Below are 48,005 nucleotides of genomic sequence, written 5' to 3' on the forward strand. Positions count from 1 at the left end.
TGCGGTCGCGAGGGTGTCCAGGTTGTTCGTCACACAACGATCTTGGACACCCTCGTTCACGTCTCTACGGGCACCCCTTGGAATCGATCATCTAGGCGCTACACAAGCCCCCACCCACCCGCAGCTGCGCCGCAGGCCTGCGGACGGATTACCCTGCGCTACATGACCCCGGCCGCAACCCCCGCCTACCGCCGCCTCAGCGTCGAAGAACGCCGCACCCAGCTCCTCGACGCCGCCCTCACCCTCTTCGCACACCGCGCCCCCGAAGACGTCTCCCTCGACGACGTGGCAGAAGCAGCCGGAGTCTCCCGCCCCCTCGTCTACCGCTACTTCCCCGGCGGCAAGCAACAGCTCTACGAAGCCGCCCTCCGCTCCGCCGCCGAAGAACTCCAGCACTGCTTCGACGAGCCCCGCGAGGGCCCCCTCCTCCCCCGCCTCGCCCGCGCCCTCGACCGCTACCTCGCCTTCGTCGACCAGCACGACGCCGGCTTCAGCGCCCTCCTCCAGGGCGGCAGCGTCGTCGAGACGTCCCGTACGACCGCCATCGTCGACGGCGTACGCCGAGCCGCCGCCGAACACATCCTCAGCCACCTCGAAGTGCCGGACCCGGGCCTACGCCTCCGCATGACCGTCCGGATGTGGATCACCGCAGTGGAAGCCGCGTCCCTCATCTGGCTCGACGAGGACAAGCAACCCCCCCTCGACGAACTCCGCGACTGGCTCGTCGACCAGTTCGCGGCCGTCCTCTCGGTCACCGCGACCCGCGACCCCCAGACCGCCGCACTGGTCCAGGCCCTCGCCGAGGATGTCTGACACTGGTCCCGTGAAGAGCGAAGACACCCCCTTCGAGGGAGGCCCCATGGACGGCCGCGTACTCCCCGTCCTCCTGGGCCCCACCGGCCACCCGCCCAAGATCTACCGTATCCCGGTCCCGGCCCCCTCCCCCGACGGCACCCCCACCGTCCTGATCTACCGTCGCACCCCCCGAGGCCACAGCAAACGCCTGGGCATCCCCCGGGGCTGGAAGTACGAGTACGACCCGACAGGCAAGGACACCGGCCGCCTCAAATGGCCCTGGTCCAAACCGGACGCCGCTCCGGACAACGCTCCGGACGCCACTCCAGACGCCACGCCGACCGGCAAGCCCGACGACCCCACCGAGTGAGCCGCTTACGCCGATCCGCGCACACCCGACGCGCGAAAACCCCGCGCCCCCCACAAGCTCACGGTGCGGAGCAGAGAGCCTGCCCGCACCGGAGGTGACGACATGTCAGGAAGGCTCCTGCGTCTGGTCTGCACGACAGCACTGGCAGCAGGCACAGCCCTCACCCCCCTCACAACCGCAACCGCGACTCCCTCCGCAACTCCAACCGCACCACCCCCTACCCCCACCGCCACCCTCACCCCCACCCCCACCCCCACCCCCACCCCCGGCAACCGCACCGTCCCCCAACTACTGACAGATCTCCAAACCCTCTACCGCCAAGCCGAACAAGCCACCGAGACCTACAACGCCACAGAGGAGAAGCTGAGGAGACAACAAGCCCGGACAGACCACCTGGACCAGGAACTCGCCCGCACCCGCCTCTCCCTCGACAACAGCCGAACCGAAGCCGGCCGCCTGGCCCGCCAGCAGTACCAGAACAGCACGGACATCTCCCCGTACGTCCGCCTCCTCCTGGCCAGAAACCCCCAACAGGCCCTGGACGAAACACACGTCATCGGCCAACTCGCCCAGGACCGCGCCGAAACGGTGGGCCGCCTCACCGGCACCGAGAAGAAGGCCGCCGACCTGGCCCGCGAGGCCCGCAAGGCGCTAGACGCCCAACTCACCCTCGCCGAACGCCAGAAGAAGAACCGCGACGACGTACAGCAACGCCTCGAGAACGTGGAGGCACTCCTGGCCTCCCTCACCCCCGACCAGATCTCCGCGCTGGCCGCGTTGGAGAACACCCAAACCGAAGAGGCACAACACCGGCTGACCACGTCCGGCGCGCTGGGCGACGACGCGCGCGAACCGTCCCGCGAGGGCGACCGAGCCGTACGGTACGCCGTGCAGCAGCTGGGGAAGCCGTACGAATGGGGCGCCGAGGGCCCGGCGTCGTACGACTGCTCGGGGCTGACGTCCCAGGCCTGGGGCCATGCCGGCACCCGGATCCCCCGCACCAGCCAGGAGCAGTGGGCGCAGCTCCCCAGGGTGTCCCTGAAGCAGCTGCGCCCCGGCGACCTGGTGGTCTACTTCCCCGAGGCCACGCACGTGGCGATGTACCTCGGGGACGGCAAGGTGATCCAGGCCCCGCGCACCGGCGAGACGGTCAAGGTCTCACCGATCGCGACGTACCCCATCCTGGGCGCCGTGCGACCGGACGGCGATCACGCGCCGGTGACCGACCCGAGGTAGGCCTCGGTCTTCTCGGGCTCGTAGAAGAAGTTCTCGAAGTCGGCCGGGTTGTCGAAGCCGTTGGCGAACCGGTCCGCCACCGGCGGGAGCTGGCCGGCCGCGCCGATCAGGTTGAGGATGTGCTCCGGCGGCGGGGACAGCATCGCGTTGGTCCACTTGGTGACGTGCTGGGCCGTCTCCCAGTACCGCTCGAACGTGGCCCGCATCCAGACCTCGTCGAACTCCTTCTCGCCGTTGTCGAGGATGGAGGCGAGGTACGAGGCGGCGCACTTGGACGCGGAGTTGGAGCCCTGCCCGGTGATCGGGTCGTTCGCGACCACGACGTCGGCGACGCCCAGCACCAGCCCCCCGCCGGGCAGCCGTCCGACCGGGTTGCGCACGGTCGGCGCGTAGCGCCCGGCCAACACCCCGCCCGCATCGGTCAGTTCGACCTTCGTGGCCCGCGCGTGCTCCCAGGGAGTGAACCTCTCCATGAGTTCCAGGGTCAGGGAGAGGTGCTCCGCCGGGTCCTTGACGCCGTTGAAGACGTCGAGCGGGCCGCCGGGTATGCCCTCCCAGAACAGGATGTCGGCGCGTCCGGAGGTGGTCAGCGTCGGCATGACGAACAGCTCGCCGACGCCGGGCACCAGATTGCACCGCACCGCCTCGAACTCCGGGTGCTCGGCACGCGGGCCGAGACCGTGGACGTACGAGACGGCCAGTGCCCGCTGCGGCTCGGCGTAGGGGGAACGCGACGCGTCCCGGCCGAACATGGACACCAGCTCGCCCTTGCCCGCCGAGACCAGGACGAGGTCGTACGTACGGGAGAAGTAGTCGAGGTCGGAGACCGCCGCGCCGTGGATGACCAGCTGGCCGCCGCGCTGGGCGAAGGTCTCCATCCAGCCGGCCATCTTCACCCGCTGGTCGACCGACTGCGCGTACCCGTCGAGCCTGCCCACCCAGTCGATGGCCCGGGCGGCCGGGCCCTCGCCCCAGGAGCCCGGGGCCGCGACCGAGACGCCGAGTCCTTCGATCTTCGGGGCCTGGGACTCCCAGAAGTTCAGCTGGAGATCGCGCTCGTGCTGCAGTGCGGTGTGGAACATGCACTGCGTCGACATGACCCGGCCGGAGCGGATCTCGTCCGCGGTCCGGTTGGACATCAGGGTGACCTCGTACCCGTGCGACTGGAGTCCGAGGGCGAGCTGGAGACCGGACTGGCCGGCTCCTACGACGAGTATCTTCCGCATACGGGTGGTGGCTCCTAAGTCGCGACTACTCGGGGGTTTCGTCCAGCGCGTGGGCGACCAGTGACAGCAGCGTCTCGATCACCGGGATCCTCCGCCGCGCATCCATGATCATTACAGGGATGTGCGCCGGGATCGTCAACGCCTCCCGCACGTCCTCCGGTTCGAACCGCTCGCTGCCGTCGAAGTGGTTGACCGCGACGACGTACGGCAGTCCGCAGCTCTCGAAGTAGTCGAGCGCGGGGAAGCAGTCCCTGAGGCGGCGGGTGTCGGCCAGGACGACGGCCCCGATCGCACCGCGTACCAGGTCGTCCCACATGAACCAGAACCGCTGCTGGCCCGGCGTGCCGAACAGGTAGAGCACCAGGTCGTCGTCGAGCGTGAGGCGGCCGAAGTCCATGGCCACGGTGGTGGTCAGCTTGCCGGGTGTGGCGGTGAGGTCGTCGGTGTCCTCGCTCGCCTCGGTCATCAGCGCCTCGGTCTGCAGGGGCGTGATCTCCGAGACGGCGGTGACGAGGGTCGTCTTGCCGACACCGAAGCCTCCCGCCACCACTATCTTCGTCGCGACTGGGGCGCGGGTGCGGTCCGTCTGCCAGGCCTTCAGGTCCGCTTCGGTGTCCTCGAAGGCGGTGTCCGCGAAAGCGGCGTCCGTGACGGTGTTTCTAAAGGCGACGGAGTCCACTCAGCACCCTTTCCAGCAGAGCGCGGTCGGGACGGCCCGTACCGTGACCGGTCCCGGTGCCGTACACACGGATCTTTCCCTGGTCCGCGAGGTCGCTGAGCAGGACCCGGACCACGCCGAGCGGCATCCTCAGCAGCGCGGCGATCTCGGCCACCGTGCGCATACGGCGGCAGAGTTCGACGATGGCCTGCATCTCGGGCATCACCCGGACGCTGAGGGAACTGTTCGTGAGTTCCCTGCGCTCCTCGGGGGCTTCCAGGGCGGCGACGAAGGTCTCCACCAGCAGGACATGGCCGAAGCGGGTACGGCCGCCGGTGAGCGAGTAGGGGCGGACGCGGGCGGGTTTGCGGTCCCCGCCGCGGACGGGAAGCTTCTTCGGCTTACTGCTCACTGGGCGCTCCCGGCGGACCGCTGCTCCAGGGACTGGCGTAGTTCGCTGCGCAGTTCGGGGGTCAGGACATGGCCGGCGCGGCCGACGAAGAGCGCCATGTGGTACGCCACCACGCTCATGTCGCAGTCCGCGGCACCGTGCACACCGAGCAGCGAGCCGTCGCTGATCGACATCACGAACAGGCTGCCCTCGTCCATCGCGACCATCGTGTGCTTCACCGGGCCGGAGTCCATCAGTCTCGCGGCGCCGATGGTCAGGCTGCCGATGCCGGAGACGATGGTGGCGAGGTCGGCGGAGGAGCCCCGGGGGCCCCTGGTGGTGCGGGACTGTGCCTGCCGGGCCTCGTCGTTTCGGCCCGGGTCGGAGGAGAGCAGCAGGAGGCCGTCGGATGAGACGACCGCCACTGATTGGATGCCCGGCACCTCCTCGACCAGGTTCGTCAGCAGCCAGTGCAGGTTACGGGCTTCACTGCTCAGTCCGAAGGTACTGGGCGCGGTCAACTGCTTGCCTCCTCGACTGTGCCCCCCGTGGCTTCTTCGGATGGAGATGATTCTGTGGCGGGTGCCTTGGTCTGGCCTGTCCGTTCGGCGATCTCCGCCTGTACGTCGCGGTAGCCGGCGACCGCGCCGCGGCGGAAGCCGCCGAGTCTGCGGCGGAGGGCTTCCGCGTCCACGGAGCCGGTCCGCCTGGGTTGGTCCGACGGGGGTGCGGTGATCCTGGGGGTGCGTTTGGGCAGGCCCTTCGCGGTGACGGGCTCCTCGTCGGGCACGCGGGTGTGTTCGGCCTCGGAGTGGCCCTCGGCCGCCTGCGGCTCGGGTTGGGGCTCCGGGTCGGGGCGGGTGTGGGACTCCGCCGGCTGGGGCGGGATGAGCAGTTCCATCGTCGTCTCGGCCGGCAGCGGCTCAGGTGCCTGCGACGGCTCCACGGCGGCCTCGACCGACCCGGTCTCCTCGGCCGCCGTCGGTTCCTCGTGCTCCGGCCTCACTCGTACGGCGTCACTCGCCCCTACGGCGCCGCCCTCCCCCGGGGCGTCGCTCCCCCGTACCGTCTCCCTCTCCTCCGGGGCCTCCCCGGGAACCCCGTCCTCGGTGTCCCTCCCCCGCACGGCCCGCTCCGCCAGCGCCACCAGTGGGTCGGGGGAGGACGGGCGGCCGGGCAGGGTGTTCGAGTTGGCCTCCGCGTCCGCTCCGGGGAGGGAGTAGGCGGGCGTGGCGCCCGGGAAGCGGGACGAGGAGGCGGAGGGGACCGCGGCGGACGGGGCGGGGGCCAGCAGGGGCTGGGGCAGGACCATCACCGCGGCCACCCCGCCCTGCTTCTGCTCGCGCAGCTGCACGCGGACGCCGTGCCGGTGGGCGAGGCGGGCGACGACGTAGAGGCCGAGGCCCAGGCCCTCCTCGCCCTCCTGGTCGTAGGGGGACTCGGGGTCGAAGTCGGTCAGGCGGGTGTTGAGGCGGACCATGCGGTCGGGTGCCATGCCGATGCCCTCGTCCTGGACGGAGAGCATGACCTCGCCGCTCTCCAGCAGCCAGCCGGAGACCTCGACCGGCATGTCGGGAGGGGAGAAGGAGGTCGCGTTCTCCATCAGCTCGGCCAGCAGGTGCGAGAGGTCGTCGGCCGCGAAACCCGCCACATGGGCGTGCGGGGGGAGGGCGGCGATACGGACGCGCTCGTAGCGTTCGATCTCGCTGACCGCCGCCCGGACCACGTCCACCAGCGGGACGGGGCCCGCGTGCTGCTGGACGTGCTCGGTGCCGGCGAGGACCAGGAGGTTCTCGCTGTGACGGCGCATGACCGTGGCGAAGTGGTCGAGCCTGAAGAGGGTGGCGAGCCGCTCCGGGTCGTGTTCGCGCTCCTCCAGCCCCTCGATGACCGTCAGTTGACGCTCGATCAGGCCGAGGGTGCGCAGGGACAGATTCACGAAGGTGCCGCCGATGCTGTCCCGCAGACGGCCCAACTGGGCGGCCGATTCGGCGAGTTCGGCGCGCAGCTCCTCACGGGCGTCGGCCATCTTCTGGCGCTGCCCGACCAGGTGCTTGCGGTCGGCCTCCAGGGTGGCGATGCGCTCGTGCAGGGCGGCGGCGTGCGCGTGCAGGGCGTTGACGGAGCGGACGGTCTGGGCGAACTCGTCGTTGCGGCCGGTGAAGGTGATGGGCTCCTCGGCGGCCGGGTCGGGGGCCTGGGCCAACCGGGCCGAGCCTCGGCGCAGCACGGACAGGGGCCGGGTCAGGGAGCGGGCCATCGCGGTCGAGATGCCGATCGCCACCAGCATCAGCGCGCCCAGCACCGCGATCCGGATCTCCAGCGCGGTGACGTCGTCGTCGCGGAGCTTCGCGAGGTCCTTGGTGCGGTGGTCGTAGAGGGCGGACTCGACACCGCGCATCATGTCGACACGGGCGGAGAGCGCGGCGTCGAGCTTGGTCGCGCCGGTGTCGAGTTCGGAGTCGCTCAGGGTCGGCTGGTCGGTGAGGGAGGCCAGGTACTTGTCGGCCTGGTTGACCTCGGGGCCGGTGACCGTGGAGTCGTACGACGTGTCGGCCGCGTCGGTCGCGCTCTCGCGGAAGTCGGCGAGGGCCGCGTCGGAGCGCAGCCTGGCCTGCTGGGCGGCGGCGGTCAGGGCGTCGCGGGTCCTGGTGTCGGCCGCCGAGGAGGTGGTGGTCGTGCTCGTCAGACCGGTGAGGGGGTTGGTGACGGTCTGGGTGGTGCGGGGCACCGCGAGGGCGGCGAGGAGCAGGCCGCGGGCGGCTGCCGACTGCTGTACGGCGGAGTCGAGTTCGGCGAGGGCGTGGGCACCGCCGCCGGCCCGGGCCGGCATCCGTTCGGCGAGTTGCTCGGCGAGCCGGTGCAGGCCGGTGATGGCGGTGGAGTAGGCGTCGTGTGCCTGCAACGCGCTGCTCTGGCCGGTGAGCGCGGAGCGGCGCAGGCTCTGGATGCCGTCGAGGTCGGCGCGCAGGGCGGCGGAGATGTCGGTGTCGGCGCGCAGGTCGTCGACCTGACGGTCGACGCGGGCGCTGTGCTGCTCGGAGGGGGCCTTGGACTTGGCGCGGCCGGCCGCGATGTACGCCGTGACGTCGTCCCGCTCGTCGGCGAGCGAGTGGGCGAGGGCCAGCGCGTCCTGGGTCTGCCCGGCGAGTGTCACGAGGTCCTGGGAGTCCTTGAGCCGGCCGGAGGCCGTGAGGACGGAGGGTGCTCCGGCGCCCGCGACGGCGGCGGCGACGACGGCCACGGCGACGATGAGCCGGTTGCGTACATGAGTGGGCCGGCCCTTGCCGGTGACGGGGCCGGGGGTCTGCTCCGAACCCCCTGCGGGGGCCGTCTGCTTGCCTGTACGACGAGGCCGCCTCTTCTGCACCGGTGCTCGCATTCCTGACTCGTGATACTCGTGGGCCCGGGTGACGCTCCGTCAACTTCCGTCGACCGTGCGCATAACACTCCGTACGGGTCCCGACCCTCCCAACTCCCTCGGGCGGTGGCCGTGCATCACCTGACCCGCCACCCGAAGGAGTGAACATCCAAGGAGAGCGGCCGGGCAAGTTCCTCCGGCCTTTGCGACGGCCTTGCCGGGCAGGCCGGTTGGACGTCTGCGCCGGGCGATGGGAGTATGTGCCGCCACGCCTTCCCGGAACATCGGATTCCACCCCAAACCAGGCGTCTGACCTGCGCGAGTACGCCAATTCGGCGACCGATGCCAGCCTTTGGTGAAGGCCGTGAAGACGTCGTGCAGACTGGCCGAATGCGTACGGAACTTGTTTCGGAGCCGGGCGATCCGTCCCGCCCCAACGAGGACTTCGCCGCCGTTGCCCTGCCCGCTTCGGGCCAGGGCGGCACGGTGGTGGTCCTGGACGGGGTGACTCCGCCGCGCGGCGAGACGGGCTGTCTGCATTCCGTCCCCTGGTACACGGCCCGCCTGGGCGGTGCGTTGACCGAACTGACCGTTTCCCTCCCGGATGTTCCGCCGGCTGAAGCGCTTTCCCGTGCCATCACGCGTACCGCTCAGGCACATACGCAAACCTGTGACCTTTCTCACCCACGCACCCCACAGGCCACAGTGGTCATGGCGCGCTGGAGCCAGGAGTCGGTCGACTACCTGGTCCTGTCCGACTCGGCCCTGCTGCTGGAGTCGCCGGACGGCGCGGTGACCGCCGTACTGGACGACCGGCTCTCCCGCCTCCCGCGTGCCTCCCTGGCCACGGACGCGATCGTCGACTCGACGGTCCGCAACAAGGAGGGCGGCTTCTTCACGGCGGCGGCGGATCCGGCGGTGGCGGCGCGCGCGGTGACGGGGACGGTGCCACGCGGCGAGGTGAGGGCGCTGCTGGCGCTCTCCGACGGGGCGGCACGCTGGGTGGAGAAGTTCCACGAGGGCGACTGGGCGGACTGTCTGCGCCTCGTCCGCGAGGAGGGCGCCGCGGCGCTGGTGCACAGGGTCCGCGCGCTGGAGCGCGCCGACGCCGGGACCCGCACCCATCTGCTCCGGAGCAAGACCCACGACGACGCGACGGCGGTGTACGCGGAGCTGCCCGCCACCCGCGGCTGACCCGGCCAGAAGGTCCCTATCGCTCCATCACACGGTTCAACTGCCCCAGCAGCCGGGCCAGTTCCGACACCTCTCGGCGGTCCCAGTGGGCCAGCTGGCTGACGTACCGCCCGCGGCGGGCCTCCCGGACCTTCGCGACGCGGTGGTGGCCCTCGGCCGTGAGGTGCACCAACCATGCCCGGCCGTCGGCGGGGTCGGGCTCGCGGGCGACGAGCCCGAGGTCCTCCAGGGCGCGGAGCTGCCGGGACATGGTGGCCTTGCCGACACCGATGTAGGCGGCCAGCTCCGTGGCCCGCTGACGGCCGCACTCGTCGAGCCGGACCAGCAGGCCGTACGCCGCCGACTCCAGGTCGGGGTGGACCTCGCGGGCCATCTCGCCCTGGCTGGCGCGGGCGCGCCGCAGCAGGACCGTGAGTTCGCGCTCCAGGGACAGATACTCCTGGTCGGCACCGCTCGGTGCCGTAGGTGAGGAGTGTCGTGCTTCGTCCCCGTTTCCGCCTTCGTGCACGTCAACCCCTGTCTCGGATCACCCGGTCCGGTTTCCCGGTGCTGAAAGTTTCCGCCCGACGCGGTCATCGCCGCAGCTCCACAAGTATTTCGCAGGGCTAGACCAACGGCAGCCTCCGCCCCCTCTTCACACCCCTTCTTCTACGTGCGTAGCTTCTTCATCGTCTCCCCCCACCGAGCATCACCGAGCCTTCGGAGGCACGTCATGCCCGTGCACAGACCGAACCCGCTCCGCCACCGGCGCCCCTTGCTCGCCGGACTCCTGCTCGCCGTCCTCTCCCTCTCCCTCACCCTCACCGCTCCGGCCGACGCGGCGACCGCGCCGGCCCGCGGCTCCGCCCACCTGGGCATGGGCGTCCTCGCCCACGACGGCCGGGACGGCACGCCCACCGTCGCCGCGGCCACCCAGACCGAGGGCGTGGACGTCTCGAGCCATCAGGGCAACGTCGCCTGGTCGACCCTGTGGAGCAGCGGGGTCAAGTGGGCCTACACCAAGGCGACCGAGGGGACGTACTACACCAACCCCTACTTCGCCCAGCAGTACAACGGCTCCTACGACGTCGGCATGATCCGCGGCGCATACCACTTCGCCACCCCCGACACCACCAGCGGCGCCACCCAGGCCGACTACTTCGTCGACAACGGCGGCGGCTGGTCCAGGGACGGCAGAACGCTCCCGGGCACCCTCGACATCGAGTGGAATCCCTACGGCGCCGAGTGCTACGGCAAGTCCCAGAGCGCGATGGTCGGTTGGATCGCCGACTTCCTCAGCAGGTACAAGGCGCGCACGGGCCGGGACGCGGTGATCTACACGGCGACGAGCTGGTGGAGCGACTGCACCGGGAACTACGGCGGTTTCGCGTCGGCCAACCCCCTGTGGATCGCCCGCTACGCCTCCGACGCGGGGACGCTGCCCGCCGGATGGTCGTACTACACGATGTGGCAGTACACCTCCTCCGGCACGACGGTCGGCGACCACGACAGGTTCAACGGCGCACTGGACCGCGTACAGGCACTGGCGAACGGCTGACGTGCGGCGAAGGCCCGGGCCTCCCTCACGGGACCCGGGCCTTCGCCTGTCCGGCCGCGTCCGTCACGCCGCGACCGGAACCTCCGGCCTCGCGTCGTCGGTGGCGGGCGCGAGGGCCAGTTCGAGGACCTGGCGGACGTCGGTCACGGCGTGGACGTCGAGCTTGTCCAGGACCTCCGCGGGGACGTCGTCCAGGTCGGGTTCATTGCGCTTGGGGATGATGACGGTCGTCACCCCTGCGCGATGCGCGGCGAGGAGCTTCTGCTTCACGCCGCCGATGGGCAGGACGCGGCCGGTCAGGGAGACCTCGCCCGTCATCGCCACGTCCGTGCGGACCAGCCGTCCGGACAGCAGCGACGCCAGGGCCGTCGTCATCGTGACGCCGGCGCTCGGACCGTCCTTGGGCACCGCGCCCGCCGGGAAGTGGATGTGCACACCGCGGTCCTTCAGGTCCGCGACCGGCAGTTCCAGTTCCGCGCCGTGCGAGCGCAGGAAGGACAGCGCGATCTGCGCCGACTCCTTCATCACGTCGCCCAGCTGGCCGGTGAGGGTCAGACCCGCCGCGCCCGTCTCCGGGTCGGCCAGCGACGCCTCGACGAACAGCACGTCGCCGCCCGCGCCGGTCACCGCGAGACCCGTCGCCACACCCGGGACCGCCGTACGGCGCTCGGCCGGGTCCTGTGCCGACTCCGGCACATGGTGCGGACGGCCGATCAGGGCACGCAGATCCTCGTCCGTGATGGTGAACGGCAGCTCCCGGTCGCCCAGTTCGTGCTGTGCCGCCACCTTGCGCAGCAGCCTGGCGATCGAGCGCTCCAGGGTACGTACGCCCGCCTCGCGTGTGTACTCGCCGGCGAGCTTGCGCAGGGCGCTCTCGGCCAGGGTCACCTCGTCCTTGTCCAGGCCCGCCCGCTCCAGCTGGCGCGGAAGCAGGTGGTCACGGGCGATGACGACCTTCTCGTCCTCCGTGTAGCCGTCCAGCCGGACCAGCTCCATACGGTCGAGCAGGGCCTCCGGGATGGCTTCGAGCACGTTGGCCGTCGCCAGGAACACCACGTCGCTCAGGTCGAGTTCGACCTCCAGGTAGTGGTCCCGGAAGGTGTGGTTCTGCGCCGGGTCGAGGACTTCGAGGAGCGCCGCGGCCGGGTCGCCGCGGTAGTCGGAGCCCACCTTGTCGATCTCGTCGAGCAGGACGACCGGGTTCATGGAACCGGCCTCCTTGATGGCCCGCACGATACGGCCGGGCAGCGCGCCCACGTACGTACGGCGGTGGCCACGGATCTCCGCCTCGTCGCGGACGCCACCGAGGGCGACGCGGACGAACTTGCGGCCCATCGCGTGCGCGACGGACTCACCCAGCGAGGTCTTGCCGACGCCGGGCGGACCGACGAGGGCCAGTACGGCACCGCCGCGCCGGCCGCCGATGACGCCCAGGCCACGGTCCGTACGGCGCTTGCGCACCGCCAGGTACTCGGTGATCCGCTCCTTCACGTCCTCCAGGCCCGCGTGCTCGGCGTCCAGGATCGCCTTGGCGCCCTGGATGTCGTACACGTCCTCGGTCCGGTCGCTCCAGGGGAGCTCCAGGACGGTGTCCAGCCACGTCCGGATCCAAGAGCCCTCGGGCGACTGCTCGGAGGACCGCTCCAGCTTGTCGACCTCCTTCAGCGCCGCTTCCCGCACCTTCTCCGGCAGGTCGGCGGCCTCCACACGGGCGCGGTAGTCGTCGGACTCCTCGGCCGCGTCCTTGGAGTCGCCGTTCAGCTCGCGCAGTTCCTTGCGGACGGCCTCCAGCTGGCGGCGGAGCAGGAACTCGCGCTGCTGCTTGTCGACGCCCTCCTGGACGTCCTTCGCGATGGTCTCGGCGACGTCCTGCTCGGCGAGGTGGTCGCGCAGGTGCTGGGTGGCGAGCTTGAGCCGGGCCACCGGGTCGGCGGTCTCCAGCAGTTCGATCTTCTGCTCGGTGGTCAGGAACGGCGAGTAGCCGGAGTTGTCGGCCAGTTGGGACACGTCGTCGATGGCCTGAACGCGGTCCACGACCTGCCAGGCGCCGCGCTTGCGCAGCCAGGCGGTGGCAAGTGCCTTGTATTCCTTGACGAGTTCGGCGACCTGGCCGGGCAGCGGCTCGGGCACCGTCTCGTCGATCCTCGTCCCCTCGACCCACAGTGCCGCGCCCGGTCCTGTGGTGCCGGCGCCGATCTTCACACGGCCGCGACCGCGGATGAGGGCGCCCGGGTCACCGTCGGCCAGCCGGCCGACCTGCTCGACGGTGCCGAGCACGCCGGTGCTCGGGTAGGTGCCGTCGATGCGCGGAACCAGCAGGACCTTCGGCTTTCCCGGTTCGGACCGGGCGGCGGCCTGGGCGGCCTCCACGGCGGCACGCACATCGGTGTCGTTCAGGTCCAGCGGAACGACCATTCCGGGCAGCACGACCTCGTCGTCGAGCGGCAGCACAGGCAGAGTGAGCGGTGTGGACGTCGAAGCCATGATCTCCCCTTCGGCATTCAAGTTGAGCTATGCCGACTCAATGCGTGGCGCTCCGCTGATGTTCCCGGGATGGCGTTCGCTGTGAGCGATCGCCCACTGAACTGCACATTCACGGCTCCCGCCGCCCCCCAACCCGACTGTCCCCCTGAATCCCCCAACCCCTCACCCTTCACCTTTCATCCTCAAACACCGGACGGGCTGAAGGGACGCGGCTTGTTCAGGGGGAGCGAGAACGACAGCCCGGAGCGGAGGCTCAGCATCCATCCCGGAGGCGGCAAGGGAGTTGGGCGGCGCCGGGCCGGGCGGGACGGAAGGGGCGGGCGGAGCGGCATGACTCGGAGGGGGGTGGGGCGCAGAAGACCAGGCGGCCGTGGCTCGGATGGCGTGGCCGCGCGCAAGGTTGGCGGCACGGGCCCGCAAGGGCTGAGCGCAGAAGCCCCAAATGGCCACGGCGCGGAAAGCGCGGGCGCGGCTTGGCCGAGCGGCGCAGAAGCGTGGGACGGCTAGGGGGTCTGGGGGTGGGGGTGGTGCTGGGTGGGTTGCTTGGTGTGGGCTTGGTGCCAGTGGCGGACCGTCGGCCAGCAGGACACGCCTATCGCCAGCGAGATCAGGTGGCCCCAGTTGGTCATGGGGTCGGTGAAGGCGATCAGGTCCTCGACCAGCATGCCGCCGAACAGAAGGAGCATGGGCCGGCGCAGCCACGGGGTGAGCAGTCCGGCCAGGGCGCCCACGCTGGAGGCGACGCCGAAGCTGATGCCGTAGTCGAGGCGGTGCAGGGAGGTGTGGGGCAGGTCGCCGAAGAGGACGCCGAGGCCCACCGCCCCCTCGGTCACGAGGGTGGCGAGGACATGGCCGAGGAGGAAGACCACGGCCGTCCGGGCGCCGCCTATACGTCGTTCCAGGGCGGTCAGGACGAGCAGGAAGCAGAGGACGTACGGCGACGCCAGGCCGCCCGCGACCCACAGGGCGCTGGCGAGCAGGACCAGCACGGGGGTGCGGATCAGATGGGCCACGTCCGTGCTGGAGCCCTGATGGAGGGCGTAGACGAGGGAGGGCGAGGCGTAGGTGGTGATCAGCGAGGTGACGACGAGGACGGCGGCGAATCCGAAGGTGAAGGGTGTGCCGGTGGGGGTGGGGAGGATGCGCCACGGGCGGAGCCGGAGGCCGGCGAGGCGCCCCACGGACTGTGCCGGTGCGGCCGACGAGGGTGCCGGCGCCGTTCTGACGCGCTGGCGGGGCAGGCCGTCCAGCAGTCCGGAGACCTCGGGAAGGGGCCCCGCCAAGGGCTTGGCGTCGGCCGTCGCGGCGTGTTCCACAGTGGGGGGCTCCTTCCGTTCGCAACCCCACCTTTCGGGGCCACACGGGCCACTGTCTATGACCGACGCCACGCATCGGGCGATTCTCAGCAACCTCTAAGCGAAGACTCAGGACCCGCCGGTTCATTCCCAGGAGGGCAAGGGAATTCAAAGGAAACGGGGGCGGTTCGGGCACCGAAGCGGAGGTCGCCGACGGTCACTCACGGTCTCTGCCGGTCGCTCACGGCCTCAAGAGGGTCACCTCCCTGGCGTGTGCCGCCTGCGTCGCCGGGTCCCAGTCGCCCGTGCAGTAGACGGACGCCTCGCTGATCGCGCCGTCCCTGATCTCGGCGCGCATCAACTCCCGGCAGTACCAGGTGCCTTGCTCGTCCTCCCAGCTCTCCTCGAACTCCAGCACAAGGCCGGTCGCGGTGGCGTCGACCCGATGGCGCGGAACGGTGCCGAGGAAGGGATGGCTGCGGCGGCGTGCGGCGACGACCTCCTCCCGGCCCTGCGCCTGGAGGCGCCACTGGGGGACGGTGAAGTCGAGGAACACATCGTCCGTGAACAGCCCGTCAGGGGCGGTGTTGGTCTCCAGGAACCGTACGAAGAGGTCGGCCAGTTCCCGGACTCGGGTGTCGGTGGTGTGCGCGAGAGTGGTCATGACGAGGCTCCCGCGAGGTTGTGGCCGATGACCTCCATCGTGCGGTTCAGTTCCGCCGTGGGGCTGAACTCGACGATCTCGGTGCCGGCGAAGACGAGCGGGAGGTGACCGGGTGCGCCGTAGTAGGCGTCACCGGCGTGGAAGACCTCGTCGTGGTCGGCGTAGCGGAGGACGAGCTTGCCGGCGAGGACCTGGCCCCAGTGCGGGCACTGGCACCGGTCGTCGGGCAGGCCCCGGAACAGCGGCGCCGGGTCCATGTCCTCCTTCACGGTCTCGTAGCCGACGGTGTACGGACCGACCTGCGCGTAACGGCCCTCGATGACCGGCTCGTCCACCTGGAGCTCGGCCTCGGCCTTGGATGTGCGGGGCATGGTGTCCTGCCTCTCTCCGTGGTTCGTTCGTCATGGAGAAGGCGTGAGATCGGGCGGCACGGTGTGAGACGGCCCCTCACAGGCGCCAGGGAGGCGGCCGCTCCGGCTGGTAGACACAGAGGGTGCCGGTCCGCACGGCGGTCCCCAGATGCCGGCCGAGCTCGGGGTGGACCTCGGCGATCCGGCGTACCGCGGCCCGGATACGAGCGGTGACGGTGGTACGGGCCCGCTCGACCGGCGATCCCGTACGACGGACCCGGCCGCCGATGCCGTACGCGGCCGCGAGCTGCGCGACGAGGGCGTCCCGCTCCACGGCCGCCCGCTCCGACCGCCCGGCGTCCCCCGACGCGTCCGCGTCCCGGGCCTCGTCCTCCAGCTCCCGCAGCCTGCGCCGGTAAGCGGCCCGGGCGGCGGCGTCGACGACCTCGCCGGCATCACCCTGCGGATGAAGCCCCGGACCGAGCCCGCCGCCCTGCCCGCTTCCGCGGGAGGCACCGGGGGCCCCGGGAGACGCCAGCTCCACGGCGGGCACCGGCGTGCCGGGCCGAGCGAGCAGCACGGCGAGATCACGCAGCCCCTTGCTGTCGGGAAGACGCACGTCACGACCGGCGTAGCGGAGGTGCCAGAAGGGGCCTTCATGACGGAAGAGGGCGGGGTCGGGAGCGGGGGTCGGGGCATCCGCGGGCGCGGATTCGGGACCTGGGACCGCCGTCATGCCGGTGCCTGTGCCGGCGCGCACACCCGTGCCCCTGCCCGTGCCCGTGCCCCTGCCCATGCCCATGCCCATCTCCGCATCGGCACCCCCACCCCCACCCCGCTCCTCCTCCCCCCTCTCGCCCCGGATCCGCTCCGTCAGTGCCACCGCGCCCGCCGCCTCGGCCGCTCGCAAGGCCGTGGTCCGGTGGCGGTCGGCCCGGTCCGGGTCCCCCATGGCCGCCGCCAGCAGGGCGAGGTGACGGTCGACCGGGCCCCGTACGGCCGCGCCGATGCCCTCCACCGCGAACAGGCCGGCGTACGGGGCGAGGAGGTCGTACAGCGCGGGTGCCGCCGGATGGGATTGCATGGCGGCCACCGTCTCCGCGGCCTGCGCCAGCATCGGGAGCCACTCGCTGTCCCGGGTGGCGCCGCCGAGACGCGGTGCGACGGCGGACAGACGGCGCGCGGCCTCGTCGTGGTGGCCGAACTGGGTGGCGAGCAGGGCGAGGGTGACGCGGGGCCAGAGCATGGGCGAGTGTTCGAGAACGGCTGCCTCGGACCGTATGCGCTCCAGTCCCGTGAGGTCGTCCGTCTCGGTGTAGAGGCACCAGCGCTGGGTGACGGCGAGCAGGGCGGCGTTCGCGCTGCCGGAGCGCCGGCCCAGCTCCTCGACTTCGTCGAGCGCGGCCGAGCAGTCCTGGAACCGGCCTTCCATCAGCGCCCGGGTGCCGCGCCACAGGGGTACGTACCAGGCGTACAGGGGGCGCCTGAGCGGTCGTACGACGGCCTCGTACGCCGCGGCCTCGACGTCGGCCTCGGCGAACGCGCCCGTCTCCATGAACGCGACCAACCGGAGCCGCCGGCCGAGGAGTTCGAGGACGGGATCGCGGAGTTCGCGGGCGGTGGCGACGATCTCCGCGGACCAGGTGAGCCGGTCACGGCAGTGGTCGGGGCCGGGACGGGCGTCGCAGAGGGCGGCGAGCGCGGTGGCCAGTGTCGCCGGGTCCCCGACCTCACGGGCGAGCGCCAGGGCCTCCTCGGCAAGCGCGAGCCGCCCCGCCTCGGGTTCGAGAAGCCCGGCGGCAAGGGAGAGCCGAGCGGTGACGGCGGCACGCAGGGCGAGGGGGGAGGGAGGACCGGGTCGGCGCAGGGAGCCGGAAAACCTCCGCACACCGGAGAGGGCCGAGGCTACGAGAGGGCGCGCGTCGTCAGGACGAGGCCCGGCACCGGAGCGACCCGGACGCCCGGGCCGCCCCGACTGAGCACTACGCCGCCCCATCCGGGCAGAACGGCCCCACTCGGCGTCGGAGAAGTCCGGCTCGGCGTTGGCGCGCACGCGGTCCGACCAGACGGAGCCGTCCGGTTGAGCAGTGCGACGACCCGACCGGCCGGGTTGGTCCGGCCCAGCGGCGACACGGTTCCGGTCGGCTTCGGAGAAGTCCGGGTCGGCTTGGGGATTCTCCGGATGAGCAGGGCGGGCCGGTTGGATGGCGGGGGCGGGGGCGGAGTCATTCGGGGTGGCGGACGGGCGGCCTATATCGGCGGGGCGGTGTGGATCGGGCTCGGGGTGGTTCGGCTCGGGGTGGTTCGGCTCGGCGTGGTTCGGCTCGGGGTGGTTCGGCTGGGCGTCGGTGCGGTTCGGGGCGGGGGTGAGTGCGGTCCGTGCCTCGGTCAGCAGGTTGACCTGCTCGCGGTCCTCCAGGTCCACCTCGAAGCCGACGGGGCCGGTGCCGAGCCCGAGCGCGGCCCGTGCCAGCAGGTCCGGCCGGTCCACCTCCCGTGCCATCCCCGCCGCCGTGAGCAACGCGTCCCGAGCGGCCTCCCGCTCACCGGCACCCAGCCGCGCCGCACCGAGCCCGAGCAGCAACTCGACCAGTTCGACCCGGTCGCCCCCCGCCCGCGCCGCACCCCCGTCGACCTGCCCGGTCCCGCGCCCGCCGGCCGCACCCGGTGCTCCACCACCCCCCACCCCCAACGCCTCCACCGCCCGTTCGTACCACCGGGACGCGTCCTCGAAGGCGAACATCGCCTCGGCCCGGGTCGCGGCCTCGTGGGCGTACGCGGCGGCGCGGCTCGCGTGGTCCGGGCCGGACAGCAGCAGGTGGTGGGCGACCTCCGCCGGGGCGGTGTCGCGGCCCCGGCGGGCGTAACCGGCCAGGACATCGGCGACCGTGTGATGGAGCGCCGTCCGATCGGCGAAGCCCAGGGTGTCGTAGACCGCGTCCCGCAGCAGGTCATGGCGGAACGCGCCCCGATCCGCGCCCACCTCCGCCAACAACCCCGCGGCGGCGGCCTCCCCCAACAGCGACCGCACCTCCCCCAACGGCACCTCCGCCCCCTCCGCCAACACGTCCAGCCGGAAACGGGTTCCGAGCACCGCGGCCACGTCCAGCACCCGCCGGGCCCGCGGGGTGAGGTCGGCCAACCGATCGTCCACGGCGGCCCGAACGGCACCCGGAGGAACCCCGGCACCGCCCCTCTCCCCCGCCCGCTCACCCCAACTCCCGGCCCGCAGCAGCTCGGTGACGAAAAAGGCGTCGCCACCGGTCCGCCGTACCAGAGCCCGTACCTCCCCCGACTCCGGCACCGCCCCCGTCACCGCCTCGACCAGCGCGGCCACATCCCTCTCCGCCAGCGGCCCGACCCCCAAGGCCCGCCCCCGCCGCAACAACTGAGCCCAGACCCGCCCCCGCCCCACCGGGCCGTCGCCCCTCCCCCCGTCCGGCACCCCCTCCCGCCACGCCACCTCCTCGTCCCGCGCCGTCCCCAGCAACAGCACCGGCATCGTGCGGGCCGCGTCCGCCGTCTCCAACAGGAGGCGCAGGGACGACGCGTCGGCCGCGTGGACGTCGTCCAGGATCAGCAGAAGAGGCCGGCGGCGAGCGGCCGTGGCGAGGAGTTCGGCCACGTCCGCGGTCAGGCGCAGACGGGCCGCCTCGGGGTCGGCGCCGTGCAGGACACCGGGACCCGCCCCGGACACCAGCGCCCGCAGCGGCGGCGACGCGGCGACCAGCCGGCCGCAGGCCGCGTCGTCGGCGACCAGTTCGCGCAGCGGCCGGGACCAGGGGCGGAAGGCACGGCCCACGGTCTCCGGCGGGCACCAGGTCCAGAGGGTGCGGAAGGCGCCCGCCTGGGCGGCGACCTCCTCCGCCGCACGGGTCTTGCCCGCCCCCGCGGGCCCCGTCAACGTGACCAGTCCGCCCCTGCCGGCCGCCGCACGCCCCAGCGCCCCGCGCAGCTCACCCAGCACGTCCTCGCGTCCCACGAACGGGTATTCCGCGGCCATACAGCCACCACCCCGCACTTCTCGACGAACCCGCCGAAACCTCGCTGCTCCGAGCCTAGGCACCGTCGGCGGACCGCGCGAGGCACGCGAGCCCCACCGCCCGCCGGGCACCGCCGGGCACCGCCGTCGCCCGTAATTCCCCCAGCCGCCCACCCCGATTCATGCAGGATGAACCCATGACCGCCACGCCCTCCACGCCCGCCGGGACCTACGGCCCCGACGCCTGTGACCATCCCGTCGTCCTGGACCGTCGCGAAGGCCCCTACGGCGAGATCGTGCTGCGGCGGCACGGGGAGTTGCTGCAGATCATCGCCAACGGGTGCTTCCTGATGGACACCTCGGACGGGCGTTCCGAGCGGTTGCTCGTCGACGCGGCACTGGGTGCCCTGGACGACCGACCGGAGCCGAACGTGCTGATCGGAGGCCTCGGTGTCGGCTTCTCGCTCGCACACGCGGCCGGGAATCCGAGGTGGGGCGCCATCACCGTCGTAGAGCGGGAACCGGCCGTCATCGACTGGCACGAGCGGGGGCCGCTGTCCGAGATGTCGGCCGATGCCCTCGCCGATCCCCGCACCCACATCACGGAGGCGGATCTCGTCGCACATCTCCGTGAGACATCCGCCACTTACGACGCACTCTGCCTGGACATCGACAACGGTCCCGACTGGACTGTCACCGACGGCAACGAAGGGCTGTACTCGGCGGCCGGACTCGCAAGCTGCGCAAGGGTGTTGAAACCCGGCGGGGTACTCGCCGTGTGGTCGGCGCGGCCCTCTCCGGAATTTGAAGGAACACTCTGGAATGCCGGGTTCCAGCGGGTGCGTACCGAAGAGATCCCGGTTGCCCGGGGCGTTCCCGACGCCGTGCACCTCGCCGTCCGACCTGGATAGCCGAAGCGCGGTTACTCCCCGTACTCTGCTTCCCGGACGCGGATCATTCAAGCGTCAATCGCAAGCATGCGCAGGCACTGCCAGTCAGCGGAATGACCCCCACACATTCCGGAAAGCAACTCAGGGGCGGGCGATGGAGCAGACCCACACATCCCACAACGGCACGACGGCGACCGCGGGCGCGCAGCGCCGGGTCCTGGTGGTCGAGGACGACCCGACCATCGTGGACGCCATCGCGGCCCGCCTGCGTGCCGAGGGTTTCCTCGTGCAGACCGCGGGCGACGGCCCGGCCGCCGTGGACACCGCCGAGGCCTGGCAGCCGGATCTGCTGATCCTCGACATCATGCTGCCCGGCTTCGACGGTCTGGAGGTCTGCCGGCGCGTGCAGGCCGCCCGTCCGGTGCCGGTGCTGATGCTCACCGCGCGCGACGACGAGACCGACATGCTGGTCGGACTCGGGGTCGGCGCCGACGACTACATGACCAAGCCGTTCTCCATGCGGGAGCTGGCCGCGCGGGTGCATGTCCTGCTGCGGCGGGTGGAGCGGGCGGCGCTGGCCGCCGCGACGCCGAGAAGCGGCATCCTGCGGCTCGGCGAGCTGGAGATCGACCACGCGCAGCGGCGGGTGCGGGTCAGGAGCGAGGACGTGCACCTCACGCCGACCGAGTTCGACCTGCTCGTCTGCCTCGCCAACACGCCCCGCGCGGTGCTCTCGCGGGAGCAGCTGCTCGCCGAGGTGTGGGACTGGGCGGACGCGTCCGGCACGCGGACGGTGGACAGCCACATCAAGGCGCTGCGCCGGAAGATCGGCGCCGAGCGGATCCGCACGGTGCATGGTGTGGGCTACGCGCTGGAGACCCCGACGCCATGAGCGGCGGTCCGGCCGCACGGAGAGGCCCCGGGGAGCAGGAGCCCTGGGGAGGTCTGCGCCCGTTCTCCATCAAGACGAAGCTGGGCGCACTGGTCGTCATCGCGGTCCTCATCACCACCGGCCTGATGATGATCGCGATGCGCACCGCGACGGAGCTGCGCTTCATCACGGTCTTCTCGATGATCGCCACGCTGCTGATAACGCAGTTCGTGGCCCATTCGCTCACCGCGCCGCTGGACGACATGAACGCGGTCGCCGGGGCCATCTCGCACGGCGACTACACCCGCCGGGTGCGGGAGAACCGGCGGGACGAGCTGGGCGACCTGGCGCAGACGATCAACCGCATGGCGGACGACCTGGAGGCCCAGGACCGCCAGCGCAAGGAGCTGGTGGCGAACGTCTCGCACGAGCTGCGCACGCCCATCGCGGGGTTGCGCGCCGTGCTGGAGAACATCGTGGACGGGGTCACGACCGCCGATCCCGAGACCATGCGCACGGCCCTGAAGCAGACCGAGCGGCTGGGCCGGCTCGTGGAGACGCTGCTGGACCTGTCCCGCCTGGACAACGGCGTCGTACCGCTGAGGCAGCGGCGCTTCGAGGTGTGGCCGTACCTGTCGGGCGTCCTGAAGGAGGCCAACATGGCCGTGCCCGCGCGTGCGGGCATCGCCTCGGGCTCCGGCAGCAGCACGCGTACGGACGTCCATCTGCACCTCGACGTCTCGCCGCCGGAGCTGACCGCGCACGCGGACCCCGAGCGCATCCACCAGGTAGTGGCGAATCTCATCGACAACGCGGTCAAGCACAGCCCCGCGCACGGCCGTGTGGTCGTGAAGGCACGCCGCGGCACTCTGCCCGAGTCGCTGGAGCTGGAGGTCCTCGACGAGGGCCCCGGCATCCCGCGCTCGGAGTGGCACCGCGTGTTCGAGCGGTTCAACCGGGGCGGGGCCGGCGCGTCGAACGGACACGGCGGACATGGCGGCGACGGCGGTACGGGCCTCGGGCTCGCGATCGCCCGCTGGGCCGTCGATCTGCACGGAGGCCGGATCGGAGTGGCCGAATCCGAGCGTGGCTGCCGGATTCTCGTCACTCTTCCGGGAGAGACATCCGTTCAAAGTTGACGTAAAGTCCGAACCGGAGCCTCAAGATCCACCTGTGCTCGCGGGCCGGAACCGCCGACAGACACGTGTGATCAGGAACACGCCCGCAGGCCGTGCCTGCAGGGCTTACGTCCGCACACCCGCGGAAGAGTCAACTCGTAGCGGAACCACGCTTGTTTCCCGCCAAAACCACGCCCGAAACGCGCTTTCCGATGTGACTTACGCGACGATGACCTTGCTCGGCCTGACCTACCCGGCCATGGGGGCGTAGCCTTTATTCCCGCTGTCCATCACCTTGTGAGAAGCGGAAGAGGGCGGTTGCCGCCGTGTCGCCACAGTCCCCCAGTAACTCGAGCATCTCGACCGACGACCAAGCCGGGAAGAACCCCGCAGCTGCGTTCGGTCCCAACGAGTGGCTCGTCGACGAGATCTATCAGCAGTACCTCCAGGACCCGAATTCGGTAGACCGAGCCTGGTGGGACTTCTTCGCCGACTACAAGCCGGGAGCGGCCGCCGCCTCGGCTCCGGCGGGTACTGCGGCCGCGGGGGCCGCAGGGACCGGCACAGCGGCTCCTACGGCGCCTGCCGCGCCCGCCCCTGCCGCCTCCGTCCCCGCGCCGGCCCAGGCCGCCCCCGCGGCGCCGAGGCCCGCGGCCGCCGCTCCGGCGCCCGCGGCCGCTCCGGCTCCCGCTCCGGCCGCCGCCAAGCCCGCCGCGCCCGCCCCCGCCGCGAAGCCCGCCGCCAAGGCGGCGCCCGCGGCCGAGGCCGCCGACGGCCCGGAGCTGGTGACGCTGCGCGGCCCCGCTGCCGCCGTCGCGAAGAACATGAACGCCTCGCTGGAGCTGCCGACCGCCACCTCGGTCCGCGCGGTCCCGGTGAAGCTGCTGTTCGACAACCGCATCGTCATCAACAACCACCTCAAGCGCGCCCGGGGCGGGAAGATCTCCTTCACGCACCTGATCGGCTACGCGATGGTGCAGGCCATCAAGACGATGCCGTCGATGAACTGGCACTACGCGGAGAAGGACGGCAAGCCCACCCTCGTCAAGCCGCCGCACGTCAACTTCGGCCTCGCCATCGACCTGGTGAAGCCGAACGGTGACCGCCAGCTCGTCGTCGCCGGCATCAAGAAGGCCGAGACGCTGAACTTCTTCGAGTTCTGGCAGGCCTACGAGGACATCGTCCGCCGCGCCCGTGACGGCAAGCTGACGATGGACGACTTCTCCGGCGTCACGGTCTCCCTGACCAACCCGGGCGGCCTCGGCACCGTGCACTCCGTGCCGCGTCTGATGCCCGGCCAGTCGGTGATCATGGGCGTCGGCTCCATGGACTACCCGGCCGAGTTCCAGGGCACCAGCCAGGACACCCTCAACAAGCTCGGCATCTCGAAGGTCATGACGCTCACGTCGACCTACGACCACCGGGTCATCCAGGGGGCCGCCTCCGGCGAGTTCCTGCGGATCGTCGCCAACCTGCTGCTCGGCGAGAGCGGCTTCTACGACGAGATCTTCGAGGCGCTGCGCATCCCCTACGAGCCGGTCCGCTGGCTCAAGGACATCGACGCCTCGCACGACGACGACGTCACCAAGGCCGCCCGTGTCTTCGAGCTGATCCACTCCTACCGGGTCCGCGGCCACGTCATGGCCGACACCGACCCCCTGGAGTACCGCCAGCGCAAGCACCCCGACCTGGACATCACCGAGCACGGCCTCACCCTCTGGGACCTGGAGCGCGAGTTCGCGGTCGGCGGCTTCGCCTCCAAGTCGATGATGAAGCTGCGCGACATCCTCGGCGTGCTGCGCGACTCGTACTGCCGCACCACCGGCATCGAGTTCATGCACATCCAGGACCCCAAGCAGCGCAAGTGGATCCAGGACCGGGTGGAGCGCCCGCACTCCAAGCCGGAGCGCGAGGAGCAGCTGCGCATCCTGCGCCGGCTGAACGCGGCGGAGGCCTTCGAGACCTTCCTGCAGACCAAGTACGTCGGCCAGAAGCGCTTCTCCCTGGAGGGCGGCGAGTCCGTCATCCCGCTGCTGGACGCGGTGCTGGACTCGGCCGCCGAGTCCCGTCTGGACGAGGTCGTCATCGGCATGGCCCACCGCGGCCGGCTGAACGTTCTCGCCAACATCGTCGGCAAGTCGTACGCCCAGATCTTCCGCGAGTTCGAGGGCAACCTCGACCCGAAGTCGATGCACGGCTCCGGCGACGTGAAGTACCACCTCGGCGCCCAGGGCACCTTCACCGGCCTGGACGGCGAGCAGATCACCGTCTCGCTGGCCGCGAACCCCTCCCACCTGGAGACGGTCGACCCGGTCATCGAGGGCATCGCCCGCGCCAAGCAGGACATCATCAACAAGGGCGGCACGGACTTCACCGTCCTGCCGGTCGCCCTGCACGGCGACGCGGCCTTCGCGGGCCAGGGCGTGGTGGCCGAGACCCTGAACATGTCGCAGCTGCGCGGCTACCGCACCGGCGGCACGGTCCACATCGTCATCAACAACCAGGTCGGCTTCACCGCGGCGCCCGAGTCCTCGCGCTCCTCGATGTACGCGACCGACGTGGCCCGCATGATCGAGGCCCCGATCTTCCACGTGAACGGCGACGACCCGGAGGCCGTGGTCCGTGTCGCGCGGCTGGCCTTCGAGTTCCGCCAGGCGTTCAACAAGGACGTGGTGATCGACCTCATCTGCTACCGCCGCCGCGGTCACAACGAGTCGGACAACCCGGCCTTCACCCAGCCGCTGATGTACGACCTGATCGACAAGAAGCGCTCGGTGCGCAAGCTGTACACCGAGTCCCTGATCGGTCGCGGCGACATCACCCTGGAAGAGGCCGAGCAGGCCCTCCAGGACTACCAGGGCCAGCTGGAGAAGGTCTTCACGGAGGTCCGCGAGGCCATCACGGCCCAGCAGGGCACCGGTCCGGTCTCGGACCCGCAGGCCGAGTTCCCGGTCGCCGTGAACACCGCGATCTCCACCGAGGTCGTCAAGCGGATCGCCGAGTCCCAGGTCAACATCCCGGACTCCTTCCACGTACACCCGCGTCTGCTGCCGCAGCTGCAGCGCCGGGCGGCCATGGTCGAGGACGGCACGATCGACTGGGGCATGGGCGAGACGCTGGCCGTCGGCTCCCTCCTCCTTGAGGGCACCCCGGTCCGCCTCTCCGGCCAGGACTCCCAGCGCGGCACCTTCGGCCAGCGCCACGCGGTCCTCATCGACCGCGAGACGGGCGAGGAGCACACCCCGCTCCAGTACCTCGCCGAGGAGCAGGCCCGCTACAACGTCTACAACTCCCTGCTCTCCGAGTACGCGGTCATGGGCTTCGAGTACGGCTACTCGCTCGCCCGGCCCGACGCGCTCGTGCTGTGGGAGGCGCAGTTCGGCGACTTCGTCAACGGCGCGCAGACGATCGTCGACGAGTACATCTCGGCGGCGGAGCAGAAGTGGGGGCAGACGTCCGGCGTCACCCTGCTCCTCCCCCACGGCTACGAGGGCCAGGGCCCGGACCACTCGTCCGCGCGCGTGGAGCGGTTCCTGCAGCTCTGCGCCCAGAACAACATGACGGTGGCCATGCCCACGCTCCCGTCGAACTACTTCCACCTCCTGCGGTGGCAGGTGCACAACCCGCACCACAAGCCGCTGGTGGTCTTCACCCCGAAGTCGATGCTGCGCCTCAAGGCCGCCGCGTCGAAGACGGAGGAGTTCACCTCGGGTCAGTTCCGCCCGGTCATCGGGGACTCCACGGTCGACCCGGCCGCGGTCCGCAAGGTCGTCTTCGTGGCGGGCAAGCTGTACTACGACCTGGAGGCCGAGCGCACCAAGCGCGGTGCCACGGACATCGCGATCGTCCGCGTCGAGCGTCTGTACCCGCTGCCGGGTGCCGAGCTCCAGGCGGAGATCGCCAAGTACCCGAACGTCGAGAAGTACCTGTGGGCCCAGGAGGAGCCGGCCAACCAGGGCGCCTGGCCGTTCATCGCCCTCAACCTGATCGACCACCTGGACCTGGCGGTCGGCGCGGACGTCCCGCACGGCGAGCGCCTGCGGCGGATCTCCCGCCCGCACAGCTCGTCCCCGGCGGTCGGTTCGGCCAAGCGCCACCAGGCCGAGCAGGAGCAGCTGGTGCGTGAGGTGTTCGAGGCGTAACCCGCTCTCGAAGGCGGTACATGACCGGGCCGCGCCCCTCTCCAGGGGTGCGGCCCGGCCGTTCGCGCGCACTTATCCTTGAGGGCATGTACTTCACCGACCGAGGCATCGAAGAGCTGGAGAAGCGGCGCGGCGAGGAGGAGGTCAGCTTCGAGTGGCTGGCCGAGCAGCTGCGGACCTTCGTCGACCTCAACCCGGACTTCGAGGTGCCGGTGGAGCGCCTGGCGACATGGCTGGCACGGCTGGACGACGAGGACGACGAGTAGGGACCAAGCTCGGGCTCGGTCTCCGGCTCGAGCTCGGTCTTCAGGCTCGGTCGGAGCACGAGGGGCGCCGTGGCGGCGCCCCTTTCGCGTGCCCGCCCGTTGTATGCCTGCCGGTCGCATGCCCGCCCATTGCGTGTTTCCCCGTCCAGCGCGCGGGCGCGTGCTCCTCTCGGGCTCGGGCTGGGGCTCGGTCGGAGCACGAGGGGCGCCGTGGCGGCGCCCCTTTCGCGTGCCCGCCGGTTGTAGGCCTGCCGGTCGCGTGCCCGCCCATTGCGTGTTTCCCCGTCCGGCGCGCGGGCGCGTGCGCCTCAGTCGCGTGGACGGATCAGCTCGTACGACAGCCCCAGCGCCCCGTGCGCGAGCAGCAGCGCCCCCGCCGCGGCCCAGCCGCCACTGCGCCGCCGTAGGCCCCAGAGGGCCAGCGGGAGGCCCGCCGCCACCTGGGCGAGGGCCAGGGCGCGGGAGCGGGGTGTGCCCGACCAGGGGAGACAGGGGTTCTGAGGGCCGTGGCTCAGGGGGGCCGGGCTCAGCGGGGTGGGATTCGGTGGGCCGGGGTCGGCCGTGTCCGGTTCGGGCCGTACCGGCTCCCGCCGGGGCGGCCGTGCGACCGTGCGGGCGTCCGGTCGGGCGCGGGCGATCTCGCGGAGGTGGTCGGCGGGGGCGCCGGGGGTGAGGCCGGTGGGGAGGGCGACGCCCGCGTGGGTGAGGACGGCCAGCAGGCCCCGCAGGCGAGCTCGGGCGTCGGCGTCCGGGTCCGGCTTCGTCAGGTGGTCGAGGGTCTGGACGTCCAGGACGGGGTCCAGACCGAGGCGGGCGGCGAAGGTGCGCATGGCCTCGTCCTCGCCGGCCGGGGTGCCGTTGGTGAGCCAGACGTAGCCGACCGGGCGGCGGAAGCCGGAGGCGAGGGTGTAGCCGGCGCGGTCGGCGTCCCACCACAGGGCGAGCACCGGCCAGGGGGCGCCGACGGCGAGGGCGGTGGCCCAGCCGGTCAGCACCCGGTCGACGGGTTCGCCGGCCTGCCGCCAGGGCGTGCCCTCCGGGACGAGGGCGCTCCAGGTGTCGCCGGCGCGGGTGAGCAACATGGGTTCGCGCAGCAGCTGGGCGGCGGGGGCGACGGAGTCGGGCTCGGCCCGGCAGAGCAGGAGGGCACCCGCGGCAGGACCTGCGGGACCGGTCGGGCCGGTGGGGCCCGTGCGGGGAGCATCCGTCGACATGGTCACAAACTAGGGTGATTCGCCCTATTGGTCATTTCGAGACCGCGAACAGCCCCGGAAAGAGCGTCCATCCCCCGAAAGAGTGTCTTGACTTTCCGTGTCCGCGATATATCGTGAAACAAGGAAGACGCGATATGGCGCGTTGCTACGGGGAGGTCTGCACCATGTCCGAGTGGTCCGTCTCAGAGCCGCGAAAGCTCACGTTCGACGAGCCCGTGCGCGAGCTCCACGTACGCATCGTCAACGGAACGGTGAACGTGGTGGGCACGGACGAAGGTTCCGCCCGCCTGGAAGTGTCCGAGATCGAGGGACCACCCCTGGCGGTGACCCAGCGGGGCGGTGTGCTCACCGTCGCCTACGAGGACCTGCCCTGGAAGGGCTTCCTCAAGTGGCTCGACCGCAAGGGCTGGCGGCGCAGTGCGGTGGTCTCGCTGGCGGTGCCGGCCGAGACCCGGGTCGAGGTGGGCGTGGTCGGAGCCGCGGCCGTCGTCTCCGGGATCGAGGGGCGTACGGAGGTCAAGGGCGTCACCGGGGACACCACCCTGGTGGGGCTGACCGGCCCGGTCCGCGCCGACACCGTCGCGGGGAACCTGGAGGCCCAGGCCCTGCGCGGGGACCTCCGCTTCAACTCCGTCTCCGGGGACCTGACCGTGGTGGAGGCGGGTTCCTCGGTCAAGGCCGACTCGGTGAGCGGTTCGATGATCGTCGACATCGACCCGGCGAGCCGCCCCACCGACATCGTCCTCGCGAACGTCTCGGGCGAGATCGCGATCCGGCTCCCCCACCCGGCGGACGCCCAGGTGGAGGCCAACACCGCGAGCGGTTCGGTCTCCAACGCGTTCGAGGACCTGCGGGTCAGCGGCCAGTGGGGCGCCAAGCGCATCACCGGCCGGCTCGGCGCGGGAAACGGCAGCCTCAAGGCGACGACGGTCTCCGGCTCGATCGCCCTGCTGCGGCGGCCGCAGGCGGAGGAGGAGCCATGGGACGTCGATCCCGAGGACATCGGACCGCTTGTCGAGGACGCGACACCCGCGGACACCCCGGCCTCCGCTCCGGGCAGCGACTCGGGGGACAATTCCGTTTCCGGCGAGAAAGACGGCGCGAGCGATGACGCGAGCGACTCCCCCGCCGACGGCACGACCGACAAGAAGGTGCTCTGACATGCCCCCCGTCTTCGCCCACGGCCGTCTCCGCCTCTATCTGCTGAAGCTGCTGGACGAGGCCCCGCGCCACGGCTACGAGGTGATCCGGCTCCTGGAGGAGCGGTTCCAGGGGCTGTACGCACCGTCGGCGGGCACCGTCTACCCCCGGCTGGCCAAGCTGGAGGCCGAGGGCCTGGTCACCCACACCACCGAGGGCGGCCGCAAGGTGTACGCCATCACGGACGCCGGCCGCGAGGAACTGGCCGACCGCAGCGGCGAACTGGCCGATCTGGAGCTGGAGATCCGCGAGTCGGTCGCCGAGCTCGCCGCCGAGATCCGGGCCGATGTGCGCGGCGCGGCGGGCGATCTGCGGCGCGAGATGCGAGCGGCGGCCTCCGAGGCACGCACCGGCGGGCCGGGCAAACAGGACAGCGTCTACGGCGACTTCGGGGAGTACGGCGACAAGGAGTCCTGGCGCGCCGCCAAGGAGGAGATGCGGCGGGTCAAGCAGGAGTGGAAGGAGCAGGCCCGGCGTGCCAAGGACGAGAGCCGCCGGGCCCGCGAGGAGGCCCAGCGGGCCAGGCGCCAGGCCAAGGAGGCACAGGACCGGGCTCGCGCCCAGGCACAGGAGGAGTTGCAGCGCATCGCCCACCGGGTGCAGGAGCAGGTGCAGGACCACTTCGCCCGGGGCGACTGGCCGACGGGGGTGCGCGAGAGCCTGACCGAACTGGCCAAGGAGTTCGGGGACTTCGGGAAGGACTACGGCAAGGAGTTCGCCAAGGACCTCGGTTTCGGACGGGCCGGCACCGCGACGTCGACCTCGAAGCCGGACTACTCCCGGACCCCGGAGGACTTCCCGGCCGAGTACGAACCGTCCTGGGCCCACGAGGACGCCACCGGCGACCCCGCCCGCGACCTCGACCGCCTCCTGGACCGCTTCCGCGACGACATCCGCGACGCAGCCCGCGACCACGGAGTCACAGACACCCAACTCCGCGACACCCGCCACCACTTGTCCACGACGGCGGCACATATCGCAGCGATACTGCGGGGGCCGAAGGTCTGACGGCGCTGCCAGACGTCGCCGGCCCCGGCCTGCGGCGTCTCATCCTCCACGGGGCGTGACATCGGTGTGCTCGGTGAGCTCGGCCGTCTCGATGACCGGACCGGACTCATCGCCATGGATCGATGGTCATCGGTCAGTCCCAGTCGCCGAGGAGGCCCGCGTTCAGCTGTGCGTCGCAGATGTTGTAACCGCCGGACGCGTGGCCCTTCTTGGTGTGGCCGTCGACCGTCACCGAGCAGTTGATGTCACCGGAACCCTGCAGTTGCGCGCTGACGGTGTAGAACAGCGCGTCCTTGTGGAAGGGGAGGGTGGCCTCGAACTCGCCGTTCTTGAAGGTGCCCTTACGGGTGTCGGAGTCGGAGCCGTAGGTGATGTCCAGGCCGCCGAGGGCACCTGCGGGGGCGGTGCCCCACACCTTGAAGGTGACGACCTTCCGCTTCGGTTGGGTCGCGGCCTTCTGCCCCTTCGACGGGGAGGACACGGTCGTGGTGTGGCCGGACCCGCTGGACTTGCTCTTGCTGCCGCCTCCCGCGACGGCCGCGATGACGGCGATGAGGACGAACAGGCCGACGATGCCGAGGCACCCCAGGCCGATGAACTTCCCCACGCCGCGCTTCTTCGGCGGCTGCGGCTGGAAGGGCGGCTGCCCGTACGGCTGCTGAGGCCCGCCCCAGCCGGGCTGCTGCGGATACTGCTGGTTGTTCATGTTCTCCCCTGGCGCACGGGTGGGTAAGTGCGAGGTGTGGGACCCGTGAGGAAGAGGTGCGGTTGCCGCAAACCGGCGGGATTCACTCGATCGGGGAACGCGAAACGGCGGATCCGGAGATCCGGACCCGCCGTCAGATGTCGTGGAGTGGTCAGTCGTTGGTGAGGACGATCTTGCCGAAGAGTTCGCCGGACTCCATGCGTTCGAAGCCCTCTCGGGCCCGGTCCATCGGGAGGGCGTCGTCGATGACGGGGCGTACGCCGGTGGCGGCGCAGAAGGAGAGCAGGTCCTCGAGTTCGTCCTTGGTGCCCATCGTGGAGCCGACGACCTTGAGTTCGAGGAAGAAGATACGGGTCAGCTCGGCGTGCGAGGGCCGGTCGCCGCTGGTGGCGCCGGAGATGACGAGCGTGCCGCCGGGACGCAGGGACTTGATCGAGTGCGACCAGGTCGCCGCGCCGACCGTCTCGATGACGGCGTCCACGCGCTGCGGCAGCCGCGCACCCGACTCCACCGCCTCCACGGCCCCCAACTCCAGGGCGCGCTTCCGCTTGGCCTCGTCCCGGCTGGTCGCGAAGACCCGCAGCCCCGCCGCCTTGCCGAGCACGATCGCAGCCGTGGCGACACCACCGCCGGCGCCCTGGACGAGCACCGAATCACCGGGGCGTACACCGGCGTTGGTGAAGAGCATGCGGTACGCCGTCAGCCAGGCCGTCGGCAGACAGGCCGCCTCCGCGAAGGAGAGCTCCTTGGGCTTGGGCAGGATGTTCCAGGTCGGCACGGCGACCTGCTCGGCGAAGGTGCCGGGGTAACGCTCGGTGAGGATGGACCGGGGTTCCCTGGGCCCCACCCCGTGTCCGCTCTGACCGATCACGGAGTGCAGGACGACCTCGTTGCCGTCCTCGTCGACACCGGCGGCATCGCACCCGAGGATCATCGGCAGTCGGTCCTCCGGGAGCCCCACGCCCCGCAGCGACCAGAGGTCGTGGTGGTTGAGGGAGGCGGCCTTGACGTTGACGGTGCTCCAGCCGGGGCGGGCCTCGGGGGCGGGCAGGTCCCCGAGTTCAAGGCCGCTCAGCGGCTGGTCGCGGTCGATTCGGGCGGCGTAGACGGCGAACATGAGGTCGACGATAGGCGGCAACGGCAGTCGGCGATACCGGAAGCCCCTGTGACACATGCCCTCTTGTCAGGAGCAGGTCTCCGTGGACTCCTGATCGTCGTGTTCCTGCTCCTGCGCCCAGGTGACCGCCCACTCGTCGAGCGGACGGAGGGCGTGCCTGAGCGCTGTCCCCAGCCGAGTGAGCTCGTAGCCGTCGGCCGAGAGGGAGATGATCCCGCTCGCTGTGAGTTCACGGAGCCGCTGGTAGAGAACGCTGGACGACAGCCCTTCGCACCGGGCCAGCAGCGCGCGGGCGCCGAGCGGACCCGCGCGCAGTTCCCAGACGATGCGCAGCGCCCACCGGCGGCCGAACAGGTCCATCGCGGCCATGAGGGGCCGACCGGTCGTCGATCCGCGGACCGGGGTTCCTGGGCGCGGTGTCGGCATGCCTCTTCCTGTCCTTGCGTTTCGTTATTCGAAACAGTAGCATCCCCCTCGCCGTTTCTGATTTCGAAACGACTCGACGGGAGAGCCGATGTCGCGGATAGCAATGCTGGACCCGCCGTACACCGACCAGGCCGGCGCGCTGCTCGCGCGGATGATGCCCGGAAAGGCCCCGCCGATCGGGCTGTTCCGGATGTTCGCCAGAAACCTCCCCATGGCCGACGCCATGCACGGGTGGGGTCGCTACGAGTTGGGCGGACAGCTGACCCTGACCATGCGGGAACGCGAGATCGTCATCGACCGGACCTGCGCGCTGTGCGGCTGCGAGTACGAGTGGGGCGTGCACCTGATGACGTTCGCCGAGCGGGTCGGACTCACCCGCGAGCAGTCGGCATCCCTGGCGCACGGCGGCCCCGCCGACGAGTGCTGGACGTCCGAGAGGGAACGGCTGCTGATCCTCGCTGCCGATGCGCTGCACGAACGCTCCGACATCGACGACGCGCTGTGGACACGGCTCGTGCCGGTCTTCGACGAGCTCCAGTTGCTCGATCTGCTGCTGCTGTGCGGGTGGTACCACGCCGTCAGCTTCGCCGCGCGCGCCGCGCGCGTGCCGCACGAGCCCGGCGCGCCCCGCTTCGCCGACTTCCTCCTGTGATCCGAACCAGCCGACCCCGATCCGGACGGAGACCGTCATGCACAAGCTGCTCGTCCTGTACTCCCAGCCCGCCGACCCTGATCACTTCCGCGACTACTACGTGACCAACCACCTCCCGCTGATCAGGAATTGGCCCGGCCTGCTCGGATGGCGCCACAGCTTCGACGTGGCGGCGACCCAGGGAGAAGCGCCGTATTTCGCGGTCTTCGAAGCCGACTTCGCCGACGCCGCCGCCATGGCCGCTGCGCGGGCCTCGGAACACGGCCGGCGGGTGACCGCCGATGTCGCCAACTACGCCACCGGCGGAGCAGTCGTCATCCACTACCCGGTGCCGGACGGCACCGGCTGAGGCAGACGGATACGATCCGGAACGCGTTCGGTCGGCCGTTGCGGCAGGCTCCGGCCCTCGGGTGATTTTCACAGTGCACGGGATGACGCGTCCGGGCCCCGGCGCCGCCGAACTCCTCCAAGGGGAGACCGTCACCCGCACGGGTGGTCGGGTGGGCAAAGAAATGGCCCCGCCCGAACGGGCGGGGCCATTCGGCCGACGCTCCCGTCAGCGGCGGGCGACACCCTCCGCGCGGGCGGCCGCGGCGACCGCGGCCGTGACAGCCGGGGCGACCCGCTCGTCGAAGGGCGAGGGGATCACGTAGTCCGCGGCGAGGTCGTCCCCGACCACGCCCGCCAGCGCCTCGGCGGCGGCGATCTTCATGCCCTCGGTGATCCGGGAGGCCCGCACCTGCAGCGCGCCCGCGAAGATGCCCGGGAACGCCAGCACGTTGTTGATCTGGTTCGGGAAGTCGGACCGCCCGGTCGCCACGACCGCCGCGTACTTGTGCGCGACGTCGGGGTGGACCTCGGGGTTCGGGTTGGCCATCGCGAAGACGAAGGCGCCCTCGGCCATGGAGGCGACGGCCTCCTCGGCGACCGTACCGCCGGAGACGCCGATGAAGACGTCCGCGCCCGAGAGGGCGTCCTCCAGCGACCCGGTGATACCCGCCTTGTTGGTGAAGCCGGCGAGCTCCCGCTTGACGTCCGTCAGGTCGTCCCGGTCGGCCGAGACGATGCCCTTGCGGTCGGCGACGGCGACGTCCCCGATGCCGGCCTCGACGAGCATCTTGGCGATGGCGACACCGGCCGCGCCGGCGCCCGAGATCACGGCCCGCAGGTCCGCGATGGACCGCCCGCTCAGCCGCGCCGCGTTCCGCAGGGCCGCGAGCGTGACGACCGCCGTGCCGTGCTGGTCGTCGTGGAAGACCGGGATGTCGAGCCGCTCCTGCAGCTTCCGCTCGATCTCGAAGCACCGGGGCGCCGAGATGTCCTCGAGGTTGACGCCGCCGAAGGACGGGGCGAGCCGCACCACGGTCTCGATGATCTCGTCCACGCCCGTGCAGTCGAGCGCGATCGGGACGGCGTCGACGCCCCCGAACTGCTTGAACAGGATCGCCTTGCCCTCCATCACCGGGAGGGAGGCCTCGGGGCCGATGTCCCCGAGTCCGAGCACGGCCGTACCGTCGGTGACGACGGCGACCACGGACGACTTCCATGTGTAGTCGTGGACCAGCTCCGGCTGCTCGGCGATCGCGGTGCACACGCGCGCCACGCCGGGTGTGTATGCGAGGGACAGGTCGTCCTTGTCACGGACCGGCACGGTGGCCTGCACGGCCATCTTGCCGCCGCGGTGCAGCGCGAACGCCGGATCGAAGGAATCGAGGGGCTCGGCCCCGCCGTCCTGGTCCGTTTTGCTGTCGCTGCGAGGATTGACGATCTCCGCTGCCACTTTGTTTTACCCCTTAAGTCTTCAATGGTTGAGGGTGGCCACTTCTGGTGAGAAGCGGGCGGGACCGCGCATGCCCGATCTTTGATGCGTACGGGTCATACGCGACGGGCGCGCCGCACACGCGCCCCGAGCCCCGGATGAGGGGTGTAAAGAACCTTCTTACCCGACGGACCGCGCCGAGTACGAGTCCATTAGGTGCAAGGTCACACCGCGAAGGCCGTGAGGTCACGTCTCGGCGACGACAAACGTCACGAAATAGGGGGACACGTCCTCCAGGTCCACCGCGCAATGATCAACACCTCGTAAGCGCAGGTCCGCATCCTGAGATCCACCACAGATCTTTCGGCCGGAATGGCCGATTCCCGTAGATGGTCCGCCGATAGTCGTGTCGTGATGTCCGGACCTGGTGCGGTTCGGGGGTCGCCCGTTATCCGATTTTGACATCACCGGGCCCCTGAACGGCTCCGTCCGAATGGCAAGATGCCGTAAACCCACGAGGTCGCGACACCCGATGGTGTGTGTTCTCGTCGACCCATCGGCAACTCCACCCATCCGCCGGAGGAACCCAAGATGACCGCAAGCTCCACCCGTCGTACGACCGCCGCGCACCACCGTCTGGCCGCGGTGGGTGCGATCGCGGTCGCAGGCGCTCTGATTCTCACCGGCTGCGGTGACCAGACCAAGAACAAGGACAACGGCAGCAGCAGCAGCGCGTCGAAGAGCTCGGCCCCGCTGGCCTCCAAGCTGCCCGCCTCGATCCGTGACAAGGGCGTCGTCCGAGTCGGTTCGGACATCGCGTACGCCCCGGTCGAGTTCAAGGACAACTCGGGCAACGTCGTCGGCCTCGACCCGGACCTCGCCGCGGCGATGGGCAAGCAGCTCGGGGTGAAGTTCGAGTTCGAGAACGGCACCTTCGACGCCCTGCTCACCGGCATCCGCTCCAACCGGTACGACATCGCCATGTCCGCCATGACCGACAACAAGAACCGGCAGGAAGGTGTCGACCCCGACACCGGCAAGAAGGTCGGCGAGGGCGTCGACTTCGTCGACTACCTGACCGCCGGTGTCTCGATCTACACCCGCAAGGGTGACACCAAGGGCATCACGAGCTGGTCGGACCTGTGCGGCAAGAAGATCGCGCTCGAGCGCGGCACCGTCTCCGAGGACCTCGCCAAGGCCGAGGCGAAGAAGTGTCCGAGCGGCAAGAAGCTCACCATCGAGGCCTTCGACGACGACCAGCAGTCCCAGACCCGCCTGCGCTCCGGCGGCGCCGACGCGGCCTCCTCCGACTTCCCGGTGGCGGCGTACGCGGTGAAGACCTCGGGCGGCGGCAAGGACTTCCAGATCGTCGGCGACCAGGTCGAGGCGGCGCCGTACGGCATCGCGGTCTCCAAGGAGAACACCCAGCTGCGCGACGCGCTGCAGGCCGCGATGAACGCGATCATCAAGAGCGGCGAGTACAAGACGATCCTGGAGAAGTGGGGCGCTCAGGACGGTGCCGTCACGACGTCCGCCATCAACGGCGGCAAGTGATCCGCCGTAATCCCGAGCGGGCACTGAGAGGCAACTCCCGTGACTTCTGACATCGACAAGACGCCGGGGGCGCAGGACACGCCCCCGGCCGGGGCGGAGGCCATCAAGGCCATTCCGGTCCGGCACTACGGGCGCTATGTCACCGCCGTGATCGCGATCGCCATCCTGGTCTCGATCATCTACGCCTTCGGCCAGGGCAAGATCAACTGGCACGCGGTCCCCGACTACTTCTTCGACCACCGGATCCTGACCGGTGTCTACAAGACCCTCCTGCTGACGGTCCTGTCGATGCTGATCGGCATCGTCGGCGGCATCGTCCTCGCCGTGATGCGCCTGTCGAAGAACCCGGTGACCTCGTCGATCGCCTGGTTCTACATCTGGTTCTTCCGCGGCACACCGGTCCTGGTCCAGCTGTTCCTCTGGTTCAACCTGGGCCTGGTCTTCGAGTACATCAACCTCGGGCCGATCTACAAGAACTACTGGTCCGACTTCATGACGCCGCTGCTGACGGCGCTGCTCGGCCTCGGCCTCAACGAGGCGGCGTACATGGCGGAGATCTGCCGCGCCGGCCTGCTCGCCGTGGACGAGGGCCAGACCGAGGCGTCGCACGCGCTCGGCATGAGCCACGGCAAGACGCTGCGCCGCATCGTCATCCCGCAGGCGATGCGCGTCATCGTCCCGCCGACCGGCAACGAAGTCATCAACATGCTGAAGACGACCTCGCTCGTGGCGGCCGTCCAGTATCCGGAGCTGTTCCGCTACGCACAGGACATCGGCCAGAACTCCGGTGCCCCGGTGGAGATGTACTTCCTCGCCGCGGCCTGGTACCTGATCATGACCTCGGTCCTGAGCGTCGGCCAGTACTACATCGAGCGGTACTACGCGCGCGGGTCGAGCCGTGCCCTGCCGCCCACCCCGTGGCAGAAGGTCAGGGCGCACCTGACGACCTTCTCGAGCAGGAAGGTCACGGCATGACCGACAGCACTGTTCCCATGGTCAAGGCCGAGGGCGTCCACAAGAGCTTCGGCGCGGTCCAGGTCCTCCAGGGCATCGACCTGGAGGTGAAGCAGGGCGAGGTCTTCTGCCTCATCGGCCCCTCCGGCTCCGGCAAGTCGACCTTCCTGCGCTGCATCAACCACCTGGAGAAGATCAACGCCGGTCGGCTGTACGTCGACGGCGAGCTGGTCGGCTACCGCCAGAAGGGCGACAAGCTGTACGAGCTCAAGGACAGCGAGGTCGCGCTCAAGCGCCGGGACATCGGCATGGTCTTCCAGCGCTTCAACCTGTTCCCGCACATGACCGCGCTGGAGAACGTCATCGAGGCGCCGGTCCAGGTCAAGGGCCAGAACAAGGCGCAGGCCAGGGAGCGCGCCCAGCAGCTCCTCGACCGGGTGGGCCTGGCCGACAAGGCCGCCAACTACCCCTCGCAGCTCTCCGGCGGCCAGCAGCAGCGCGTCGCGATCGCCCGGGCCCTCGCCATGGACCCGAAGCTGATGCTCTTCGACGAGCCGACCTCGGCCCTCGACCCCGAGCTGGTCGGCGACGTCCTCGACGTCATGCGCGACCTCGCCGAGTCCGGTATGACGATGATCGTCGTGACCCACGAGATGGGCTTCGCCCGCGAGGTCGGCGACAGCCTGGTCTTCATGGACGGCGGCGTGGTGGTCGAATCCGGCCATCCGCGCGAGGTCCTGACGAACCCGCAGCACGAGCGGACGCAGTCGTTCCTGAGCAAGGTGCTCTAGCCGTACGACGGGGAAGGGGCGGTACGGGGATTCCGTACCGCCCCTTTCGCCTTGCCGGGACCGCCCTTGCCGGGCCTGCCCGCGCCGGGACCGCCCGTTCGGGCCCTACTTGAGGGCGAGCAGCAGCGTGTCCGACGGTGAGCACCACACCGGGCGGGCCTCCGCGAACCCCTTCTCGCGCAGCACGCGCGCGTGCCACGCGGCGGACGGCATGTCACCGTCCGCGTGTTCGCCGTAGATCTCGTAGCGGCGGGCCGTCGGCTCGGCGAGCACCGGGTCCTGGGCGGCCAGCCGCCACCACTCGGCCCAGTCGACGGCGCCGTCCCGCCTGGCCTGCTCCATGGCCGCGTGGCGGTGGGCCCGCTCGGCCGCGTTGATCCGGGGAGTGGTCTCGTCGATCATGTGGTCCGCGTTCATGAGGACACCGCCGTCGCGGACGAGTTCCGCGACCTGTCCGTAGAGTGCCGCGAGGGGTTCGCTGTGCAGCCAGTGCAGGGCGGTGGCGGTCAGGACGGCGTCGTAGGAGTCGTGGGGCAGCCGTGCGGGCCACCGCGGGTCCTTGAGGTCGGCCGCCACGAAGGTCACCCGGGCGTCGCCCTCGAAGGTGCCCCGCGCGATGGTCAGAAGGGCCGGGTCGAGGTCGACACCGGTGCTGGTGGCGTCGGGGAAGCGGGCGAGCAGACGGGCGGTGATGGTGCCGGTGCCGCAGGCGAGGTCGAGGACGCGGGGCGCGGTGCCGACGAGTGCCTCGACCATGTCGAGCATGACCCTGAAGCGGTCCTCGCGGTCCGGCATGTACCACTCCTGCTGGCGGTCCCAGCTCTCCTGCCAGGCCTGCCAGTCCGTTCCGGTGCTCGTGGTCATGGAAGCCCCCTCTTCGAGCGCAGACGCAATACCGCTGACGTAATACCCTGGAAGTGTGATCGGCTGTTACCCGATCACCCTCACGACCATAGAGCGCCCCGGTAAGGACTACAAGTGGAACTGGCCTATTACTCGGATTACGCCGTCCGCCTCGTCAACACCGAGGAGCCGGCGCGGGGCAAGGATTCGCTGACCTCGGTGGAGACGGTCCGTGAGCTGTTCGGCGCGGGTTCCTCGGCGGCCCGGCGCGCCACGGACGCCGATGTCACCCGCTTCCGTTCGGTCCGGACCCGGCTGCGCGCGGTCTTCGAGGCGGCCGACAGCGGCGACGAGACCCTGGCGGTGGACCTGCTGAACTCACTCCTCCTGGAGTTCCCGGTGAGCCCGCAGATCTCCGGCCACGACTACCGGGACGAGGACGGCCGCCCGCTGTGGCACATGCACCTGGCGGACCACCCGTCCAACGCCACTGCGGGCTACGCGGCCATCGCGGCCATGGGTCTGGCGTTCCACCTCACCGAGTACGGCGTCGACCGCCTGGGCCTGTGCGAGGCGCGGCCGTGCCGCAACGCCTATCTGGACACGTCCACCAACCGCTCGCGCCGCTACTGCTCCGACCGCTGCGCCACCCGGGCCAACGTGGCCGCCTACCGCGCCCGTAAGCGCCTGGAGGCCGACCGGTCGGACAGCACGGGCCTGGCGGACGACAGCGCCCAGCGGACGACGGCGAGCGGCGAGCGCTGATCCGCCCGCAGCGGCCGGTAGCGGAACCGCACCTTGCCCAGGACCAGGTCCTCGGGGACGGTCCCGTAGTCGGTGCTGTCGCCGCCGGCGTAGGCGTTGTCGCCGAGCACCCACCAGCCGCCCTCACGCCGCTCGGCGGCCCGCTTGACGACGAGCAGGTCCTGCTGGAAGGGATGCCGCAGTACCACGACATCACCGGGCCGGATCCGGGCCCCGTACTGCACCACGAGCTGATCCCCGTGGTGGAGCGTGGGCACCATGGACGGCCCGGTCACCTCCGCGACCCCGAAGGGCAGCAGCGCCCTTCCCCGCTCCACGTCCTGCGACAGCTCCGGCATCCCCGGCACCTCCCCGGTCCGTTCCTCCACCAGTCTCAGTCTGACCCTGGACTTTTGTCCTAAGCCCATGGGGGCACTCGCGAAAACGCCTCTCCCAGGGAGTAATGTCGCACCTGAGAAGACGATCACGAGGAAGGAATGCTCCATGCTTTCCCGCCTGTTTGCCCCCAAGGTCAAGGTCAGCGCACACTGCGACCTGCCCTGCGGTGTGTACGACCCGGCCCAGGCCCGCATCGAGGCGGAGTCGGTGAAGGCCGTCCAGGAAAAGATGGCCGGCAACGACGACCCGCACTTCCAGGCTCGCGCCACCGTCATCAAGGAGCAGCGCGCCGAGCTCGCGAAGCACCATGTCTCGGTGCTCTGGAGCGACTACTTCAAGCCCCCGCACTTCGAGAAGTACCCGGAGCTGCACCAGCTGGTCAACGACGCCCTGAAGGCCCTCTCGGCCGCCAAGGCGTCCACCGACCCGGCCACTGGTCAGAAGGCCCTGGACTACATCGCCCAGATCGACAAGATCTTCTGGGAGACCAAGAAGGCCTGACCTTTAATCACGCCTTCTGACCTGTGGTTTCTTTGGTTGCAGAGTCTCCCGGTCCGCACCCGGACCGTCATGGCCGCCGAGTACGGCGTCCATGACGGTCCGGGTGCGGTCTTCTTCGCCCGGCCACAGGTGGGCGTAGATCCGCGGCGTGATGACGGCGGACGCGTGGCCGAGGACCGGTTGAACCTGCTTGACGCTCGCTCCGCCGGTAACCGTCAGACACCCTGAGGCCGAGCAATTCGCCTATGGGCGGAGTGACCTCCTCGTCCGGCATCGGCGGCAGGGTGATCCGCCGGCACGGCTTGGCGTGCACGAGCAGGGGGCCGTGTTCGGGTTGAGCCAGATGGTGACCGGAGCGTCGGCGCACCCAGCCGAACGGGGCGACAGTCGTACCGGCCGTGCGCGTCTCGGCGGCCTGGGCGATCCGGTCAAGCGCGTCCTCGACGTCGTCCGTCTCCTGCCACCGCTCGGCCTTGCGCAGCAGCGCGGGGCGTTCCAGGGACCGGTTCGGCAGTGCGCGGAGGCGGGCCTGGTCAAGGACGGCCGGATCAGGCTCGCCGGGGCCTTCAGGCTGCGGTGGCGAGGTGCGTCCGCCCCGGCGGATGCCCTTCTCACTGCGGATGAGGGCGCGTTCGCGGCGCTGGGCGGCGAGGACGTCGCGTCGCGGTGGCGGGCCTTGGCGTTGCGCCAACGCGGGTAGACGTGCGGGGCGCGATGGCAGGGGAGCCGCCGAAAGTCGTAGTCCGGCCAAACGGCCGAGAGACGGTGTACTTGTCCGCGACCGGCGATCGGTGCACCATCGCAGGTCACGTGCTGCCCGAAGGGGTCCGGCCGGTTCTCCGGCCGGGCCCTTCGCGTCGGATCCGGATGCGCGGCCGGGCCGGTGAGGCCTGCCTACGCGCCTTCTCCCGCCTCCCTCCGGTACCGCGCGAGCACGACCGCGCCGGACCGCTCGGCCGACACACACTCCAGGTGGGCCCGCGGCCCGTCGTCCGGGAAGAGCCGCCGGCCGGCGCCGAGGACCGTGGGGAAGGTCAACAACCGGTACTCGTCGACGAGTTCGGCCGCCATCAGCGCGTGTACGACGCTCAGGCTGCCGATGACGACGACATCGCGCTCCTCGCCCTTGACGACGTCGACCAGGTCCCCTTCCAGGACCCGGGAGTTGGCCCATGCCGAGGTGTCGGTCAGCGTCCGGGAGGCGACCAGTTTCGACGCGGCGTTCATCCGCGCGGAGAAGGGGTCCTCCCGGGCGGGCCAGATGCCCGAGAACACCTGCTAGGTCGTACGGCCCAGCAGCAGGACCCCGTCGTCGAGGGTGCTGCCGAGCCCGAACCGGTCCCCGGCGATGGTCTCGCGGCCGTGCCGGAACGCCCAGCCGCCTCCCGGGGTTCCACCGGAGCCGTCCGGGTCGGACACGATCCCGTCCAGGGTGATGAACTCAACGACGATGACGCTCATGAGAGATGTCCCTTCGCTCGATGCTCACCGGTACATACCGGCGGCACCGGCGCCGTTCATCGCTCCCGGCGAAAATTCTCCGACGGCAGCCGCGGGGGCAGGTCGAACGCCTCGAACACACGGGGATCGGCGAACACGACATTGCGCGCCACCCGGCCCCCGGTGACCGTGAACACCTGGAGGGTGTGCAGCCGGTGCCCGCCGTCGGGCTCCGGAGCGTAGGCGGCGAGCGCGGGCTGTCCGTTGGCGGTGAGGGTGGTCGTGCCCCAGCCCGTCCCGCGCAGCGCGAAGACGCGGTCCATGAACCGGCCGTAGTCGCGACTGCCCCGGTACCACAGCGGCACCGGCGGCATCTCCAGGACGGCCTCGTCCGTGAGCAGCCGTACGAGCGCGGGGACGTCGGCGGCCTCGAAGGCCCGTACATAGCGCTGGATCACCGCGCGGACCTCGGGATCCGCGGGCTCCGCGACATCCTCCATCCCGCCCGCACCGTTCTCGGCGAGGGCGGCACGGGCCCGCTGGAGCGCGCTGTTGACAGCCGCCGCCGTGGTCCCCAGCTGCTCGGCGACCTCGGCTGCGGTGAACTCCAGCACCTCGCGCAGCACCAGCACGGCGCGCTGCCGTGGCGGCAGCACCTGCGTCGCCGCCACCAGCGCCAGCCGCAGATCCGCCCGGACCTCGGTGTCGAAGCGCGCGTCGGGGAAGGGCTCGAGCCAGGGGATGTCGTGGGCGGGGCTGAGCGGCGCCCCGGGATCCTCGCTCGGCGCGCCCAGCCCGGACGGCAACGGCCGCCGCGCCCGCCCCTCCAGCGCTGTCAGACAGACGTTGGTCGCGATGCGGTACAGCCAGGTCCGCACGGACGCGCGTGTGCCGTCGTACCGCTCGCGGGCCTTCCAGGCGCGCAGCATCGTCTCCTGGACCAGGTCCTCGGCCTCGTGGAACGAGCCCAGCATCCGGTAGCAGTACGCCACCAGCTCACCCCGGTACGGCTCGAAGTCCACGAGCCCATCATGGCGCACCCGGGCAACGGGTGGGGGACGCCGGGAGACCGGCGTCCCCGGAACCTCGGCGTCAGGCCTCGCCCGCCTCCAGCAGCCCCGCCGCCGCTCCCACGATCCTCGGGTCCGGGCTGCCGACGACCTCCTCGTCCTTGTCGGAGTAGTCGAAGCGGGCCAGGACGCTGCGCATGGCCTCGACGCGGGCGCGTTTCTTGTCGTTGGACTTCACCACCGTCCACGGGGCGTGGTCGGTGTCCGTCTCGCGGAACATGGCGACCTTGGCGGCGGTGTAGTCGTCCCAGCGGTCCAGTGAGGCCAGATCCATCGGGCTGAGCTTCCACTGGCGGACCGGGTCCACCTGGCGGATGGTGAAGCGGGTGCGCTGCTCGCTCTGGGAGACCGAGAACCAGAACTTCACCAGGTCCACGCCGTCGTCGACGAGCATGCGCTCGAACAGCGGGGTCTGCCGCATGAAACGGTGGTACTCGTCGTCGTCGCAGAAGCCCATCACCCGCTCCACGCCCGCCCGGTTGTACCAGGAGCGGTCGAACAGGACGATCTCGCCGGCCGTCGGCAGATGCTGGACGTAGCGCTGGAAGTACCACTGCCCGCTCTCGCGCTCCGTGGGCTTCTCCAGCGCCACCACCCGGGCGCCGCGCGGGTTGAGATGCTCGGTGAAGCGCTTGATGGTGCCACCCTTGCCGGCCGCGTCCCGTCCCTCGAAGAGGATGACGATCCGGCGCCCGGTCTCCTTGATCCAGCTCTGCAGCTTCAGCAGTTCGATCTGCTGGAGCCGCTTGTGCCACTCGTACTCCTTGCGCTCCATGCGCTGCGCGTAGGGGTAGTTCTCCCGCCAGGTGTCGATCGGGGAGCCGTCGGGGCGGATGAGCACCGGGTCGTCGGGGTCGGTGTAGTCGACCTTGAGCAGGGCCTGTTCGGCCAGCAGGGGCGGCACCGTCGTCATGCTGGATCCCTCTCAGTGGAACTGCGGAACGATCAGATAGATCCCGTACGCCACCACGGCCGCGCACGCGAGGAAGCAGAGGCCGGCCTGGGCGACGGCGAGGGCCGACGTGCCACCGGCGCCGGCCTCCTTCGCCCCCTCGTGGCGGGCGAGGCCCAGGACGCCGAGGGCGAAGACGACGACCACGGCGACGGTGACGCCTATGCTCACGGCCGTGACCTGGCCGAGTGCGGTCCAGTCGAGACTCATGACGGTGACTCCTCGGGGGGCTCAGGCGGCCGTGCCGACCGTGGCCGGCGGCTCGGTGCGGAGGGTGACTTCGTGGGTGTCGTTCACGTTGTGCGCGGACACCGGGTTGCGGCGGGAGACCAGGACGATGCCCGCGGCCACGGCGGCGCCGACCAGCGCGACGACGACCGTGCCGAAGTTGCCGCCGTGCTTGACGACGCTCGCGGAGACACCGCCGACCAGGGCCGCGGCGGGCAGCGTGATCAGCCAGGCGGCGACCATCCGGCCGGCGACACCCCAGCGGACCTCCGCGAGGCGCCGGCCGAGGCCCGCGCCGAGGATGCCGCCGGAGCAGACCTGGGTGGTGGACAGCGCGAAGCCGAGGTGGGCGGAGGTGAGGATGACCGTCGTCGAGGCGGCCTCGGCGGCGAAGCCCTGCGGGGACTCGATCTCGGTCAGGCCCTTGCCCATGGTGCGGATGATGCGCCAGCCGCCCAGATAGGTGCCGAGGCCGATGGCGAGACCGGCGGAGGCGATGACCCAGACCGGCGGGCCGGCGTCGTGGCCGAGGGCGCCCGCGGAGATCAGGGTCAGGGTGATGACACCCATGGTCTTCTGCGCGTCGTTCGTGCCGTGCGCCAGGGAGACCAGGGAGGCGGAGGCGATCTGGCCGAACCTGAAGCCCTTCTCGACCGACTTCTTGCGGGAGCGTGCGGTGAGCTTGTAGGCGAGGTAGGTGGCGAGCAGGGCGGCGACACCCGCGACCAGGGGCGAGGCCACCGCGGGGACCAGGATCTTCTCGACCACCTTGTCGAAGTGCACGCCGTCGGAGCCCGCGCCCACCCACACGGCCCCGATCAGACCGCCGAACAGCGCGTGCGACGAACTCGACGGCAGGCCGACCAGCCAGGTCAGCAGATTCCACAGAATCGCTCCCACCAGGCCGGCGAAGATCATTCCCGGACTGACGAGCGTGTCGTCGACGATTCCCCCGGAGATCGTCTTGGCGACTTCCGTCGACAGGAAGGCACCCACGATGTTGAGGACCCCGCTGATGAGTACCGCGACTTTCGGTTTGAGCGCGCCGGTCGCGATGGAGGTGGCCATCGCGTTCGCGGTGTCGTGGAATCCGTTGGTGAAGTCGAAGGCCAGGGCCGTGACGATGACGACCGCCACGAGGAACGTGATGTGGTCCATACGCCCCATGGGAACAAGCGCTTCCATACAGCAGACGAACTGAAGGCAAAGGCCACTTCAGGTTCACGCGCCCGGCCGGTGAGGGTCGTGCGATCCTGGCGTGGTGAACCGTGAGGATCTGGTACGTCTGCGCCGGGCGCGCGACCGCATGGACCGCGATTACGCCGAACCCCTCGACGTGGCCGCCCTCGCCCGCACCGCCCTGATGTCCTCGGGCCACTTCCAGCGCAGCTTCCGCGAGGCCTACGGCGAGACCCCGTACGGCTATCTCATGACCCGCCGCGTCGAACGCGCCAAGGCCCTGCTGCGCCGCGGCGACCTCACCGTCACCGAGGTCTGCATGGCCGTGGGCTGTACCTCCCTCGGCTCCTTCAGCGCCCGCTTCACCGAGCTGGTGGGTGAGACGCCGAGCTCCTACCGGGCCCGCTCGCACGAGGAGAGCGCGGAGATCCCGCCCTGCGTGGTGCGGGCGTACACCAGGCCACGGCGGTCGTGACGGCTCTAGATTGAACTCATGGACCTGAAACTGAGCAACTGTTTCATCGCCGTCGACGACCACGACAAGGCCGTCACCTTCTACTGCGACGTCCTGGGCCTGGAGATCCGCAACGACGTCAAGTACGAGGGGATGCGGTGGGTGACCGTCGGGTCGCCGCTGCAGCCGGACGTGTCGATCGTCCTGGAGCCGCCCGCGGCCAACCCCGACCTCTCCCCGGCCGACCGGGAGGCGATGGACCAGCTGCTGGCCAAGGGCGCGCTGCGCGGGGTCAACTTCACCACCGAGGACTGCGACGCCCTCTTCGCCCGCGTCCAGGAGTCCGGCGCGGAGGTGATCCAGGAGCCGACGGACATGCCGTACGGGGTGCGGGACTGCGCGTTCCGGGATCCGGCCGGGAACATGCTGCGGTTCATGGAGCGGAAGGGATGAGCCACAGGGTTCTGTGGACCCATGCCTTCCTGGACCGGCCCCTCGACCGCTTCGACCGCGCCTGCGACTTCTGGACGGCGGTCACCGGCACCCGGCTGTCCGGACTCCGGGGCGAGCGGCAGGAGTTCGTCACCCTGCTGCCGGAGAAGGCCGAAGCCTGTCTGAAGGTGCAGGGGGTCCTCTCGGGCGAGGGTGGCGCACATCTCGACTTCGCCGTCGACGACGTGCCGGCCTTCGTGGAAGCGGCGCTGGAGCTGGGGGCGGAAGTCGTCACCCCGCACGAGCGGTGGGCCGTGCTCCGCTCCCCCGCCGGGCAGCTGTTCTGCGCCGACGAGTGGGGGCGGGGCGAGCCGGTGCGCCCGCCCGTCGTGGACGGCACCCGCGTCGACCAGGTCTGCCTGGACATCGCGCCGTCCCGCTACGACGCCGAAGTCGCCTTCTGGAGCGCCCTGTTGCCGCAGTGGGAGTCGGCCCCCAGCTCCCTCCCCGAGTTCCACTTCGTCAGGCCCGGCCCCGACCTCCCGATCCGCATCCTGCTCCAGCGCCTCGGCGAGGAACGGGAGACGACCGCCCACCTCGACCTGGCCTGCGCCGACATCGAGGCGACGAGGGCCCGACACGAGGAACTGGGCGCCGGGTTCATGACGAGGGGCGCCGGCTGGACGGTGATGCGGGACCCGGCGGGCGGGGTCTACTGCCTGACGGGACGCGACCCGGAGACGGGCGGAGCACCGCGCCGTTCCTGACCGCGCCGTTCCTGACCGCTCGGACGACGGTGACCGGCGGGCGGCCGGCCCCACGACGAGCCGGTCACGCCCACGGCTCCACATCCACCACCGCGTCCACCGGAATCGGCCCGTACACATGCGGGAACTCCTCCCCGCCGGGCTTGTTGGACTCGTACTTCAGCGGTACGTCAAGCCGCGCCGGGTCGATGACCAGAACCACCAGGTCGTCGACGCCGTCGAAGAAACGGCGGGCCGTGGCCGGGAGCTGGGCCCGGGTGGAGCAGTGGATGAAGCCCTCCTCCTGGAGGGTGCGGCCGCGGGTGGAGATCTCGTACGTGCCCTTCGCCCGGGCCGCGTCCCAGAGGGCGCGCTCGGTGAGGTGCAGGATGCGGGTCTGGTCGGTCATGCGGTCACGTTACGGCGCCGGCCGTGCCGCCCGCCCCCTCAGGAATTCCCCGCGACGGGCCTTCCGGGCTTCCCATCGGACTTTCCGGGCCTCCCGTCGGGCTCGGCGTCCTCGGGGACGTGGGCCTCGCACCCGGGATCGCGGCAGGGGCCCGGCACCCACCGGGGGACCCACGCGCCCAGTGTCTTGTACCGCTTGACGACCGTCGCCACAGGCTGTCCGCAGACCGGACAGACGTGTTCTGAGCTGTCCATGCCCTCAGCGTAGGCCCGTCACGGCCCACGCGCGTGGGTGCGGACAAGGCTAGGGCGTGTTGCGAAAGTCCCGTCGTCCGCCCGGAGGGCGGGCCGGGCGGCGTCTGGGGCGTGCTCTCGGCGTGCCGGGCGGAAGCCCTCGT

The 48,005-nt window shown here is 70.7% G+C and carries 48 protein-coding genes and 1 pseudogene; 22 read left to right on the top strand and 27 right to left on the bottom strand.

What is annotated here, in order from left to right:
* The first annotated feature begins 162 nt into the window (after nucleotides 1-162).
* The 3 genes from ABZT17_RS33130 (at nucleotide 163) to ABZT17_RS33140 (ending at nucleotide 2,401) form a co-directional block, all read left to right on the top strand.
* The gene (locus ABZT17_RS33130) at nucleotides 163-813 is read left to right on the top strand and encodes a helix-turn-helix domain-containing protein (RefSeq protein WP_356354365.1); all 651 of its coding nucleotides are present in this window, start codon (nucleotides 163-165) and stop codon (nucleotides 811-813) included.
* Between the two features lie 10 nt (nucleotides 814-823).
* Nucleotides 824-1,165 (top strand): hypothetical protein, encoded by a 342-nt coding sequence (locus tag ABZT17_RS33135; RefSeq protein ID WP_356354367.1) that lies wholly within the window; start codon nucleotides 824-826, stop codon nucleotides 1,163-1,165.
* 102 nt (nucleotides 1,166-1,267) lie between these two features.
* Nucleotides 1,268-2,401 (top strand): NlpC/P60 family protein, encoded by a 1,134-nt coding sequence (locus ABZT17_RS33140; protein WP_356354369.1) that lies wholly within the window; start codon nucleotides 1,268-1,270, stop codon nucleotides 2,399-2,401.
* Here ABZT17_RS33140 and ABZT17_RS33145 read toward each other — a convergent pair.
* The 5 genes from ABZT17_RS33145 to ABZT17_RS33165 are packed head-to-tail and all read right to left on the bottom strand — an operon-like array spanning nucleotide 2,374 to nucleotide 8,046.
* Nucleotides 2,374-3,627, bottom strand: a complete 1,254-nt coding sequence (locus ABZT17_RS33145) for a styrene monooxygenase/indole monooxygenase family protein (RefSeq protein WP_356354372.1) — start codon at nucleotides 3,625-3,627, stop codon at nucleotides 2,374-2,376. The genes ABZT17_RS33140 and ABZT17_RS33145 overlap by 28 nt on opposite strands.
* Nucleotides 3,628-3,652: 25 nt before the next feature.
* Entirely contained in the window at nucleotides 3,653-4,228 is a 576-nt protein-coding gene (locus ABZT17_RS33150; RefSeq protein WP_356354448.1) for an ATP/GTP-binding protein, read from the bottom strand.
* Between the two features lie 58 nt (nucleotides 4,229-4,286).
* Nucleotides 4,287-4,697 carry a DUF742 domain-containing protein gene (locus ABZT17_RS33155; protein WP_356354374.1) on the bottom strand — a complete coding sequence of 137 codons (411 nt, stop codon included), beginning with the start codon at nucleotides 4,695-4,697 and terminating at the stop codon, nucleotides 4,287-4,289.
* The gene (locus ABZT17_RS33160) at nucleotides 4,694-5,197 is read right to left on the bottom strand and encodes a roadblock/LC7 domain-containing protein (protein WP_356354376.1); all 504 of its coding nucleotides are present in this window, start codon (nucleotides 5,195-5,197) and stop codon (nucleotides 4,694-4,696) included. Before ABZT17_RS33160 ends, ABZT17_RS33155 begins: the two co-directional genes overlap by 4 nt.
* Nucleotides 5,194-8,046 (bottom strand): nitrate- and nitrite sensing domain-containing protein, encoded by a 2,853-nt coding sequence (locus tag ABZT17_RS33165; protein ID WP_356354378.1) that lies wholly within the window; start codon nucleotides 8,044-8,046, stop codon nucleotides 5,194-5,196. Before ABZT17_RS33165 ends, ABZT17_RS33160 begins: the two co-directional genes overlap by 4 nt.
* Nucleotides 8,047-8,427: 381 nt before the next feature.
* Between ABZT17_RS33165 and ABZT17_RS33170 the strand changes: the two genes are divergently transcribed.
* Entirely contained in the window at nucleotides 8,428-9,231 is an 804-nt protein-coding gene (locus ABZT17_RS33170; RefSeq protein WP_356354380.1) for a protein phosphatase 2C domain-containing protein, read from the top strand.
* Between the two features lie 16 nt (nucleotides 9,232-9,247).
* Here ABZT17_RS33170 and ABZT17_RS33175 read toward each other — a convergent pair whose 3' ends face one another.
* Complete coding sequence (locus ABZT17_RS33175; RefSeq protein ID WP_356354382.1) at nucleotides 9,248-9,739, bottom strand: MarR family transcriptional regulator; 492 nt, start codon at nucleotides 9,737-9,739, stop codon at nucleotides 9,248-9,250.
* Between the two features lie 204 nt (nucleotides 9,740-9,943).
* On the opposite strand from ABZT17_RS33175, the gene ABZT17_RS33180 reads away from it, so the two are divergent.
* Nucleotides 9,944-10,768 carry a lysozyme gene (locus tag ABZT17_RS33180; protein WP_356354384.1) on the top strand — a complete coding sequence of 275 codons (825 nt, stop codon included), beginning with the start codon at nucleotides 9,944-9,946 and terminating at the stop codon, nucleotides 10,766-10,768.
* Between the two features lie 63 nt (nucleotides 10,769-10,831).
* On the opposite strand, the gene lon is transcribed toward ABZT17_RS33180, so the two are convergent.
* The 5 genes from lon to ABZT17_RS33205 all read right to left on the bottom strand — a co-directional run bounded on the left by lon (nucleotide 10,832) and on the right by ABZT17_RS33205 (nucleotide 19,564).
* Entirely contained in the window at nucleotides 10,832-13,252 is a 2,421-nt protein-coding gene (gene lon / locus ABZT17_RS33185) for an endopeptidase La (protein ID WP_356354385.1), read from the bottom strand.
* A gap of 503 nt (nucleotides 13,253-13,755) precedes the next feature.
* Nucleotides 13,756-14,568, bottom strand: a complete 813-nt coding sequence (locus tag ABZT17_RS33190) for a rhomboid-like protein (protein ID WP_356354387.1) — start codon at nucleotides 14,566-14,568, stop codon at nucleotides 13,756-13,758.
* Between the two features lie 220 nt (nucleotides 14,569-14,788).
* Nucleotides 14,789-15,211 (bottom strand): hypothetical protein, encoded by a 423-nt coding sequence (locus ABZT17_RS33195; RefSeq protein WP_356354389.1) that lies wholly within the window; start codon nucleotides 15,209-15,211, stop codon nucleotides 14,789-14,791.
* Entirely contained in the window at nucleotides 15,208-15,582 is a 375-nt protein-coding gene (locus ABZT17_RS33200) for a hypothetical protein (RefSeq protein WP_356354391.1), read from the bottom strand. The genes ABZT17_RS33195 and ABZT17_RS33200 overlap by 4 nt, the downstream gene beginning before the upstream one ends.
* A 76-nt stretch (nucleotides 15,583-15,658) precedes the next feature.
* Nucleotides 15,659-19,564, bottom strand: a complete 3,906-nt coding sequence (locus ABZT17_RS33205) for an AAA family ATPase (RefSeq protein WP_356354393.1) — start codon at nucleotides 19,562-19,564, stop codon at nucleotides 15,659-15,661.
* A gap of 176 nt (nucleotides 19,565-19,740) precedes the next feature.
* On the opposite strand from ABZT17_RS33205, the gene ABZT17_RS33210 reads away from it, so the two are divergent.
* From ABZT17_RS33210 to ABZT17_RS33230, 5 genes are all read left to right on the top strand, one after another.
* Nucleotides 19,741-20,454, top strand: a complete 714-nt coding sequence (locus ABZT17_RS33210) for a spermidine synthase (RefSeq protein ID WP_356354395.1) — start codon at nucleotides 19,741-19,743, stop codon at nucleotides 20,452-20,454.
* A gap of 133 nt (nucleotides 20,455-20,587) precedes the next feature.
* Complete coding sequence (locus ABZT17_RS33215) at nucleotides 20,588-21,325, top strand: response regulator transcription factor (RefSeq protein ID WP_356354397.1); 738 nt, start codon at nucleotides 20,588-20,590, stop codon at nucleotides 21,323-21,325.
* On the top strand, nucleotides 21,322-22,443 hold the full coding sequence (locus ABZT17_RS33220; protein WP_356354399.1) for an ATP-binding protein: 1,122 nt from the start codon (nucleotides 21,322-21,324) through the stop codon (nucleotides 22,441-22,443). Before ABZT17_RS33215 ends, ABZT17_RS33220 begins: the two co-directional genes overlap by 4 nt.
* Before the next feature lie 305 nt (nucleotides 22,444-22,748).
* Nucleotides 22,749-26,564 (top strand): multifunctional oxoglutarate decarboxylase/oxoglutarate dehydrogenase thiamine pyrophosphate-binding subunit/dihydrolipoyllysine-residue succinyltransferase subunit, encoded by a 3,816-nt coding sequence (locus ABZT17_RS33225; RefSeq protein ID WP_356354401.1) that lies wholly within the window; start codon nucleotides 22,749-22,751, stop codon nucleotides 26,562-26,564.
* Nucleotides 26,565-26,650: 86 nt separating this feature from the next.
* Nucleotides 26,651-26,830, top strand: coding sequence for a DUF6104 family protein (locus ABZT17_RS33230; protein ID WP_018544467.1), 180 nt, complete (start codon nucleotides 26,651-26,653; stop codon nucleotides 26,828-26,830).
* A gap of 308 nt (nucleotides 26,831-27,138) precedes the next feature.
* On the opposite strand, the gene ABZT17_RS33235 is transcribed toward ABZT17_RS33230, so the two are convergent.
* A complete protein-coding gene (locus ABZT17_RS33235) occupies nucleotides 27,139-28,044 on the bottom strand; it encodes a hypothetical protein (protein ID WP_356354403.1) in 906 nt (301 codons plus the stop codon).
* Nucleotides 28,045-28,208: 164 nt separating this feature from the next.
* Here ABZT17_RS33235 and ABZT17_RS33240 point away from each other — a divergent pair, with 164 nt between their 5' ends.
* Both ABZT17_RS33240 and ABZT17_RS33245 read left to right on the top strand, forming a co-directional pair.
* Nucleotides 28,209-29,204 (top strand): hypothetical protein, encoded by a 996-nt coding sequence (locus ABZT17_RS33240; protein ID WP_356354405.1) that lies wholly within the window; start codon nucleotides 28,209-28,211, stop codon nucleotides 29,202-29,204.
* A gap of 1 nt (nucleotide 29,205) precedes the next feature.
* Complete coding sequence (locus ABZT17_RS33245; protein ID WP_356354407.1) at nucleotides 29,206-30,252, top strand: helix-turn-helix transcriptional regulator; 1,047 nt, start codon at nucleotides 29,206-29,208, stop codon at nucleotides 30,250-30,252.
* Nucleotides 30,253-30,385: 133 nt separating this feature from the next.
* Here ABZT17_RS33245 and ABZT17_RS33250 read toward each other — a convergent pair whose 3' ends face one another.
* The 3 genes from ABZT17_RS33250 to ABZT17_RS33260 all read right to left on the bottom strand — a co-directional run bounded on the left by ABZT17_RS33250 (nucleotide 30,386) and on the right by ABZT17_RS33260 (nucleotide 32,444).
* The gene (locus ABZT17_RS33250; protein ID WP_356354408.1) at nucleotides 30,386-30,958 is read right to left on the bottom strand and encodes a hypothetical protein; all 573 of its coding nucleotides are present in this window, start codon (nucleotides 30,956-30,958) and stop codon (nucleotides 30,386-30,388) included.
* Nucleotides 30,959-31,109: 151 nt separating this feature from the next.
* On the bottom strand, nucleotides 31,110-32,075 hold the full coding sequence (locus ABZT17_RS33255) for a zinc-binding dehydrogenase (protein WP_356354410.1): 966 nt from the start codon (nucleotides 32,073-32,075) through the stop codon (nucleotides 31,110-31,112).
* A gap of 66 nt (nucleotides 32,076-32,141) precedes the next feature.
* Nucleotides 32,142-32,444 carry a helix-turn-helix domain-containing protein gene (locus ABZT17_RS33260; protein ID WP_356354450.1) on the bottom strand — a complete coding sequence of 101 codons (303 nt, stop codon included), beginning with the start codon at nucleotides 32,442-32,444 and terminating at the stop codon, nucleotides 32,142-32,144.
* Between the two features lie 145 nt (nucleotides 32,445-32,589).
* Between ABZT17_RS33260 and ABZT17_RS33265 the strand changes: the two genes are divergently transcribed.
* Both ABZT17_RS33265 and ABZT17_RS33270 read left to right on the top strand, forming a co-directional pair.
* Nucleotides 32,590-33,153 (top strand): carboxymuconolactone decarboxylase family protein, encoded by a 564-nt coding sequence (locus ABZT17_RS33265; RefSeq protein ID WP_356354412.1) that lies wholly within the window; start codon nucleotides 32,590-32,592, stop codon nucleotides 33,151-33,153.
* Nucleotides 33,154-33,190: 37 nt separating this feature from the next.
* Nucleotides 33,191-33,502 (top strand): EthD family reductase, encoded by a 312-nt coding sequence (locus ABZT17_RS33270; RefSeq protein WP_356354414.1) that lies wholly within the window; start codon nucleotides 33,191-33,193, stop codon nucleotides 33,500-33,502.
* Between the two features lie 207 nt (nucleotides 33,503-33,709).
* Here the strand turns inward: ABZT17_RS33270 and ABZT17_RS33275 are convergent, their stop codons facing one another.
* Nucleotides 33,710-34,933 (bottom strand): NADP-dependent malic enzyme, encoded by a 1,224-nt coding sequence (locus tag ABZT17_RS33275; protein WP_356354416.1) that lies wholly within the window; start codon nucleotides 34,931-34,933, stop codon nucleotides 33,710-33,712.
* A 570-nt stretch (nucleotides 34,934-35,503) separates the two neighbouring features.
* Here ABZT17_RS33275 and ABZT17_RS33280 point away from each other — a divergent pair.
* Genes ABZT17_RS33280 through ABZT17_RS33290 form a run of 3 tightly spaced genes read left to right on the top strand, consistent with a single transcriptional unit; the run spans nucleotide 35,504 to nucleotide 38,211 of the window.
* Nucleotides 35,504-36,466 (top strand): ABC transporter substrate-binding protein, encoded by a 963-nt coding sequence (locus tag ABZT17_RS33280; protein ID WP_356354418.1) that lies wholly within the window; start codon nucleotides 35,504-35,506, stop codon nucleotides 36,464-36,466.
* A gap of 39 nt (nucleotides 36,467-36,505) precedes the next feature.
* Nucleotides 36,506-37,441 carry an amino acid ABC transporter permease gene (locus ABZT17_RS33285; RefSeq protein ID WP_356354420.1) on the top strand — a complete coding sequence of 312 codons (936 nt, stop codon included), beginning with the start codon at nucleotides 36,506-36,508 and terminating at the stop codon, nucleotides 37,439-37,441.
* Nucleotides 37,438-38,211, top strand: coding sequence for an amino acid ABC transporter ATP-binding protein (locus ABZT17_RS33290; RefSeq protein WP_356354422.1), 774 nt, complete (start codon nucleotides 37,438-37,440; stop codon nucleotides 38,209-38,211). The genes ABZT17_RS33285 and ABZT17_RS33290 overlap by 4 nt, the downstream gene beginning before the upstream one ends.
* 105 nt (nucleotides 38,212-38,316) lie before the next feature.
* Here ABZT17_RS33290 and ABZT17_RS33295 read toward each other — a convergent pair whose 3' ends face one another.
* The gene (locus tag ABZT17_RS33295; protein ID WP_356354423.1) at nucleotides 38,317-39,075 is read right to left on the bottom strand and encodes a class I SAM-dependent methyltransferase; all 759 of its coding nucleotides are present in this window, start codon (nucleotides 39,073-39,075) and stop codon (nucleotides 38,317-38,319) included.
* A gap of 114 nt (nucleotides 39,076-39,189) precedes the next feature.
* Here ABZT17_RS33295 and ABZT17_RS33300 point away from each other — a divergent pair, with 114 nt between their 5' ends.
* The gene (locus tag ABZT17_RS33300; RefSeq protein ID WP_356354425.1) at nucleotides 39,190-39,819 is read left to right on the top strand and encodes a CGNR zinc finger domain-containing protein; all 630 of its coding nucleotides are present in this window, start codon (nucleotides 39,190-39,192) and stop codon (nucleotides 39,817-39,819) included.
* On the opposite strand, the gene sodX is transcribed toward ABZT17_RS33300, so the two are convergent.
* Entirely contained in the window at nucleotides 39,723-40,157 is a 435-nt protein-coding gene (gene sodX / locus ABZT17_RS33305) for a nickel-type superoxide dismutase maturation protease (RefSeq protein WP_356354452.1), read from the bottom strand. The genes ABZT17_RS33300 and sodX overlap by 97 nt on opposite strands.
* 145 nt (nucleotides 40,158-40,302) lie before the next feature.
* Here sodX and sodN point away from each other — a divergent pair, with 145 nt between their 5' ends.
* The gene (gene sodN / locus ABZT17_RS33310; RefSeq protein ID WP_023546844.1) at nucleotides 40,303-40,698 is read left to right on the top strand and encodes a superoxide dismutase, Ni; all 396 of its coding nucleotides are present in this window, start codon (nucleotides 40,303-40,305) and stop codon (nucleotides 40,696-40,698) included.
* A gap of 364 nt (nucleotides 40,699-41,062) precedes the next feature.
* Here the strand turns inward: sodN and ABZT17_RS33315 are convergent.
* From ABZT17_RS33315 to ABZT17_RS33345, 7 genes and pseudogenes are all read right to left on the bottom strand, one after another.
* Nucleotides 41,063-41,239, bottom strand: a pseudogene (locus tag ABZT17_RS33315) (aminoglycoside phosphotransferase family protein); the annotation flags it as partial.
* A 353-nt stretch (nucleotides 41,240-41,592) separates the two neighbouring features.
* The gene (locus ABZT17_RS33320) at nucleotides 41,593-41,973 is read right to left on the bottom strand and encodes a dihydrofolate reductase family protein (protein WP_356354427.1); all 381 of its coding nucleotides are present in this window, start codon (nucleotides 41,971-41,973) and stop codon (nucleotides 41,593-41,595) included.
* A 3-nt stretch (nucleotides 41,974-41,976) separates the two neighbouring features.
* The gene (locus ABZT17_RS33325) at nucleotides 41,977-42,159 is read right to left on the bottom strand and encodes a hypothetical protein (RefSeq protein ID WP_356354429.1); all 183 of its coding nucleotides are present in this window, start codon (nucleotides 42,157-42,159) and stop codon (nucleotides 41,977-41,979) included.
* Between the two features lie 56 nt (nucleotides 42,160-42,215).
* Complete coding sequence (locus ABZT17_RS33330; RefSeq protein WP_356354431.1) at nucleotides 42,216-43,160, bottom strand: sigma-70 family RNA polymerase sigma factor; 945 nt, start codon at nucleotides 43,158-43,160, stop codon at nucleotides 42,216-42,218.
* A 70-nt stretch (nucleotides 43,161-43,230) separates the two neighbouring features.
* The gene (ppk2, locus tag ABZT17_RS33335; RefSeq protein ID WP_356354433.1) at nucleotides 43,231-44,121 is read right to left on the bottom strand and encodes a polyphosphate kinase 2; all 891 of its coding nucleotides are present in this window, start codon (nucleotides 44,119-44,121) and stop codon (nucleotides 43,231-43,233) included.
* Between the two features lie 12 nt (nucleotides 44,122-44,133).
* A complete protein-coding gene (locus ABZT17_RS33340; RefSeq protein ID WP_356354435.1) occupies nucleotides 44,134-44,370 on the bottom strand; it encodes a hypothetical protein in 237 nt (78 codons plus the stop codon).
* A gap of 21 nt (nucleotides 44,371-44,391) precedes the next feature.
* Nucleotides 44,392-45,546, bottom strand: coding sequence for an inorganic phosphate transporter (locus ABZT17_RS33345; protein WP_356354437.1), 1,155 nt, complete (start codon nucleotides 45,544-45,546; stop codon nucleotides 44,392-44,394).
* Between the two features lie 103 nt (nucleotides 45,547-45,649).
* Between ABZT17_RS33345 and ABZT17_RS33350 the strand changes: the two genes are divergently transcribed.
* From ABZT17_RS33350 to ABZT17_RS33360, 3 genes are read left to right on the top strand one after another with little or no spacing between them, the layout of a single operon-like run.
* A complete protein-coding gene (locus tag ABZT17_RS33350; protein WP_356354439.1) occupies nucleotides 45,650-46,042 on the top strand; it encodes a helix-turn-helix transcriptional regulator in 393 nt (130 codons plus the stop codon).
* Between the two features lie 18 nt (nucleotides 46,043-46,060).
* The gene (locus ABZT17_RS33355; RefSeq protein WP_356354441.1) at nucleotides 46,061-46,474 is read left to right on the top strand and encodes a VOC family protein; all 414 of its coding nucleotides are present in this window, start codon (nucleotides 46,061-46,063) and stop codon (nucleotides 46,472-46,474) included.
* A complete protein-coding gene (locus ABZT17_RS33360) occupies nucleotides 46,471-47,220 on the top strand; it encodes a VOC family protein (RefSeq protein WP_356354443.1) in 750 nt (249 codons plus the stop codon). Before ABZT17_RS33355 ends, ABZT17_RS33360 begins: the two co-directional genes overlap by 4 nt.
* 64 nt (nucleotides 47,221-47,284) lie before the next feature.
* On the opposite strand, the gene ABZT17_RS33365 is transcribed toward ABZT17_RS33360, so the two are convergent.
* On the bottom strand, nucleotides 47,285-47,608 hold the full coding sequence (locus tag ABZT17_RS33365; protein WP_356354445.1) for a DUF952 domain-containing protein: 324 nt from the start codon (nucleotides 47,606-47,608) through the stop codon (nucleotides 47,285-47,287).
* Nucleotides 47,609-47,646: 38 nt separating this feature from the next.
* On the bottom strand, nucleotides 47,647-47,862 hold the full coding sequence (locus ABZT17_RS33370) for a hypothetical protein (protein ID WP_356354446.1): 216 nt from the start codon (nucleotides 47,860-47,862) through the stop codon (nucleotides 47,647-47,649).
* Nucleotides 47,863-48,005 lie beyond the last annotated feature (143 nt).

It is taken from the genome of Streptomyces sp. NPDC005648, assembly GCF_040605395.1.
Classification (GTDB): domain Bacteria; phylum Actinomycetota; class Actinomycetes; order Streptomycetales; family Streptomycetaceae; genus Streptomyces.

Coding starts and splice junctions, on each gene's coding strand:
- ABZT17_RS33130 (WP_356354365.1), top strand. CDS start 163: ATGACCCCGGCCGCAACCCCCGCCTACCGCCGCCTCAGCGTCGAAGAA.
- ABZT17_RS33140 (WP_356354369.1), top strand. CDS start 1,268: ATGTCAGGAAGGCTCCTGCGTCTGGTCTGCACGACAGCACTGGCAGCA.
- ABZT17_RS33145 (WP_356354372.1), bottom strand. CDS start 3,627: ATGCGGAAGATACTCGTCGTAGGAGCCGGCCAGTCCGGTCTCCAGCTC.
- ABZT17_RS33170 (WP_356354380.1), top strand. CDS start 8,428: ATGCGTACGGAACTTGTTTCGGAGCCGGGCGATCCGTCCCGCCCCAAC.
- ABZT17_RS33180 (WP_356354384.1), top strand. CDS start 9,944: ATGCCCGTGCACAGACCGAACCCGCTCCGCCACCGGCGCCCCTTGCTC.
- lon (WP_356354385.1), bottom strand. CDS start 13,252: ATGGCTTCGACGTCCACACCGCTCACTCTGCCTGTGCTGCCGCTCGAC.
- ABZT17_RS33195 (WP_356354389.1), bottom strand. CDS start 15,211: ATGACCACTCTCGCGCACACCACCGACACCCGAGTCCGGGAACTGGCC.
- ABZT17_RS33200 (WP_356354391.1), bottom strand. CDS start 15,582: ATGCCCCGCACATCCAAGGCCGAGGCCGAGCTCCAGGTGGACGAGCCG.
- ABZT17_RS33205 (WP_356354393.1), bottom strand. CDS start 19,564: ATGGCCGCGGAATACCCGTTCGTGGGACGCGAGGACGTGCTGGGTGAG.
- ABZT17_RS33210 (WP_356354395.1), top strand. CDS start 19,741: ATGACCGCCACGCCCTCCACGCCCGCCGGGACCTACGGCCCCGACGCC.
- ABZT17_RS33215 (WP_356354397.1), top strand. CDS start 20,588: ATGGAGCAGACCCACACATCCCACAACGGCACGACGGCGACCGCGGGC.
- ABZT17_RS33220 (WP_356354399.1), top strand. CDS start 21,322: ATGAGCGGCGGTCCGGCCGCACGGAGAGGCCCCGGGGAGCAGGAGCCC.
- ABZT17_RS33230 (WP_018544467.1), top strand. CDS start 26,651: ATGTACTTCACCGACCGAGGCATCGAAGAGCTGGAGAAGCGGCGCGGC.
- ABZT17_RS33235 (WP_356354403.1), bottom strand. CDS start 28,044: ATGTCGACGGATGCTCCCCGCACGGGCCCCACCGGCCCGACCGGTCCC.
- ABZT17_RS33240 (WP_356354405.1), top strand. CDS start 28,209: ATGTCCGAGTGGTCCGTCTCAGAGCCGCGAAAGCTCACGTTCGACGAG.
- ABZT17_RS33245 (WP_356354407.1), top strand. CDS start 29,206: ATGCCCCCCGTCTTCGCCCACGGCCGTCTCCGCCTCTATCTGCTGAAG.
- ABZT17_RS33250 (WP_356354408.1), bottom strand. CDS start 30,958: ATGAACAACCAGCAGTATCCGCAGCAGCCCGGCTGGGGCGGGCCTCAG.
- ABZT17_RS33255 (WP_356354410.1), bottom strand. CDS start 32,075: ATGTTCGCCGTCTACGCCGCCCGAATCGACCGCGACCAGCCGCTGAGC.
- ABZT17_RS33260 (WP_356354450.1), bottom strand. CDS start 32,444: ATGGCCGCGATGGACCTGTTCGGCCGCCGGTGGGCGCTGCGCATCGTC.
- ABZT17_RS33265 (WP_356354412.1), top strand. CDS start 32,590: ATGTCGCGGATAGCAATGCTGGACCCGCCGTACACCGACCAGGCCGGC.
- ABZT17_RS33270 (WP_356354414.1), top strand. CDS start 33,191: ATGCACAAGCTGCTCGTCCTGTACTCCCAGCCCGCCGACCCTGATCAC.
- ABZT17_RS33280 (WP_356354418.1), top strand. CDS start 35,504: ATGACCGCAAGCTCCACCCGTCGTACGACCGCCGCGCACCACCGTCTG.
- ABZT17_RS33290 (WP_356354422.1), top strand. CDS start 37,438: ATGACCGACAGCACTGTTCCCATGGTCAAGGCCGAGGGCGTCCACAAG.
- ABZT17_RS33295 (WP_356354423.1), bottom strand. CDS start 39,075: ATGACCACGAGCACCGGAACGGACTGGCAGGCCTGGCAGGAGAGCTGG.
- sodX (WP_356354452.1), bottom strand. CDS start 40,157: ATGCCGGAGCTGTCGCAGGACGTGGAGCGGGGAAGGGCGCTGCTGCCC.
- sodN (WP_023546844.1), top strand. CDS start 40,303: ATGCTTTCCCGCCTGTTTGCCCCCAAGGTCAAGGTCAGCGCACACTGC.
- ABZT17_RS33325 (WP_356354429.1), bottom strand. CDS start 42,159: ATGAGCGTCATCGTCGTTGAGTTCATCACCCTGGACGGGATCGTGTCC.
- ppk2 (WP_356354433.1), bottom strand. CDS start 44,121: ATGACGACGGTGCCGCCCCTGCTGGCCGAACAGGCCCTGCTCAAGGTC.
- ABZT17_RS33340 (WP_356354435.1), bottom strand. CDS start 44,370: ATGAGTCTCGACTGGACCGCACTCGGCCAGGTCACGGCCGTGAGCATA.
- ABZT17_RS33345 (WP_356354437.1), bottom strand. CDS start 45,546: ATGGACCACATCACGTTCCTCGTGGCGGTCGTCATCGTCACGGCCCTG.
- ABZT17_RS33355 (WP_356354441.1), top strand. CDS start 46,061: ATGGACCTGAAACTGAGCAACTGTTTCATCGCCGTCGACGACCACGAC.
- ABZT17_RS33360 (WP_356354443.1), top strand. CDS start 46,471: ATGAGCCACAGGGTTCTGTGGACCCATGCCTTCCTGGACCGGCCCCTC.
- ABZT17_RS33365 (WP_356354445.1), bottom strand. CDS start 47,608: ATGACCGACCAGACCCGCATCCTGCACCTCACCGAGCGCGCCCTCTGG.
- ABZT17_RS33370 (WP_356354446.1), bottom strand. CDS start 47,862: ATGGACAGCTCAGAACACGTCTGTCCGGTCTGCGGACAGCCTGTGGCG.